Raw genomic sequence first — 53,160 nt, 5'->3', positions numbered from 1 at the left:
CTCTCTGTCGCGTTCATCTCACTCACCCACGCTTTGCCTGCCGATCTCGAAGCGCGCGCGGGCGCCGCCGCGGGCGTCTCGATCCTCAGGTCAGGATCCACGCCACGGTCCTGCCGGCATCGGCCGGCACACCTCCGATACCGGCGGACAGATGAGGCGAAATGGCACCGAGCGGCACTTCCAGGATGTGCGCGATCGCCTTGAGGGTCCGGGTGGAGGCCGTCTTTCCGGACCGCTCTATCTGCGACAGCATGCTCGGGGTTATTCCGGCTTGGGCGGCGAGTTGCCTTCCGCTCAGGCCGCGCAGGACCCTGACGGCGCGAACCGGGTTCTCGCCGGCGGCGATCCTGTCGAGGACGCGCTTGGGCAAAGGACTGTTGGGGGCAGACTCATCGAGCTCGCTCACACCCGCCATCGCGGTCCGCTTGAGTATGCGGAACTGGGATTCCGGCAGCACGACCATGCGCTCTTTCGAGCCTGGGTGCTTGATGAATTGGACGTTTAGCTTCATGGCGACCGGCGTTCGGGTTTGGCTTGCTGCGCGGCTCGAGACAGAGCCTCGATTACCTGAAAATAGAAAGCACGAAGATCAGAAATGAGATCGACAGGATCGCGGCTACGGACAGAAGCGCCAATATCTGAAAGCTGATCGGCAACTGCCGAAACCGTCTCCACGTCCACGGTTCCTTTTCCCAGTGCTGAAATCGCGGCAACCCCAGCTCCCTCGGTCTGAGCCCGTCGTGCCGGCGAACCGGACGAAGATCATCGTTTCAAACCACGTCGACAGGTTGCCGCTGTCGACGACCTTCGACCTAGCCCCTTTGGCGGGGGCGTGACATCTGTCGAAAGTCAGGGGCAATGATGACGAAAGTCATATTCGTTTGCGGCCGGTTCGGGCTTACGTCAAAGTGGACTGCCGCGTCCTGCCGCTGTTTTTGCGAGAACGAATGATCGATATCGGCACAGAATTACTGCCGGCCGCGCAAGCGGAAGTCATCGGGCTTGCTGTTTTGCGGGCCGACAGGACAGTTCAGCAAAAAGTGGGGCGCCTGGTCGAGTGGCTCCCCGCCCTTGGAGCGGACTGCTGCCTGTGCACGCTGCTGGTCGGGATGGAGGCCGAGATGGCGGCCTTGTCCGAGGGACGCCGCGATCTGATCGCCTTGTCGGGCGTGCGGGCCGAATTGCCGGGGCTGGACCGTCCCGTCACCGCGGTCATCCTGTGGAATGGCGATCGATCGCACTACGTCGTCATCGCGATGCCCGACTTCACGGCGCGCCAGGCCGAGATCATGTTCGAAAGCGAGCGGCGCGCCCGACGCTTGATGGAACAGCAGCTCGAAGCCGCCAATTCCGAGGTGCGCTTCGCCTCGCTCGCCCGCACCCGCCTTCGCCTGGCGCGCGACCTCCACGACACGCTCGTGCATTCGATCGTCGCATTGCTGACGCAAATCCGGCTGACCAGGCACTTCCTGGCGACCGATCCAGCCCGTGTTTCAGACGGGCTCGCAATTGCCGAGGAAGCCGCGATAACCGGCTTGGCGCGGGCGCGCGACGCCATCGCCCGGCTCAGAATGCCCGACGACCTCGAACCGGGTTCGGATGTCGAGAAGATGCTGTCGGACTTCGCGCAGCAGACCGGCATCGAGGTCTCCACGCAAATCGATGATGGAGCCCGCCCCGGGCTGCATGATCACGAGACGACGATCCGGCGCATCGTCGGCGAAGCGTTGCGCAACGTCGAGGCGCATGCGAAGGCGCGACGGATCCGGTTCGACGCGGCCGTGGAAAGAACCGAAGCTGGCGCAAGACTCATTGTCGATGTCCGCGACGACGGACGCGGCTTTGACGGCACCGTCCCCAAACAGGGACATTTCGGGCTGATTGGAATGGCCGAATTCGCCGAGCTCGCGGGGGGACAATGCGCGGTGGAAAGCGCGCCGGGGGCGGGCACGCTGGTTCGGACATCCCTTCCCTTGACCGTGTCGGCAACGAACGACCGGTCCGGCGCCGTGGGTGCGTAGAAAGTTGGGGGTGTAGCAAGATGACCGATCCGCGCCTGAAATCCGAAAGGATACGCGTGCTGATCGCCGAGGATCAGACATTGATCCGGGAGGGCCTTGCCACGCTGCTTGCCCAGCAAAACGACGATTTCGAAATTGTCGGCGCCGCGGCCGACGGCGAGCAGGCGATCGAGTTCGCGCGCCGGTACCGCCCGGACGTCGTCCTGATGGATCTGCAAATGCCGCGCGCCGACGGCGTCACGGCAACCCAGCGTATCCTGCGCGAATTTCCGGGAACCGGTATCGTGGTCCTGACCACGTTCGAGACCAACGACCTAATTTTCGAGGCTGTCAGCGCCGGAGCCAAGGCATATCTGCTGAAGGACTCGAGGATCGACGAGATCGCGGCGACGATCCGCACCGTGGCGAACGGCCAATCCGCGCTTTCACCCGGTGTCGCCGCGAAAATTCTCGAGGAATTCAAGCGATTGCGTCCGCGCCACGCCCCGGCGAGCGCGCCGTTGCGTGGCGACCTCACCGCGCGCGAGAACGAAATCCTCAAACTGATCGTCGAAGGCAAGAGCAATGGCGAAATCGGCGCCCAACTGCATTTGGCCGAAGGTACGATAAAGAACTACGTCAGCACGATCCTCGAGAAGTGCGGAGCCAAGAACCGGACCGAACTGGCCATAAAAACGATAGGCTGAACGACCGTTCGGTGCGCCGCGACCTTTGGGTTTCTCCCACCGGACCTGCCGGGCGATCGAACGCGCAAAAAGGCCCGCGGCTCCGAGGTTTTTGGGGGAAGCCACGGGCAGTCTTGTTGCCCGAGTTCCTGCTCTTGGCGGCAGGTCGAAGGAGGCCGCGGTCGGCGCCTCACAGCAGTGCTTGGCGGTCACGTCCTTGCCTGATCGCGGACTTCGATTTCGCGAAGCGCCAGCGTGGTCAGAACCATCTCGGGGCTGCCGATCGACGGTCTCGGCGCAAGCAGGGATACGAGCGCGTCGGCATGCCCGGCTTCCATCTCGGCCAACTGGGCTTTGACGGTCCGCATGGTGTCGTCGAGCCTCGTGAGCAATTCCGCGCCGATTTTCATTGTTTGAAGCCTTGCCCATGGTTCGCGCGGGCAGGCGGAATGCTGTGCCGGGGATTTCCGCTGGTCGGCCGCGAAGGCTCGCGGATCGAGAATCGACGCAAGGCTACGCAGGGTCCGAGGCGGCCGGGCCTGACCGGCCGCCTCGGACGATCCCGCTATTTTCTCGCGAGCAGGTCGCGGATTTCGGTCAGCAACTGTACGTCGGCCGGCGGCGGCGCAGCGGCAGGCGCGGGCTTTTCGCGCTCCAGACGCTTGCGCATATTGTTCACGGCCTTGACCATCAGGAAAATAATAAAGGCCAGGATCAGGAAGTTCAGCACGGCAGTGATGAAGCTGCCATAGGCAAAGACGGCGCCCTCTTTCTTGGCATCGGCCAGCGCGGTCGAGTGGACGTTCGAAGACAGCCCGAAGAAGTAATTGTTGAAGTCCAGCCCGCCGAAAATCGCGCCGACGATCGGCATGATGATGTCGTCGACCAGCGAAGTGACGATCTTGCCGAAGGCGGCGCCGATGATGACGCCCACGGCCAAGTCCATCACATTGCCCTTGGAAATGAATTCCTGGAATTCTTTGAGCATCCCCATCTCCTCTTAGCCCATTTGCCTGTTTGCGCCGTCAGGCGAAGGCGTTCTCGCGCCTGAAATGCTTGACGAGCAGGTAGTAGAAGACCGGGCGGTGTTTGTTGCGGTTGGTGCGGCCGTACTGGTCGATGACCCTGGCGAGCCCCGCGTCCAGGCCGGCATCGGCTGTCAGCCCCAGTCTTTTGATGAGAAAGTTTTTCTTGACCCGTTCAAGCTCCTCCTTGTCCGAGGCCGAAACGGTGGATGCATCCTTGTCGTAGATCGCCGGACCGCAGCCCTTCGTCACCTTCGTCAAGAGATCCAAATCCGCCGTAAGGCCGCATTTGACCCTCAGGTCCGCCGCATATTTGCTGATCAGTTCGTCCTGCTTGCTCACACGCTTGCCCTCTCGTTTCCGGCTGGACAGCGACACCGCTGTCGAGTCGCGCGGCGTGGTTGCCGCAAAAGCCGTCTGGATTTGTCTTGCTGTCCGTCAGTGTCAGCCGCGGTGCGTCGCGAGCACCCCGTCGGGGCTGGCCTGGTCGACCGCGGCCGGAAGATGTTGCGCCAGGGCAGCGGCCACCTGATCCAGCGGAATCCCGAACTGGCTCGCCAGTTGCTGAAGACGCTGGTCGCCAAGGGCCGTCTTGATCTCGCCTGGCGCGATCGGAAGATTTGCGGCATTGGTGCTCAGCCAGGATTCGACACGGTCGCCGAGACCCGACTTCTGCAGCATGGCAAGCACACCCTGATAACCGCCGACGCTGGTCAGCGCATCGGCCAGGAGTGACGAGCCTCCGCCCTGCTGTTCGCCTTGCAAGGCACTTTGTAGACTGTCCAAAAATCCCATCTGGAAACCTCCCGTCGAAAAATCACGTCCGCCGTCGCGCAGCGTTCCGGCGTGCTGATCTAGGCCGTTTCAAGGGGTTGCGACACCTGACGAAGGTCAGGACCGGAGATGACGAAGGTCATATTCGGTAGCAGCCGGATCGTCCTCGAACCGGGCATCGCTCCTGGCAAGGCGGCTCCGCGTCTTTCCCGGTGCGGGGAGCTGCTCGGCCTGCATTCGATTCAGCTCGGATTCGATTCAGCCCCGAAGGGCGACTGGCGTGCGAGCAGTCATTGCGATAGGTGGCGATTGACAGGGCGGCACAATTGCCACGCTCGACGCGAGATAGCTCCCACGAAGGCAATAAGTCGATTGCCTGTCACACGAATTAGGATTTGATATAACGGTCGTCACCGTATCAGTGAGCGTGAGAACCGAGGAAAGAACATGAAAGCCGCCGAGCAAGCCGCAAAAGCCGCGGATGGAGCCGCATCCGCGAACGGATCCGAAGCCAAAATCCATGCCGAGGCGACGATCGACCAGGTTCGCAATCTCCTGTTCGGAGGCGCGCAGCGGTCGCTCGAGAGCAGCCTTGCCGACCTGCGCGAGGAGATGCAGGCCACCATCAAGCAGCTCCAGGCCGACTTTGCCAAGGAGCTCGCGACGCTCCAGGCGCACGTCCTGGAACTGGAGCGGGAAACCGAACAGAAGCGGCTCGCCTCGCAAAGGGATATCGGCGCCGCGATTTCGGACCTTGGAGCAACCATCAGCGGGCTAGGGTCCGGGCGCGCGGGAAAGTAGCATGACGTCCGCCGCCGGCCAGAACCGCGAGATCGAGCAGCTTAGAAAACTGCTCTTTCAAACGGAGGCGGCGCGTCTCGAGGCGCTGGGCGCGGATGTCGCCCTGCTTCAGCAATACATCGGCAGCCCCGACCGTCTGGAAACGGCGACGGCAGACATATTGGTCGCCGCGCTGGAGCGCGCCGAAGTCGTTCGGCCGCGCGAGCTGGCGAACGTCATCGCGCCATCGGTGGTTTCAGCGATCCGCAGCGAGATCAGGAACTCGCGCGACCTCATGGTCGACGCGCTCTACCCGATCACGGGCAGGCTGGTCAGCGCGGCCGTGGCAAATGCCTTCAAGGAACTCGTCGCGCGGCTGGAGCAGCGCCTCAACGCCCTGACATCGACGGAGCTGTGGATCGGGCGCGTCAAGTCGCTGGCGACCGGCCGGCCGATCAGCGAGTTCGTTCTGGCAAATGCCAGTCCGCCGCGCGTCAACCGGCTGCTGATGATCGAACGCGGCAACGGTCGCCTCGTCGCGGACTGGAGGAGGCAAGAAACCTCCGACGAGCGGGCCGACCTGCTGAGCGCGATGGTCGCGGCGATCCTGGAATTTTCCGTCCAGGCTCTGGCAGGAGAGGGCAATCTGCAGCAGCTCGATTTCGGCGGACGCGAAATCGTGCTTCGCGCCTCGCCCCGGTTCATCCTGGCCGCGGAATGCATCGGCCCGCTTCGCCCCGCCGACAATGACAGGATCAATTCGCTTTTCTTCGACACGATAGAGAACATGGATCGCGGCCTCGACTGCGACGCCGCCATGCTGGCGTCGCTGGCCGCCTCCATCGAAGCCGCTCCCGCCGCGGAGCGTAAACCGCGTCGGGCCGGAAAGGTCGTCCTGTTCGTCCTCGCGGCTCTCGTCGCCGCCGGGCTGGCATGGCTGGCGAGCGTCTATTTGACCCGCACGATGCTGGAGCGGCGCACCAATGATGCGCTCCAGGAACTGGCCGGCAAGCAACCGCTGCTGGAATCTTTCCCGTTGCGCCTGGATTTTGATCACCGCAATCGCAGCGTCTCGGTCTCCGGCATCGAGCCAAGCCAGGTGCAGACGGCTCCGCTGATCGACGCCCTGGCCAAGGCCGCAGCGCCCTATCGGGTCGTCGGCCGGATCGGCGTCGTGCCGGGCACGGAGCAGGTGGCGGCGCTCAGCGCCGACATCGAAGCCCTGCGGCAATCGGTGACCGGCCTCCAGGCGGGTATCGACGAAAACCACCAGGCGATCGCCGAGCTGCGGCAATCTCTTGCCGGCTTGCAGAAGTCCGCCGGCGAGACCGGCGAAGCGGTTGCCGGCCAGAAGCAGTCCCTCGCCAGCTTGCAGTCCCGCATCGACCAGACGCGCGGGCCGAGCGAAGAGGAGCTGCAATCCCTTGCCGGCCTGCGGGCGGGCATTGATGAAACACGCGCGGCGCTCGCCGAGGAGACAAAATCCAGGAACCGGCAGTACGACGCCCTGCAATCGATAGCCGACAGCCCGGCCGAGCGGCTCGACCGCTTCATGGCCTCGACGGCAATCTTCTTTGGCACGGGCGACGCCTTCGCCGATGACAACGCGGCGGACCAGCAGATCCGTGAACTGGCAGGGCTGCTTGCGGGCAACGATCTGAGAATCCGTGTCGTAGGGCACGCGGACGATACCGGGACAGATGTGGCCAACCGGACGGTTGCCCGCAAGAGGGCCGACCAGGTGGTGCGAAGATTGACCGCGCTCGGGATCGAGCCCTCGCGCTTATTTGTGGTTTCGCGCTCGTCATCGCTGCCGATTTCCGACGTGCCGAGCGAAGGCAACCGCCGCGTCACCTTCGAAAACGTGTTCCGCGCCGAGCGCCCTCAATGATGCTCAGCGCAAAGGTCATGCTGCTTGGCGACATGGGTGTGGGCAAGACATCCATCATGTACCGTCTCGTGCACGATCGTTTCGACGGCGAATACAAATCGACGCTCGGCGTCGAGGTGCTGAGCTACGATGTTCCGGCCGATCCGGTTCGCGGCGGCGACGCGGCGCGGCTTGTGCTGTGGGACACCGACGGCGATTTCGGGACGCGTATTTTCGACACCGTCTACGTCACCGGCGCGTCGGCCGCGATCGTCGTGTCGGACGTGACGCGCCCGCAAACCGTGACGCGCATGGTCGAGCTGGTCCGCAGCTTCGAGGCGCGATTTCCGGGCAGGCCATACCGGGCCCTCGTGAACAAGATCGATCTCGCCGAGGCCCCCGGCAGCGCCGAAGAGATCGGCCAGCTGCCGCGATCGAGCGTCAAGTTCGTGAGCGCCAAGAACGGCGAGGGAATCGTGGAAGCCTTTGCCGAACTCGCCGAAACGATACGGCGCCGGCAGTTGTAGTTCGGCAAAGAGTTCGGCTTGTTTGATTGTCTTGGTACGCCCAAGGGGAATCGAACCCCTGTTCCCGCCGTGAGAGGGCGGTGTCCTGACCGCTAGACGATGGGCGCGCTCAAGAACCGGCTACATAGGCTGGCGGCCGGGAAAAAGCAACCGAGCAGATTCGCGAAAAGTGTCGTACGGTTTTCCGACAAGAATCTGCGACAAAACAAAAGTCCTAAGCGGAGCATTCATTGGCTTGCCGATGAGTGCTCCGCTTAGGGTTTCGACCGCTTCGCGCGCTTTGCCGGCCGCCACCGGTCAGCCCTGTCGTTTCGGCTCGATCAGGTCCCAGAGGTTGCCGTAGAGATCGGAAAAGACGGCCACCGTGCCGTAGGCCTCGAAGCGCGGCGCCTCGCGGAATTCGACACCCTTTGCGAGCATCGCCCGATGGTCGCGGGAAAAATCGTCGGTCTCGAGAAACAGGAAGACGCGGCCGCCGGTCTGGTTGCCGATGCGGCTTTCCTGCTCTTCGCCGGATGCTTCCGCCAAGAGCAGCCGCGCCCCATGGCCCTTCGCCGGCGCGACGGTGACCCAGCGCTTGCCGCCGCCGAGGTCGACATCCTCGATCAGCATGAAGCCGAGCCGCTCGACATACCAGGCGACCGCCTCGTCGTAATTGCCGACGACGAGCGCGACGGTCGCGACGCTGCGGCGTTCGGCAAAGCCGCTCATTTGTTACGAATCGAGAACTGGTGGACGATGCGGCGTTCGGTGATGTCGTAGACGAAGATCGAACGGCTGCCGTCGGCAAGCTCGGCATCGATCGACAGGCGGTTGCCGGAGAGCGACTGGCTGATCACCTTGGCGCCGACGGGCAGCACGATGTCGCCCGACAGCGGCGCGCCGGCCGGAGCCTGGACATCGGCGGCGGGAGCCGGTCCGGCCACCGGCGCGTTGCGGGCTTTGTAGACAAGCGCACCGATCACCACCATAAGGGCGAGGAACAGTAGGCCGAGATTGACGATCATGAAGCGGACGAGCTTGCGGCGCACGTTCTCGGCCGCGGGGTCGAGCGGCTTTTCCTCATCTTCTTCGGCGATTGGCCGGGCCATGGCTAGACAATCCGCAACGGTTTTCGATGAGCGCTCATAACGAAGAGACCCCGATATTGATAGAGGACGAATTGGCGGACGAGGAATCGGCTGCCGGCGAAGCCGTCGTGCTGGAAACCGGCGCCGACGCCGCCGGCCAGCGTCTCGACCAGTGGCTTGCCGCCCGGCTCGGGCCGGAGCTCTCGCGCAGCCGCGTGCAGGCGCTGATCAAACAGGGCGCGGTCTCCATCGCCGGCAGGCAGGTGCTGGAAGCCAAGCGCAAGCTGAGCGCCGGTGAGCGGATCGAAATTCTGGTGCCCGCGCCGGAGCCGGCCGAGCCGCAAGGCGAGGACATTCCCCTCGACATCCTCTACGAGGACGACGAGCTGATCGTCATCAACAAGCAAGCCGGACTGGTCGTCCATCCCGGCGCCGGCAACTGGACCGGCACGCTGGTCAACGCGCTGATCCATCATTGCGGCGACAGCCTGTCCGGCATAGGCGGCGTCAGGCGGCCGGGCATCGTCCATCGCCTCGACAAGGAAACCAGCGGCGTCATGGTCGTGGCCAAGACCGACCGCGCGCATAAGGCGCTGTCGGAGGCCTTTGCCGACCACGGCCGCACTGGCGATCTCGAACGCGCCTATCTGGCGCTGGTCTGGGGCATTCCGCAACGGCCGACGGGCACCGTCGACGCCGCGCTCGGCCGCGCCGCCGATCGCATCCGCCGCGCGGTGGTGCCGGAAAGCCGTGACGATGCCCGCCATGCCGTCACCCATTTCAGCGTCGTCGAGCGCTTCGGCGAAGGACAGCAGGCTTTCGCCACCGCAAGCCTGGTCGAATGCCGGCTGGAGACCGGCCGCACCCACCAGATCCGCGTCCACATGGCCCATATCGGCCATCCGGTGATCGGCGACCCGGATTACGGGCAGGCCTTCCGCACCAAGGCCAACCGGCTGCCCGAACCCTTGAAAGCCAAGGTCAGCGCCTTTCCCCGGCAGGCCCTGCATGCCTGGCTCCTTGAATTCCGGCACCCGACTACCCATCTATCGATGAGGTTCGAGGCGCCAATACCAAGGGACATGGAGGAATTGGTCGGCGGCTTCCGCAAGCTCTGAAACCTGCCATTAAGACGCTTCAAACCGACCATCAAAAAACCTGACTGGCGTTGTTCACTTCAGTGTGACACACTGTTTCGTGTTGAACAAATGCTGTCTTTTCTGGTTTTGTTCCTATATACACAGGTTGTCGCGGATGAGCCTTTGGCATCCGTGACGAATGCCCGCCGCTTTTCGGGGGCATCCACTCCAAAGAGAGAGGGGCGCTATCATGGCCCAATCATTACCCAGTATCGTTTCCGGTGAAGGCGGTCTCGCCCGTTACCTGGAAGAAATCCGCCGCTTTCCGATGCTTCAGCCGCAGGAAGAGTACATGCTCGCGAAACGCTACGCCGAGCATCAGGACACCACGGCTGCCCACAAGCTCGTCACCAGCCATTTGCGGCTCGTCGCCAAGATCGCCATGGGCTATCGCGGCTACGGCCTGCCGATCGGCGAGGTGATCTCGGAAGGCAATGTCGGCCTCATGCAGGCCGTTAAGAAATTCGAACCGGAGCGTGGTTTCCGGCTCGCCACCTATGCCATGTGGTGGATCAAGGCCTCGATCCAGGAATACATCCTGCGCTCGTGGAGCCTGGTCAAGATGGGCACCACCGCCAACCAGAAGCGTCTATTCTTCAACCTGCGCAAGGTGAAGGGCAAGATCCAGGCGCTCGATGATGGCGACTTGAAGCCCGACCAGATCGCCGAGATCGCCACCCGCCTCAACGTTTCCGAGGCGGAAGTGGTATCTATGAACCGCCGCCTGTCGGGCGACGCTTCGCTCAACGCCCCGATCCGGGCGAGCGAGGGCGAGTCCGGCGAATGGCAGGACTGGCTGGTCGACGACCACGAAAGCCAGGAAGAGATGCTGATCGAGCAGGACGAGTTGGAAAACCGGCGCTCCATGCTGTCGGGCGCTCTGTCCGTGCTCAACGACCGCGAGCGGCGCATCTTCGAGGCGCGTCGCCTCGCCGAAGAGCCGCTGACCCTGGAAGAGCTGTCGGCCGAGTTCGACATCAGCCGCGAGCGCGTGCGCCAGATCGAGGTGCGCGCCTTCGAGAAGGTGCAGGACGCGGTCAAGGCCGCCGCCAAGCGCCAGATCCAGGCGCTGCGCACCATCGAGGCGCAGCCGGCGGCATAAAGCCACCGCGCATTGAGCAGCAAAACGGCGGCGCCAAAATCTGGCGCCGCCGTTTTTATTTGGCGAAAGCGGTGGCGCGCCCCTTTCTCCCAGTCGCTATGCGAGGAGAACTGCCGGTTCACCCTCCGCAGCCGCAGCGGAGGATGGCAGCAATCAGGGGCAGCGCCGAGGCTGCGAGGTTGTTAACTCAGAACAAACAATAGGACCGGGGAGCAGGCGCGCGCTCATCTTCGACCGCCGCGCCGCCCCTCATCCGCCCTTCGGGCACCTTCTCCCCGTTTAACAGGGAGAAGGAAAAAGGCTCATCACGCCGAAGGCTGCTTCGTCTTGCGCAAATACGGCAGCACCGTCTCGTACGCCCCGAAGCGCTTGATCGCGTCCTCATTGGAGACGGCGGCGGTGATGATGACGTCGTCGCCCTGTTTCCAGTTGGCTGGCGTCGCCACCTGGTGCTTGGCCGTCAGCTGGATGGAATCGATGACGCGCAGGATCTCGTCGAAGTTGCGGCCCGTGGTCATCGGATAGGTCAGCGCCAGCTTGATCTTCTTGTCCGGGCCGATGACGTAGACCGAGCGCACGGTGGCGTTGTCGGCCGGCGTGCGGCCCTCAGAGCTGTCGCCGGCGCCCGCCGGAAGCATTTCATAGAGCTTGGCGACGTGCAGGTCTTTGTCGCCGATCAGCGGATAGTTCACCGTCTGGCCGGTAGCGGTCTTGATGTCGGCCTGCCATTTCTCGTGGCTCGACACCGGATCGACGGAAATGCCGATGATCTTGACGTTGCGCTTTTTGAAATCGCCTTCCAGGCCGGCCATGGTGCCGAGCTCGGTGGTGCAGACCGGGGTGAAGTTCTTCGGATGGCTGAACAGCACCGCCCAGCCGTCGCCGATCCAGTCGTGGAACTTGATGGTGCCCTGCGTAGTCTCGGCCGTGAAATCCGGCGCGATATCGTTGATACGAAGACTCATGACCTATCCCTACCCTTTTTTGTGAAACCGCCGGCGCACCCCCTTTCGGCGGTGGCCGGACGTTAGTTCTAGCACCATGAAGGTAGGGTTCAAACGCCGGGAGTAGGAAGCTTGCCCATGGCAGGCGAAAATTTTTCGCCGTCGCCCGCAATTGGAGGCAGGATTTTCGATTTACCGCTGGCGCCGGGCGCTCAGGCTTTCTTTAGCGCGAGCGTCGCCGCGAGATCTTCCATGCGCTGCGCAAGCGCGCCGAGCGCGGTTGTGAGCACGCTGTCGCTCTTGTCGGCCTTGGTCAGCGCCTCGTCACGCGTCTTGCGCAAGGTCAGCACTTCGCTCTCCATGCCCTTGACGCGCTTGGTGAGCTCCGAAAGTTCGTCCATCACCATGATGCCGGCCATGACGGTAAGCCGCTGGTCGCCGATCTCGCCGAAGGAATCCTTCAGATGCGAGACATAGCGGTCGAAGCGCTCGGCAAGGTCGATCAGGTGCTCTTCCTGGCCCTCGTCGCAGGCCATGCGATACTGTTTGCCGTCGATGGAAACGGTGACCTGTGCCATTGCCTTACCTGTCCAGAACCGCGCGGATGGTTTCCATGGCGGTCACCAGCCGCCGCGACACTTCCTTGTTGGCATCTTCAAGACGCTCGGCGCGCGCTTCGGAATTGTCGAGCTCCTGCGCCAGGCGCGAACGGTCGGCGTTCATGCGCTGCACCTCGGCCTCGGCTTCCGAATAATCGCGCTCATGCTCGAGCTTCGCCGCGACGGCGTTTTCCAGCCCTTCCATGGCCTTGCCCAGCCTGGCGATGACTTCCTTGAGGGTCGTTTCCCCGGTCATGGCCTCGTCCTATGCCCTGCCCATCACCGAATCGCGCGCGTTCAGAATGCGTTACCTCGGAAAGATTAGGCACCGGGTGAAGGGCGCGTCAACAAAGCTCTCGCGACTGTCCCCCGCTATCGCTAATGTAAGGCGCTCGATGCCATCACAAGCCCGGCAAAATCCGCCCCGATTTGTTGACTAAAAGGCCGTGCCTGCTATGTGTCCCGGCATCCTTTTCCAAGGGTTCTCCCAAGCTCCAACCCACTTCCGGAGGAAGCATGACGTCGCGTGAACAACATGATCGGATGGCCAACGCGATCCGTTTCCTTTCCATGGATGCCGTCGAGAAGGCGAACTCCGGTCACCCCGGCCTGCCGATGGGCTGCGCCGACATCGCCACGGTGCTGTTCAGCCGTTTCCTGAAATTCGACGCCAAGGCGCCGCACTGGGCCGACCGCGACCGCTTCATCCTCTCCGCCGGCCACGGCTCGATGCTGCTCTATTCGCTCCTCTACCTCACCGGCTATGAGGACATGACGATCGACCAGATCAAGAATTTCCGCCAGCTCGGCTCCAAGACCGCCGGCCACCCGGAATACGGCCATGCCGCCGGCATCGAGACCACCACCGGCCCACTCGGCCAGGGCCTGGCCAATTCGGTCGGCTTCGCGCTCGGCGAGCGCATCATGAACGCCGCCTTCGGCAACGACCTCGTCAACCATTATACCTATGTGCTGGCCGGGGACGGTTGCCTGATGGAAGGCGTCTCCCACGAAGCCATCGCGCTGGCCGGGCATCTGAAGCTCAACAAGCTGATCGTCTTCTGGGACAACAACAACATCTCGATCGACGGCCCGGTCTCGCTCGCCGACAACACCGACCAGGTCGTCCGCTTCCAGGCGTCCGGCTGGAACGCCAGCCACATCGACGGCACAGATCCCGAAGCGATCGCCTACGCCATCGAGGCGGCGCGCCATTCCGACAAGCCGACGATGATCGCCTGCAAGACCACCATCGGCTTCGGCGCGCCGACCAAGGCAGGCACCAACAAGGCGCATGGCTCGCCGCTGGGCGCGGATGAAATCGCCGGCGCGCGCAAATTCTTCAACTGGGACTCGCCGCCCTTCGAGATTCCGGCCGACATCCTCGACGCCTGGCGCGCCGTGGGTAAAAACAGCACCAAGGCACGCACCGACTGGGAAGGCCGTCTGGCCAAGGCCGAGCCGAAGCTGAAGGCCGAGTTCGAGCGCCGCCTTGCCGGCAACCTGCCGTCGAACTTCGATGCCGTCATCGCCGACTACAAGAAGAAGCTGTCGGCCGACAAGCCGAAGGTCGCCACCCGCAAGTCGTCGGAAATGGCGCTGGAAGTCATCAACGGCGCCGTGCCGGAGACCATCGGCGGCTCGGCCGACTTGACCGGCTCCAACAACACCAAGACCAGCCAGACCAAGAACATCACGCCCGACGATTACGGCCAGCGCTATGTCCACTACGGCATCCGCGAGCACGGCATGGCGGCGGCGATCAACGGCCTGACGCTGCATGGCGGCCTGATCGCCTATGGCGGCACCTTCCTGTGCTTCTCCGACTATGCCCGCCCCTCGATGCGCCTTGCCTCGCTGATGGGCATCCGCTCGATCTTCGTCATGACGCATGACTCGATCGGCCTCGGCGAGGACGGCCCGACCCACCAGCCGGTCGAGCATCTGGCGGCGCTGCGCGCCATCCCGAACCACAATGTCTTCCGCCCGGCCGACGCGGTCGAAACCGCCGAATGCTGGCAGATCGCGCTGGAATCCGAAAAGACGCCGTCGACCCTGGCGCTGACCCGCCAGAACCTGCCGACCGTGCGCACCGAACATTCGCCGAAGAACCTCTCCAGCCAGGGCGCCTACGAGCTAGCCGCCGCCGGCGGCGAGGCCGTGGTGACGATCTTCGCCACCGGCTCCGAGGTCGAGATCGCCCTCGGTGCACGTGACCTGCTCGAAAAGCATGGCCATCCGACCCGCGTCGTCTCGGTGCCCTGCTTTGAGCTGTTCGACCAGCAGAGCGAGGACTACCGCAGGAAGACGATCGGCGACGCCAAGGTGAAGGTCGCGATCGAAGCCGGCATCCGCCAGGGCTGGGACCACCTGATCGGCACCGACGGCATCTTCGTCGGCATGCACGGCTTCGGCGCCTCCGGCACGATCGAACAGCTCTATCCGCATTTCGGCATCACCGCCGATGCCGCGGCCAAGGCGGTCGAAGCCCGTCTGCACGGCAAGTAGGAATTGCCTCGGGCCCGGCAACGCCGATTGACGGTTTTGCCGGGCTGGACCAACCTAATCGATTTAAATGCGACGTTCTGCGGCTGGATTCTTGCGCCTTCCGCCGTTATGAAACTGCGGACCCATCCGCTTTCCAGCCCCCAAGGGAGAGAACAATGACCGTCAGAGTTGCCATCAACGGATTTGGCCGCATCGGCCGCAACATCCTGCGCGCCATCCACGAATCCGGCCGCAAGGACATCGACGTGGTCGCCGTCAACGATCTCGGCCCGGTCGAGACCAACGCGCACCTGCTCCGCTATGACAGCGTGCATGGCCGCTTCCCGCATGAGGTTTCGGTCGACGGCGACCAGATCTCGGTCGGCAAGGAGACGTTCAAGGTCACCGCTATCAAGGACCCGACCCAGCTGCCGTGGAAGGAGCTCGGCGTCGACATCGCGCTCGAATGCACGGGCATCTTCACCGCCCGCGACAAGGCCGCGGCTCACCTGACCGCCGGCGCCAAGCGCGTCATCGTCTCGGCCCCGGCCGAAGGCGCCGACCTCACCGTCGTCTACGGCATCAACCACGACAAGCTGACCAAGGACCACATCGTGATCTCGAACGCGTCCTGCACCACCAACTGCCTGGCGCCGCTGGCGGCCGTTCTGCACGAGACCGTCGGCATCGAGAAGGGCATGATGACGACGATCCACTCCTATACCGGCGACCAGCCGACGCTGGACACCATGCACAAGGACCTCTACCGCGCCCGCGCCGCGGCGCTCTCGCAGATCCCGACCTCGACCGGCGCCGCCAAGGCGATTGGCCTCGTTCTGCCCGACCTCAAGGGCAAGCTCGACGGCATCTCGATCCGCGTGCCGACCCCGAACGTCTCGGTCGTCGACCTCAAGTTCATCGCCAAGCGCTCGACCACGCCGCAGGAGATCAACGAGGCGCTGATCGCCGCCTCGAAGGGCAAGCTGAAGGGTGTTCTGTCCGTCACCCATCACCCGAACGTGTCGATCGACTTCAACCACGACCCGCATTCCTCGATCGTCGCGCTCGACCAGACCAAGGTGATGGACGGCAACTTCGTTTCGGTCCTGTCCTGGTACGACAACGAATGGGGCTTCTCGAACCGCATGGGCGACACCGCCGTCGCCTTCGGTAAGACCATCGCCTGATCGTAGCCTTGCTCCGCAGTTTGAAACTCCCGGCCTCGGCCGGGCGTTTTTTATTGGCCGGCTGAGCCAAAAACCACGCCGTTGCCTTGCACCGGTCATGTCTTCGCCCCACTCTCTGTTAAAGCGACAGATAGAGGGATTTGGAGGGGCAATAGCGGATGGAGCATGCGATCTATCTCGTGACGCTGGTCGGCACGGCGCTCATTGTCGCCGCAGCGTTTTCGAGCCTGATCGCCTTCCGCTTCGGCGCTCCCTTGCTGCTGCTCTTCCTCTGCATCGGCCTCGCCACCGGCGTCGACGGCCTCGGCATCGAATTCGACAATGCGCGGCTGGCTTATTTTGCCGGCTCACTGGCTTTGGCGATCATCCTGTTCGATTCCGGTTTCGGCACGCCGCTCAACGCGCTCAGGCAAGCAGCCGGGCCCGCGCTGTCGCTGGCCACGATCGGCGTTATCCTGACCACAGCCATCTTCAGCGCCGCCGCTTCCTATGTTCTCAAACTCAGTTGGCTGGAATCCTCTTTGCTCGGCGCCGCCGTCGCCTCCACCGACGCGGCCGCCGTCTTCTTCCTGCTGCGCGCCGGCGAAATCCATCTGCGCGAGCGCGTGCGCGCCACGCTCGAGGTGGAATCCGGCACCAACGACCCGATCGCCATCTTCCTCACCATCACCTTGGTCGAGATCATCGCCGCGCATGCCAACCCGGAAGCCAATGTGCTGGCCACCAATCTTTTGCTCGGCTTCCTCGCCAATATGGGGCTCGGCGCCGTCATCGGCGTGCTCGGCGGCTTCGGCATCGTGCGTCTTGTCGAGCGGCTGAACCTCGATCACGGCCTGCTGCCGATCTTCGTGCTGACGCTGTCGCTGATGGTGTTCGCGGCGGCCGGCGCCATCGGCGGCTCGGGCTTCCTCGCCGTCTACCTTGCCGGGCTGATCGCCGGCAATTCCGATATCCGCGCGGTCACCATCCTGAAGCGTTTCCAGGACGGCATGTCGTGGCTGGCGCAGATCATCATGTTCCTGATCCTCGGCCTGTTCGCCACGCCCTCGCAGTTCCCGGCGATCCTGGTGCCGGCGATCCTGCTCGGCCTGTTCCTGATCTTCGTGGCGCGGCCCTTGGCCGTCTGGCTCTGCCTGATCCCGTTCCGGCTGCCGCGCCCCGAGGTCGCCTTCGTCTCCTGGGTCGGCCTGCGCGGCGCGGTCTCGATCCTGCTCGCCATCACGCCGCTGCTCGGCGGCCTCGAGCATGGCCGCCTGATCTTCAACGCCGCCTTCATCATCGTGCTCGTGTCGCTGGTGGTGCAGGGCTGGACGGTCGGTCCGCTGGCGCGGCGTCTCGGCCTGATCGTGCCGGCCCGTCTCGGGCCGCTGGACAAGGTGGAGCTCGAATTGCCGGGCTCGGCCCATCATGAGCTGCTCGCCTACCGCGTCGTGCCCGGCAGCCCGGTGGCGCGGGGCGAGCGCATCCCGCGCTGGGCAAGGCCCTCGCTGGTGCTGCGCGACGGGCGCTCGATGCGCTTCCAGGACATGGGCCGGCTCGCCGCCGGCGATCAGGTCTACATCTTCGTGCCGGACCGCTACCCGCGCCTGCTCGACAAGCTTTTTGCCAGCCGCGCCGTGGTCGACCCCGAGGATGCCGACTTCTTCGGCGCCTTTGCCGTCGATCCTGCCCGCCCCGCCGCGGAGCTGGAAGCCGCCTACGGACCAGGCCTGACCGAAGCGGAACAGAAGCTCACCGTCGCCGCGCTGGTATCGGAGCGGCTCGGCGGTCATCCCGAATATGCCGACCGCGTGGTGATCGGCCCAATCGAGCTGATCGTGCGCGATGTCGATGAGAAAGGCCGGATCGCCGGCCTTGGCCTGTCTTTCGAGCCGACCGCGCCGGTCGCGCGCGTGCCAGTGTTCATGAGCGCCGGCGAGATCGGCGACCGCATCGCCGCGCTCGTCCGCAACTGGCGCAGGCCGGCCGAAAAGCAGGCGGTCGACGACGTGCCGATCGGCACCGGGGCGCCCGGACCGGACAGCCAGAAGGCAACCGGCGAAGGCTGATGTCTCAAGCCGACATCATTTTTGCGCGCGCGCCATCGACGCGACCCTTGCATCGTCCTTCGCGCCGGGTAAGGTCGCCGCGTTTTCGCTAAAAAGGAACGACCATGGCCGGCTTCAAGACACTCGACGATATCGGCGCCGTCAGCGGCAAGCGCGTGCTTGTGCGCGTCGACCTCAACGTTCCCGTGGCCGACGGCAAGGTGACCGACGTCACCCGCATCGAGCGCATAGCGCCGACCATCGCCGAGCTCTCGAAAAAGGGCGCCAAGGTCATCCTGCTTGCGCATTTCGGCCGCCCCAAGGACGGCCCATCGGCCGAATTCTCGCTCGAGCCGATCGCCAGGGCCACGGCTGAGGTTCTCGGCCGTCCGGTCGGCTTTGCCGCCGACTGCGTCGGCGACAAGGCGGCGGATGCAGTCGCGGCGATGAAGAACGGCGACGTCCTGCTGTTCGAAAACACCCGCTTCTACAAGGCCGAGGAGAAGAACGAACCGGCCTTCACCGAAAAGCTCGCCGCCAATGGCGACATCTATGTCAACGACGCCTTTTCCGCCGCGCACCGCGCGCATGCCTCGACCGAAGGCCTGGCGCGCCATTTGCCGGCCTATGCCGGCCGCACCATGCAAGCCGAGCTCGACGCACTGGAAAAGGGCCTCGGCGATCCGGCACGGCCGGTCGTGGCCATCGTCGGCGGCGCCAAGGTTTCGACCAAGATCGACCTGTTGATGAACCTCGTGAAGAAGGTCGACGCGCTGGTGATCGGCGGAGGCATGGCCAACACGTTCCTGGCCGCGCGCGGCACCGACGTCGGCAAGTCGCTCTGCGAGCATGACCTTGCCGGCACCGCCAAGCAGATCATGATCGAGGCGGCGGAAGCCGGCTGCGCCATCATCCTGCCCGCCGACGGCGTCGTGGCCAAGGAATTCAAGGCGGGCGCGTCCAGCGAGACCGTCGCCATCTCGGACGTGCCGGCCGACGGCATGATCCTCGATGTCGGCGCAAAGACCGTGCAGAGCGTCAACGACTGGATCGACCGCGCCGCCACGCTGGTCTGGAACGGCCCGCTCGGCGCTTTCGAGATCGAGCCCTTCGACCGCGCCACGGTGGCGGCGGCAAAGCATGCGGCAGCCCGCACCAAGGCGGGCAAGCTTGTGTCGGTCGCCGGCGGCGGCGACACGGTGGCGGCACTCAACCATGCCGGCGTCGCCGACGACTTCACCTATGTCTCGACCGCCGGCGGCGCCTTCCTCGAGTGGATGGAAGGCAAGCCGCTGCCCGGCGTCGAGGTGTTGAAGCGGTAAACAGTCAGAGACCAGGCAAAGCCCGCGCGGCTTTCAATCGATTCTAGCTTTCCGGCGTCATTCCTTTGGCGGTAGTCTTCTGCTAGCGCGGAACAAACGCAGCGTAGGAGAGCACCCATGAGCGAACGTCTCGAAGATATCGCCGCCGAGATCGTGGCCGATGGCAAAGGCCTTTTGGCCGCCGATGAAAGCTCCGGCACCATCAAGAAGCGCTTCGACGTCATCGGCGTCGAATCGACCGCCGACAACCGGCGCGACTACCGCGAGATGATGTTCCGCGCCAAGGAGGCGATGACGAAGTACATCTCCGGCGTCATCCTCTATGACGAGACCATCCGCCAGAAGGCTGCCGACGGCACCCCGCTGGTCGATATCATCAAGGCGGCAGGCGCCATCCCGGGCATCAAGGTCGACCTCGGCGCCAAGCCGCTGGCCGGCTTTGCCGGCGACACCATAACCGAGGGCCTCGATGGGCTGCGCGAGCGGCTCGCCGACTATTACAAGCTCGGCGCCCGCTTCGCCAAATGGCGCGCGGTGATCGATATCGACACCGGCAAAGGCGTGCCCTCGGCCAATTCGATCGCCTCGAACACCCATGCGCTGGCCCGCTATGCCGCGCTCTGCCAGGAGGCCGGCATCGTGCCGATCGTCGAGCCGGAAGTGCTGATGGACGGCGCCCACTCGATCGACACCTGCTACGACGTCTCCAAGGCGACGCTGGTCAAGCTCTATGACGAGCTCTATGCGGCGCGCGTCGTGCTGGAAGGCTCGATCCTGAAGCCCAATATGGTCATCTCGGGCAAGAAATCGGGCAAGGCCGACAGCCCGGAGGAAATCGCCGAGAAGACGATCAAGCTGTTCCGCGAAGTGGTGCCGGCGGCGGTGCCGGGCATCGCCTTCCTCTCCGGCGGCCAGGAGGACGAGGAGGCGACCGCCAACCTCAACGCCATCAACGCCATCGGGCCACATCCGTGGAAGCTGACCTTCTCCTATGGCCGCGCGCTCCAGGCCGCGCCGCAGAAGGCGTGGAGCGGCAAGGCCTCGAACGTTGCCGCCGGCCAGGCCGCCTTCATCCACCGCGCGTACATGAACCATCTGGCGGCGCTTGGGAAATGGCAGCCGGCGCTGGAAAAGGCCGCGTGACGCCATCCCTTCCAATAAACAGCGAGAGCCCGGGTATAGCCCGGGCTTTTGCTTTTTACGGGCATCGTTCCTACCTGATGCAGCGAAACGGCGGCGGCGATGTCGGATCGCGCCCATGTCGAACGTCCTTGGCAGGAGAGGACAGGAGATGGTCATGCATCGCAATGCCGTGGTTTCGCGCGAGGACTGGTTCGAGGCGCATCGCAAGCATCTGGAACGCGAGAAGGAACTGACGCGGTTCCGCGCCGCTGTCGCCGCGGAGCGGCGGCAACTGCCCTGGTTCAAGCTGCGCAAGGATTATGTCTTTGAAAGCGAAGCGGGACCGACGCGCCTAGGCGACCTGTTCGCCGGCAACAGCCAGCTGATCGTCTACCATTTCATGATGACGCCGGGTTGCGATCACCGTTGCCAGGGCTGCTCGTTCCTCGCCGACCATATCGACGGCGCCAACCAGCATCTGAAGCATCATGACGTCTCGCTGGTCGTTGTCTCGCGCGCGCCGCTCGCGGAAATCCTGCCTTACAAGCGACGCATGGGCTGGAGGTTCGACTGGGTGTCGTCCTACGCGTCCGATTTCAACTTCGACCTGCAGGTCTCCTTCACCGACAGGCAGATCGCGGCGGGCGAAACCACCTACAATTTCGAGAAGCGTCCGTTGCGGTCGAAAGACCTGCCGGGCACCAGCGTCTTTTATCGCGACGGCAATGGCGACATCTTCCTCACCTTCCTGTCGCGGGCCCGCGGCGGCGACGCGCTGATCGGGGCCTATCATTATCTCGACATGACGCCCAAGGGCCGCGACGAGGCCGGTCCGTATCACAACCTGATGGACTGGGTACGCCTGCACGACGAATACCAGGACAAGGACCGGCCGGACTGCTGCGCGTGAACGGCATCGTTCACGTCAGCCCAAACATGCGCTAATGGCTTGCGGGTCACGCCAACGGAACCGCCATGCAGCGCCTGCTTGCCCTTCTCACCTGGCTCGCTTTCCCGGTCTATGTCTGGCAGGGCCTCGGCGTGCGCCGGCGCACCACGCGCATGCTGCCCGCGCGAGGCCCGGTCCTGCACGAGATACCAGGCAAGGCGCCGCCCGTCGCCTTGCTGGTCCTGGGCGACTCCTCGGCAGCGTCAGTCGGGATCGAGCAATCCGAATACGGGCTTGCCGCACAGCTTGCCGGCCTGATCGCCGAACGCACCGGCAGCGCCGTGCGCTGGCGCGCCGCCGGCTTCAATTCGGCGACATCCGGCCAGATCCGCGATTATGTCCTGCCCAACCTGTCGGCCGATCATTGGACCCATATCGTGCTTGCCATCGGCACCAACGACACCAAGAACTTCCACTCCGTGCCGCGCTTCAAGAAGGAGTTCGGCGGCCTGCTCTACGCGCTGCGCGCCAAATGGCCGGAAGCGCGTGTCGTGTGGTCGCCGGTGCTGGAATTCACCCGCTCGCCGGCAATGCCGCCATTGCTCGGCAGGATTCTCGAGATCCGCGCCACGGAAATGAACCGGATGGGCGCGCGGCTCTGCAACGAGCGCGGCGCCATTGCCGCTGCGCGCCTGCCGATCACCGATCCCGAGGCCGGTTTCGCCTCCGACGGATTCCACGCTTCCGAAGCAGGCTATCGCGCCTGGGCGGAGCATCTGCTGGATTTCGTGCTGGGTGGTGAAGCGAGCAAGGTAAGTTGAGCTTCAGGTCAGGAGACGCCACTCGCAGGCCGTCCTCACCTGAATATGGACAGACCTACGCCCAGTGCCCAAGCACCGCCGCAAGCGAGATCGCGGCCATGGCCAGCAGCGCCAGCTTCCAGAAATCGCCGCGCCGCTTCAGCCCCGGCCATCCCAGCGGCTTGATGACCTGGATCAGCATGATGCCGCAGATGACAAGGGCGAGCAGTTTCGTCATGCCGCCTTTGACCAGCAATGCCGATGCCTGTCAAAGCCGTTCTTAAGGCACCCTTCGTGCGGACCATTCCTGACAGAACCGGCTTCATTTGAACCCTGCGAGGGCCGCGGCACCGCGTTCTTCGGCACCCTGTCAACCTCCTGACAGACTGCTGTCAGGAGGGGTGTGAGATACTCTCCTCATCGAAAAGAGAGGAGTGAGGTCATGAACGGTTTTACCATTCTGCGCAGCGTGCAGCACTATGTCGGCAGGATCCGCACCGTGCGCAACGAGATCCGTACCCAGCGTTCCCTGAACACCTTGCCGGCGGACATCCGCAAGGACATTGGCTGGCCGGACCTTTACACGGGCCGCGTGCGCGAAAACTGAAATTTTGCCGCCGCGACTTGGATTGTCGCCGCACCGCGCCCAGATGTAATGGCAGCCAGTGATGTTGCGTTCAGGGAAGAAGCCTTTGTTTGCCGGTAGCTTCGCCGCAGCCTCCTGACAGGATGTTGTCAGGAGGCATGCGGTAGTTGGTGCGGCTTCGATCCTGACAGCAACGAACACGAACCGACGATCCGTATGGTGAAAAGCTGGAACGACAGGCTGAACACGCCAGGCATCAACGGCATCAAGCCGTCGCCGCGCACGGTCGGCGATGTCGTCGAGGGCCAGTCGATGCTGGTGCCAACCGCGCGCCAGGTCGACGACTTCATCCGCTCGATTCCTGAAGGGGTCGAAATGGATGTTCGTGCGTTGCGTACCGCTCTGGCGATCGAGCACGGCGCCGAAGTGACATGCCCGGTGACGATCGGCTATCATCTGCGCACCGTTGCCGAAGCCGCTCATGAGGATCTCGAGCACGGGATGGCGCCGGGCGACGTCGCGCCCTTCTGGCGTGTGCTGGATGCTGGGACGCCGACCACGGGCAGATTGTCCTTCGGAGCGAAATTCGTTGCCGCGCAGCGCAAGCGCGAAGGGCTGAAGCCATAAACCCCGGGGGAGAAATCGATGCGCCGCGCCGACAGGCTTTTCCAGATCGTGCAGCATTTGCGGGGTGGCCGGCTGGTCACCGCGCAGAAGCTCGGCACGTGGCTCGAGGTTTCCGAGCGTACCATTTACCGCGACATAGCCGACCTGCAGTCGACCGGCGTGCCGATCGACGGCGAAGCGGGCGTCGGCTACATGATGAGGGAGGGTTTCGACCTTCCGCCGCTGATGTTCACGCGTGACGAGATCGTGGCGCTGGTGGCCGGCGCCCGCATGGTGCGCGCTTTTGGCGGCGCGGCAATGGCGAGGGCCGCCGACGAGGCGCTGGTCAAGATCGGCGCGGTGCTGCCCGATGCCGAGAAGGACCGCATCGCCCGTACCGAGATCCACACGCCGATGTGGGTGGTGAGCGACGCCGCGCGCGAGGCCATCGACTTGATCGAGCGCGCCGTCGAGAAACGCCAGGTGCTGACCATCGACTATTCCGACGAGGCCGGCCGCGGCACCGCGCGCGACATCAGACCGCTCGGCCTGTGGTTCTGGGGCAAGGTCTGGACCCTGGTCGCATGGTGCGAGATGCGCGACGATTTCCGCGCTTTCCGCATCGACCGCATCGCCTCGGTCGTCATCGCCGGCCGTATCTTCAAGCCGGAGCGCGGCAAGCAGCTCGCCGATTTCTACCGCGCCGTCGAGCGCTCAGAGGATTACGGCATGGCGCCCGACCGCGCCGCGCGGACGTGACTTCCTCCCAAGCCATTGTCCAACAGAAAAGCCCGCTCGAAGCGGGCTTTTTTGTTGGGTTCGTGCATGCCGCCGCTCAAAAAGCGTGCAGCAACCGCGGCGCGACGACTACTCGTCGTCCGCATCCTCGTTCTTCGACTTGAGCGCCGAGAGCTTGGCGAAGACGGCGTTGGCGTCCAGCTCCTGGTCTTCGTCCTTCGGCTTCTCGGGCGCGGGCACCAGCCGTTCGGTGAGCGCCGCGGGCAGCAGCGTGTCGCCGACGGGCTGCGCCGGCTCGCGGCCGCGCGAGGCGCGGTTGACTTCGAGGTCGAGGTCGATCTGCGAGGTAAGGCCGAGCGTCACCGGATCCATCGGCTGCAGGTTGGCCGAATTCCAGTGCTTGCGCTCGCGGATCTGCTCGATCGTCGACTTGGTGGTGCCGACAAGACGCGAGATCTGCGCGTCCTTGAGTTCCGGGTGGTTGCGCACCAGCCACAGGATGGCGTTCGGCCGGTCCTGGCGCTTCGACAGCGGCGTGTAGCGCGGGCCCTTGCGTTTCGATTCAGGCACCCGCACCTTAGGCTCCGACAGCTTCAGCCGGTAGTTGACGTCCTTCTCGCCGCGCGCGATCTCGTCGCGCGTCAGCTGGCCGGTGATGATCGGGTCCATGCCCTTGATGCCTTGCGCCGACTCGCCGTCGGCGATCGCCTTGACCTCGAGCGGATGCAATCCGCAGAACTGCGCGATCTGCTCGAAGGAGAGCGCGGTGTTGTCGACCAGCCAGACGGCGGTCGCCTTGGGCATCAGCAGCGAATTGGCCATATCAAAAATCCTTCTCGTTCGCCCGCGTTCCCGCGCGGGCGGTGGTTTTAGAGCCACCAAAATGGGAAATTCGCGGCCTGTATAAACGCTCCCTCCAATTTTCGCAATGTTTTTGGGAAGGGCCCGATTCACAGCCCTGGAAAGACAAAACCCGCTGGACGAGGTCCAGCGGGCTTGGAACCGGAAACAAAGCAAGCGTCTCGACGGCTCTGGCTTGCATGTCGCAGCCCGGCCTTGCGGTCGGGCTGCGTCTGATTACACCGCCTGACGGGCGATACGCTCGATGTCGGCACGGTTGATGCCGAGGTCGCTCAGCTGACGGGCATTGAGCTTGTTCAATTCACGCACGGTCTCGTTGTACATGCGCCACTTACGGAAAGCACTGATCGGGTTCATTTTGGTTTCTCCAGTCGTTTGGTCAAATCGTTTGATGACGCGTAAATAGGCACTCCTGCCCACAAATTGAACGGACGCTTTTGCATGGCCGCAATGCGTTTTGTGCATTGCAGCATTAAGGCTTCGTTCAGCTTGTCGCTAAGGGAGGGCGCGGAACCAGGATGGGCCGATATTCAGGTCAGGCCGAGCCGAGAACAATGGCTTCCGAGAACCGGAGCGGAGCGTACTTTAGTACGTGAGCACCGGAAGCACAGGAAGCTTGTTCGCAGGCCGGCCTCGCCTGAATATCGGCCCATCCTAGCCGACGTCGAGGACGATCTTGCCTATATGCTCGCCCTCTTCCATCCGTTCATGCGCCCGCCAGGCTTCGGTCAGCGGAAAGATCATGTCCATCACGGGGGCAACCTTGCGCGTGCCGAGCAGCGGCCACACCTGGGCCTCCAGCGCGGCGGCAAGCGCCGCCTTGAATTCGACGGTGCGCGGGCGAAGTGTCGAGCCGGTGTGGGTCAGGCGCTTGACCATAAGCGTTGCGAAATTGGTGCTTGCGACGGCGCCGGCCTGCACCGCGATCTGGACGATGCGCCCCTCGACGGCCGCCGCCTCGTAGTTACGCGCGACATAGTCGCCGCCGACCATGTCGAGGATGACGTCGGCGCCCTTCCTGTCGGTCGCGTCCTTCACCGCGGCGACGAAATCCTCCTCGCGGTAGTTGATGGCCCGGGCGGCGCCGAGCTTGAGGCAGGCGTCGCATTTCTCCTTGCTGCCGGCGGTGGTGATCACAGTGGCGCCGAATGCCGAGGCGAGCTGGATGGCGGTGGTGCCGATGCCGGACGAGCCGCCATGGACGAGCAGCGTCTCGCCCTTCTTCAGGCCGCCGCGCTCGAACACATTGTGCCAGACGGTGAAATAGTTCTCCGGCACGGCGGCGGCTTCCGAATAGGTGAAGCCGGCCGGGATCGGCAGCACGCTGCCGGCATGGACCTTGACATATTCGGCATAGCCGCCGCCCGGCGTCAGCGCGCAGACCCGGTCGCCGATGCGCCAGCGCGATATCTCGTCGCCGAGTGCCGCGATTTCGCCGGCCACCTCGAGGCCGGGCAGGTCCGAGGCGCCGGGCGGCGGTGGATAGGCGCCCTTGCGCTGTTGCACGTCCGGCCGGTTGACCCCGGCCGCGTGCACACGGATCAGCACTTCGCCGGGGCCGGGCACCGGCACGTCGCGCGTTTCCGGCTTGAGCACCTTTGGCCCGCCCGGTTGCGAGATCGCGATGGCCGTCATATTTGCCGGAATCTTCTGCCCGTTTGCCATGGCTTGCCGTCTCCTTATGTCGATCTGTCGTCGGCCGTTTGCATCGGACCCCTGCTTGGAACGTTTTGACGTCCGAAAGAGACGCCGAACCGCTCCAACTCTTTGTTCTTACGCAATTCCGGACGGAAAACCGCTACGCACTTTTCCTGGAATTGCTCTATGTATGCTGATTGTCAAATCAGGCAAATGGCCAAGTAAGGGAGGAGCGACGGATGGCGATCTTCGACGACGAACCCAGGAAGAAGCCGCGCCCGCACGAGATTGGCCAGGACCTGTCGCTGCTGTCCGTGGACGAATTGTCCGAGCGCATCGCATTGCTGCGCGACGAGATCGCCAGGCTGGAAGCCGAGCGCACCGCCAAGGGCGCCACCAAATCCGCCGCCGAGTCGCTGTTCCGCCGCGGATAAATTGTTCGGCGTGCTCGCTCGCCGCCGAAAAGCCCGAATACATCTGTCTTCAGACCCTGCGTCTCGAACCCGGATCAAGCGATGTTTGCAACCTACAGACCGATCCTCTCGCTGCTGCGCGGCACGGCGTTCCTGCTCGCCGCGTCCGGCCTGCACGGCCTGCTCTTGCCGCTGCGCGGCCAGGTGGAGGGTTTTTCGACCGCATCGCTCGGCCTGATGGGCACGGCCTGGGCGGGCGGCTTCGTCGCCGGCTGCTTCTTCGCGCCGCGTCTCGTGCGCCGCGCCGGCCATGTCAGGGCTTTCGGCGCCTTCGCCGCGTCGGGCGCGATCATCGCGCTGCTCACCGGCCTCATCATCGACGAATATGTCTGGATCCTTTTGCGTGCCTTCACCGGCTTCACCATGGCCGGCGCCTTCATGGTGATCGAGAGCTGGCTGAACGAGAAGGCCACCAACGAGAACCGCGGCACCGTCTTCGGCCTCTATATGATGGTCACCTATGCTTCGATCATGGGCGGCCAGATGATCGTCGCCGGCGGCGATGTGCGGTCGGCCTCGCTGTTCATGATCACCGGCATCCTGTTTTGCCTGTCGCTCATTCCGACGGCCGTGTCGACGCAGTCGCATCCCAAGCCCCTGCAGGACGTCAAGCTCGACGTCAAAGGCCTCTACGCCAACTCGCCGGTGTCGGCGGTGGCCTGCCTCCTGATCGGCATCGCCAACGGCGCCTGGGGCACGCTGGGCGCCGTCTATGGCGCGCGTGTCGGCATATCGACCGCCGAGATCGCGCTGATGATGAGCCTGGTGGTCATTTCCGGCGCCGCCATGCAGCTACCGGCCGGGCGCCTGTCGGATACGACCGATCGCCGCTTCGTGCTGGCCGGCGCGGCCTTCGGCGCGGCCTTGGTCGCGGTGCTGATTTTCCTGATCGCGCCGCGTTCGGGCGTCTTCATCATCGTGATGACCGCAGCCTATGGCGCTTTCGCCTATACGCTCTATTCGATCGCTGTCGCGCATGCCAACGACCACGCCCGCTCCGAGGACTTCGTCAAGGTTTCCGGCGGCCTGCTCCTGCTCTACGGCTTCGGCACGATGATCGGCCCGCTTTTGGCCGCGGCCTTGATGGGCTCGGTGCGTCCGGAGGGACTTTTCCTGGCAACCGCGCTCGCGCATCTCAGCCTTGCCGGCTACACGCTGCTGCGCATCCGCGCCCGCGCGCCGGTGCCGATCGAAAACCGCGATGCCTTCAAGACGCAGCCCGCGGACCGCGCGGTCACGCCCGAGGCCACGCGGCTCGATCCGCGCAGAAAGGTTGAAACCAATAGTTGAGATTCGCAAGACTTTGCCTCACAAATAAAGGCATGATGTTTTCTGACGCCTTCGTGGCGATAGCCGATCCCAACCGGCGCTATCTTTTGGAAGAACTCCGGCGCGGCCCGAAGACGGTGAACGAATTGGCGGCCGGGTTGCCCGTCTCACGCCCTGCGGTCTCCCAACATCTGAAGGTCCTGCTCGACGCCGGCCTGGTCAACGCCAAGGCCGAAGGCACGAGGCGCGTCTATGCCGTCAGCAGCGCCGGCTTCCTCAGGCTCAACATCTGGCTCGACCAATTCTGGGAAACGGCGCCGGGGGAATAGTCCTGACCATCAATGCATGTCGCTCGGAAGTGTGCAGCGGTTCTGAGGCAACGGCATGCATCAGACAAAGATCCAAAGCGCAATGCGCTTTGGCTGGAGGCCTCAAGCCGCCACCTGCAGGGCAGCGCCGAGCGTATCGAGCAGTTCGCCGGTGCCATGCTCGCGGGTGGCCGGCGTATCGATGCCGTCGAAGAAGGCGCCCTGCTCCGTCAGGATAAGCCGCGTACCCTTGCCTTCGGGGATAAGCTCGATCGTCGCGAGCGAAACCGAGACCCGGGTTTCGCCGAACAAGAGCTCATAGCTGTAGACGATGCGCCGGTTGGGCACGATATCCTGATAGACCGCGTTGTAGAAATGCATCTGCCCATCGCTTGGACAGCCGGCATTCACCTCCTTGCCGCCGACGCGAAAATCCATCTCATGCCGGCTGGGCATGGGGTTGTCGGGATCGACGAACCAGCGTTTCTTGGCGGCCGGATCGCTCAGCGCGAAATAGACCTTCTCGGGCGCCGCCGGGTAGACGCGTTCGATGACGAAGGTGGAATGGACGACGGATCGTTCGCTCATGACGGGACCCTTCAGGTTTCATCCTTGGTTTCAGCGAGGAAATCGCCGAGGCGGTCGAGCCGGCGCTCCCAGGTGAGCCGCCGCTCGTTGATCCAGCGCTCGGCGGCCCGAAGCGCCTGCGGTTCGATCCGGCAGGTGCGGACCCGGCCAAGCTTTTCGGTTCTCACCAGGCCGCTCGCCTCGAGCACGTTGAGATGCTGGACGACGGCCGACAATGACATCGCCAGCGGTTCCGCCAGCTGGCTGACCGACGCCGGCCCGCGCGACAGCCGATCCACCATCTGCCGCCGCGCCGGATCGGCGAGCGCCTGGAACATCAGATCGAGCTGGACGGTATCGTGCAGCATCGCGCTCTAGAGCATGATGCCGAAAAGTGTGAAGCGGTTTTCGGACGACATCATGCTCTATCTCTTTGATTTAGAGACGGATTCAGATTTCAGGTCGATTCGACCTGAAATCATCCGGCTCTAGCCGTTGTTGTAGGGGAAGAACTTGAAATAGGGCTGCGCTTCCTCGATGACGCGGGCGAAGGACGGACGCGCGAGCAGCCGGTCGTGGTAGCGCTTCACCGCCGGAAACTTGTCGCCGAACGGCTCGACCTTGTTGGCATAGAACAGCGCCGGCGACGCGGCGCAGTCGGCCATCGTGAAGGTCACGCCCACCGCCCAGGTCTTGCCCTGCATGTCCTCTTCGACGATGGCGTAGGAATTGCGCAGCTGCGCCCGGCACTCCTCGACGCCGAACGGATCGGTCTTGTCCTTTGGCCGCAGCCTGTCGCCGACGATCTTCTGCATCGGATGCTGCACGTAGAAATCGTAGAAGCGGTCGGCCTGGCGGACCTGCAGGGCGAGATCGATTGTGGCGGGAACGAGCTCGACCGGCCCCGGATAATGCGCGGCGAGATATTCGATGACGATGGTCGATTCCAGCACCGTGCGGCCCCGCGCATCGTCACGCAGCGCCGGCATCTTGCCGGTCGGCGACACCTTGAGGAAGGCGGCGCGGGAGGCCTCGTCGCCGATGTCGACAATCACCGGTTCGAAAGGCGTGCCGTTCTCGTAGAACGCGATCAGCGGCTTCCAGCAGAACGAGGCCAGCGGGTGGAAATGCAGCGTCAGGGACATTCCGGCTCTCTTTTCGCGTTCGGCCATTGGACAATACTGAAGTGATTACTTCACTATTGTCCCGGGCGGCTTGAGTCAAGGCGGCTTCTTGTCAGCGCTGCCCGTGAGCGGCGATGGCTTCGACGATTTGAGGCCAGTCGTTGCGGTGCAATTCATGGCCGCCGCCTTCGACCTTGACCAGTCTTGCGCCGGGAACGGCCTTGGCCAGCGCTTCGCCATGCTCGATCGGGAAGAGCGGGTCGGCGCTGCCGTGGATGACGAGCAGCGGCGCGCGAAGATCCCGCACCGTCCGCTGCGGGCCGCCGCCCTTGAGCAGGAAATGGTTGGTCGCGCTGGCGAGACCGCCGGAGCGGTCGTAGTCCGCCTCGATCATTGCGCGCGTCCGTTCCTCGTCGAACGGATGGCGCGTGCTGGCAATCGCGCGGGCGTCCTTGACCATGAAGTCGAGCACCTGGTCCCTGTTCGACCAGTCGATATCGGCGCCTTGGGCCGAATGTTCCTTATAGGCTTCGGTCGTCCCGGGCAGGCCGGATGTGTCGACGCCGAGCGGCGAAGAAGAGATCACAGTGAGCGCGCCGACGCGTTCGGGATATTTCAGCGCGACGCTCTGCGCGAGCATGCCGCCCATCGACATGCCGGCGACATGCGCCCTGGCGATGCCATGGTCGTCGAGCACGCGCATGGCATCGTCCACCATGTCCTCGAACGTATAAGGCGGCGCGCCCGGCGGATATTTGGTCGACAGGCCGGTATCGCGGTTGTCGTAGCGGATGACGAAGCGGCCGCGCCCGGCAAGTTGCCGGCAGAAGGCTTCGGGCCACCACGACATCGAGGCCATGGCGCCCATGATCAAAAGGATCGTCGGATCCTTCGAACTGCCGAAGGTCTCCGAAACGATGTCGGGGCGCTGCGCTGCGGTGGTCATCTGCTCCTCCAATCCGATTGCATTTTGCAATCAGTTGCACGATAATGAAACCGATATCATAATGCAACTGGTTTTTCTGGAGACTGCCATGAGCATCGACCGTCGGTCCGGCTGCCCGATCAATCTGTCGCTCGAAGTGTTCGGCGACCGGTGGAGCCTGATCATCCTGCGCGACATGATCTTCGGCGGAAAACGCCATTTCCGCGAGTTGCTCAACGGCTCGATCGAAGGCATCGCCTCCAACATCCTGGCCGACCGGCTGAAGCGGCTTATGCAGCTCGGGCTTCTGACCAAGGCCGACGACCCCAGTCACAAGCAGAAGGCGATCTACAGCCTGACCGAGATGGCGATCACGCTGGTGCCGATCATGGCGCAGCTCGGCGCCTGGGGACGCGTCTGGCTGCCGGTTACGGAAGAATTGTCGATCCGCGCCGAGCTGCTCGAAAAAGGCGGCCCGCCGCTATGGGAGCGATTCATGGACGAACTGCGCCACGAGCATCTGGGCATGCCTTCGAAGGCGCCGCCGGGCACGCCCACCGTGCGCCAGCAGCTGCGCGCTGCCTACGAGGCAGTCGTCGCGCGGAAGGCTGAGGCTGCGGCAGGTTGAGACGCGGCGAAGAGGTTCGTCATTCCAGGGTGAAGCAGGAGCGAAGCGACGCGGCGCAGACCATAGAATGACGATCCGATCAACGTGTTCCGCCAATCACGAAGTCATGCTTCCGCGCTGTATCCCTAGTTCAAATTGATATCCCGGCTCGCCGACCGCATCGACACCGAGAAGCCGGCCAGCACGTCGAACAGGGCGATGATCATCAGCGTGAAGAAGACGGAGTGCGCCGCGCCCTTCACCAGCAGGAATTCGACCAGGAAGGCGATGAAGACCAGCGTCGATAAAAGATGGTCCAGGATCGAGGCATTGGTCGTGCGCACCGATTTCGAGATCTCGATGAACAGGAAGATCAGCCCGATCAGCACCATCAGGTCGCCGAGCGTGATCGAGAACACGCCGCCCGACATCATGCGGAAGGAGAACATCTCGGTCATCCACGGATCGTCGCCACCGCCGAACAATCCGAGCAGGCCGAGATTGTAGAGGACGAAGGGCACGATCAGCAGCGGGATGGCACCGAACATCTGGGCGACTCCAATGGGGGCACCCCTTTTGTAAAATCCGCGGCAAGCGCGCCGTCAAGGGTTTTCGCTGGCGGCGGCGAACACGCTCTAAGACCTAATGAAATAACGATGTCAGCCGGTTGTTCGGCTGACATCGCGCCATCATCTCACGCGCGAACGACCCTTAGCGCTTGAAATAGACAGGGGATGGCTCAGAGCCGCGCAGGCGCGAAGTCAGGTCGTGCCGATTTCGGGTCGGCCGCCGCGCCCATGAGGTCGCCAAAACAAAAAGACCGGCCAAAGGCCGGTCTTTTGAAACGTCATGAACCTTGGAAGCTTCTCAGCTTTCCTTCGGCTCCAGAACCTGGCGGCCGCGATACATGCCGGTCTTCAGGTCGATATGGTGCGGGCGGCGCATTTCGCCGGAATTCTTGTCCTCGACATAGGTCGGGGCCTTGAGCGCGTCGGCCGAGCGGCGCATGCCGCGCTTCGACGGAGAGGTTTTTCTTTTTGGAACGGCCATGGATATGCTCCACTACATGGTCAAAATGCCCCGGCAACCCTCGCGAAAGGGCCGCATCGAGGCCATAATCTGAGAAAGTCGGGTGCCTATACACGCCTTGCGCCGTTTTGGCCAGCGCTGGCCGCGAATTTTTTTGAGCCGGCGGCGCTTCGCTTGGATCGGGACGCCGTTTCGTTGAAACGCCGTCATGATCCAAGTCTTCGTTGGGAGCGTGATCTTTTCCGAAAACCGATTCCCACTTTTCGGGATCACGCTCTAATCCAGGCAGCCCACATACGCACCCGACCTGCTCGCGCGCCGCTCGATCAGCGAGGCCAGCCGCCGCAGGCCCGGCCCCGGCTTGGCGGGATTGCGCGCGATCGGGTTGGGCAGGCTGACGGCAAGCAGCGCCGCCTGCCTTCGCGACAACTGCTTGGCCGAGACGCCGAAATGGTGTTGGGCGGCTGCCTCGATGCCGTAGATGCCCGGCCCCCATTCGGCGATGTTGAGATAGATTTCCATGATCCGCCGCTTCGACATCACCGCATCGAAATAGACGGCCAGCGGCAGCTCGACGACCTTGCGCACGCTGCCCAATGGCCGCGACCACAGGAAAAGGTTCTTCACCGTCTGCATGGTGATGGTGGAGGCTCCGCGCGTCGCCTCGCCAGCCAGCGCGTCGTCGACCACGCCGCGCAATTCGCCGAGATCGACGCCGCGGTGGAAGCAGAACTGCCCGTCCTCCGACATGATCACCGAATGCGCCAGCACCGGCGCCACGTCGTCGATCGACACCCAGCGCCGGTCGTAGCCGGAAAAAGTCACGAGATCCTTCAGCATCAGCGTCGAGACCGGATGCACGAAGGGCGGCAGGTAAAGGAAGGTGAGCACGACCGGGATGGCCGCCAAAACGATGGCGACGACCAGGCAACGCCGGCCAAGCCGCTTGAGACCGGCGCGGTTCAGGCGCCGACGTCGCGCCATGTCCAGCCCTTCGCTTTCATATTCGACGATCGGTTCCGTCAAGCCGCCCCACCCGTGCCTCGCCTCCTCCGGCATAAAGGCGCGAGCCTGCTTGCGCAATGTCTGAGTGTCGGCTACCGCTCCCGGCCATGAGCAAAGACGCCCAGATCGCCTTCGAATCCGCGCTTTTCATGCGTGCCGCCGCAGTCGAGACCGAACTGCGGCGGATCCTCGACGCGCGTCCGCTCACCAGTGAGATCGCGCGGCCTGAGCGCCTGATGGCGGCGATGCGCCACGGCGTGCTCAACGGCGGCAAGCGGCTGCGGCCTTTTCTGGTCCTGGAAAGCGCCGCGCTGTTTTCGACCGAGAACGAGGCCGCACTCCGTGTCGCGGCGGCGCTGGAATGCGTGCATTGCTATTCGCTGATCCATGATGACCTGCCGGCCATGGACGACGACGACCTGCGGCGCGGCCAGCCGACGGTGCACAAGGCCTTCGACGAGGCGACCGCGATCCTCGCCGGCGACGCGCTGCTGACTTTGGCCTTCGATATCATCGCCGACGAAGCGACCGCGCTGTCGGCCGAGCGTCGCGGCACCCTCGTTCTCGCACTTGCCCGCGCGGCCGGCGCCGGCGGCATGGTCGGCGGCCAAATGCTGGACCTCGAAGCCGAGCGCGAACGGCCGGACGAGGCGGGCATCATCACGCTGCAGGCGATGAAGACCGGCGCGCTGATCCGCTTCGCCTGCGAGGCCGGCGCGATCGTCGCCGGCGCGCCTCCAGCCGACCGCGAGAGGCTGGCCGAGTTCGGCTCGGCGATCGGCCTTGCCTTCCAGCTCGCCGACGACCTGCTCGACCTGACCGCCGACGCAAAGCAGATGGGCAAGGCGACGAATAAGGACGCCGCCGCCGGCAAGGCGACGCTTGCCGCGCTGCACGGAGCCGACTGGGCGCGCGGCCAGCTCCACGGCCTTATCGACCAAGCGCATGCGTTGCTCGAGCCCTATGGCGAGCAGGCGGAATTGCTGAAAGCCGCCGCGACATTCGTCGCGACGCGGAGCAGCTGAGCGGCCGGTTTGCTGGCTCAGGATCGCGCATCGAACGGCTCCGGCAGGTTTCAACGTCAGCCGTGCGGCCGTCGAAGCCGCCGCCTCTAACTTCCCGATAGACACTCTTTTGCCCGGACCAGCTGGGCCGGCGATGCCTTAAATGTGATCCGGCGGATCCCTACCTGCCGGGCTCCGGTCCCCTACCCTTTTGGCAAAGACGTTCCGCCGTTGCGTGGACTTCATTCCGATCAGGGAGGGTGCGGTGCTCACTCTTACAATCAACGGACAATCGCGCGACGTCGATGTGCCGGAAGACATGCCGCTTCTATGGGTGCTGCGCGACCATCTCAATCTGGTCGGCACCAAATATGGCTGCGGTGTCGCGCAGTGCGGCGTCTGCACGGTGCATGTCGGCGGCAAGCCGGTGCGGTCGTGCCAGCTCTCCGTCGGTGACGTCGGCACCCGCGCCGTCGTCACCATCGAGGGGATCGGCAGTACGCCCAACGGCGCCAAGGTTCAGCAGGCCTGGATGGAAGCCGCGGTGCCGCAATGCGGCTATTGCCAGGCCGGCCAGATCATGTCGGCGACGGCGCTGCTCGATGCAAACCCGCAACCCGACGACGCCGACATCGATGCGGCGATGGCCGGCAATCTGTGCCGCTGCGGGACCTATATCCGCATCCGCAGCGCCATCAAGAACGCCGCCGCCAAATCGGCCTGACCCATGAAGCGAGCCGTCGGCATCCTCATCGCGATCATTGTCGTCGCCGGGCTTGGCTTCGCCGGCTGGCTTGTCCTTGGCCGCAACCCGCTTGCGTTTGCCGGCGGCTCGACCGTGGCCCTGGCGGATTATCATGACGCCACCGTCACCGGCGTTCCGGCCGAGCTTGCCAGCGCCGATCTGGTAAAGCGCGGCGCGTATCTCACCCATGCCGCCGACTGCCAGGCCTGTCACACCGCGCCGGGCGGCGCGCCCTTCGCCGGCGGCTTCGCTTTCAACATGCCGTTCGGCACCATCTATTCCACCAACATCACGCCGGACAAGCAAACCGGCATCGGCAATTACAGCGACTCCCAGTTTTTGGCGGCGGTGCATCGGGGCGTTCGCGCCGACGGCGAAAAACTTTACCCTGCCATGCCCTATGCCTCCTACGCCTTGATGACGGATGCCGACGCTCTCGCCATCAAGGCGTATCTGTTCACGCTGGCGCCGGTGAACGCGCCGGCGAAGCCGAACCAGCTGTCGTGGCCCTTCAACCAGCGTGGCCTGATCGCGCTCTGGAACGTGGCGTTCAATCCCGACCGGCGCTTCCGCCCCAACACCGGCCAGAGCCCGCAATGGAACCGGGGCGCCTATCTCGCCGAGGCGATGGGCCATTGCGGCGAATGCCACACGCCGCGCAACCTCGCCTACGGGCTCGACAATCACGGCAAGTTCTCGGGCGCGCTGACCGCCGGCTGGCGCGCTTACAACATCACCGGCGACAAGAATTCCGGCATCGGCGACTGGAGCGACGACGACCTCTATGCCTATCTCTCCACCGGCCATGCCAATGGCCATGGCGGCGCCGCAGGCCCGATGGGCGAGGCCGCCGACGACAGCCTGAGCTATCTGGTGCCGGACGATACGCATGCGTTAGTCGCCTATCTGCGCAGCATTCCGGCCCATGCCAGCGACCTGCCCCGCACCGTCACCACGGCAGCACCGGCCTCCTATAAGGAAGGCGTGGTGGCCGACGCCAATGCGCGCGGCGAAAAGATCTTCGCCGGCGCCTGCGCCTCATGCCACGACTGGACCGGCGTCAGCCCGGTGACCGGCTTTGCCACGCTGACCGGCGTGCGCGCGGTGAACGATCCCAGCGCCACCAATGTCGCGCAGACCGTGATCAACGGCGTCAGCCGCAAGACCGCCGACGGCAGGATCTTCATGCCGGCCTTCGGCGAGGGCTATTCCGACGACGACATCGCTGCCGTCGCCAATTACGTCACCGCCCGCTTCGGCGCCAAGGGCGCGCATCTGACGGCCAAGGACGTGGCCGTGCTCAAAGAGCAGGCGGCGCAGCAATCGAAAGAGGCTCCCAATGGCTGAAACGCATTTCGCCCAGTCCGACGCCTATCTCTCTGCCCTGCTCGACGAGATCCATTCGGTCAGCGCCGCCAAGGCGGCAATGACGATGGGGCGGCGCACCTTCTTCAAGCTGACCGGGGCAAGTGTCGCGGGACTGGTGCTGGGCTTCCATATCGGCGACGTGGCATTCGCGGCCGGAGCGGTCGACGGCGACGCAGCGGCCGCCAAGGACCAGGCGATGAATGCTTTCATCCGCATCGCGCCGGACAACACGGTCACCATCTATTCGAAATGCCCGGAAATCGGCCAGGGCATCAAGACGTCGTTCGGCGTGATCATCGCCGACGAACTCGACGCCGATTGGAACCATGTCGTCATGGAGCAGGCGGACATCAATCCCAAGGTTTATGGCAGCCAGGGCGCGGGCGGTTCGACCTCGATCCCGCGCGCCTGGAACCAGTTGCGCCAGGCCGGTGCGGGTGCCAAGGCGATGCTGGTTGCCGCCGCGGCTCAGGCATGGAGCGTGGACGCCTCGCAGATCACGGCGCAGGCCTCGATGCTGACGCACGCCGCCAGCGGCCGGTCCGCAACCTATGGCTCGTTGGCGGCAGCGGCGGCGAAAATGCCGGTGCCCGATCCGAAGGGCCTGAAGCTGAAGACCCGCGCCGAGTACCGGCTGATAGGCAAGCGCTTTCGCGGCGTCGATGACCCCAAGGTGGTCACCGGCAAGCCGCTGTTCGGCATCGATGTCCAGCGTCCCGGCATGGTCTATGCCACCTATGCCAAATGCCCGGCGGCAGGCGGCAAGGTGAGATCCTTCAACGTCGACGAGGTCAAGCGTCAACCCGGCGTGCTCGACGCCTTCGCGGTCGAGGGCACGGGCCTGGCGGTCGAGGTGATGCCGGGCGTCGCCATCGTCGCCAGGGACACCTGGAGCGCCTTCCAGGCCAAGGACAAGCTCGAGGTCGACTGGGACCTCAGCGGAGCGTCGAACGACTCCTCCTCGCGCTTCTCGGCCGATGCGCAAAGGCTCGCGAACAATTTCCCGCAGAAGACCGACGACAATGTCGGCGACGTGGACAAGTCCTTCGCCAATGCCGCCAAGACCGTCGAGGCCTATTACGAATATCCCTTCGCCGCCCATGTGCCGCTGGAGCCGATGAACACCACGGCGCACTGGCATGACGGCATCATGGAACTGTGGATGCCGACCCAGCAGCCGGATCGTGGCCTGCCGCTGATCGGCAAGGTTGCCGGCATTCCGCCTGAAAAGGTCGTCATGCACCAGACCCGCGTCGGCGGCGGTTTCGGGCGGCGGCTGGTCAACGACTATGCCTGCGAGGCGGCGGCGATCGCGCTGAAGGTCAACGCGCCGGTCAAGCTGCAATGGACCCGCGAGGACGATTTCGCCCACGACTTCTACCGGCCCGCCGGCTACCACCAGTTCAAGGGCGCGATCGACAACGGCGGCAGGCTCGACGCCTGGCGCGAGCACTTCATCACCTTCACCGCCGACGGCAAGAAAGAGGCCTCGGGCGCCAGCCTGACCGACAATCTCAGATATTCCATCAAGGCGCCCAACCTGCGCCGCGCAAAGACGATGTTTCCCCTAAAAATCCCGACCGGCGCCTGGCGCGCGCCGGGCGACAATGCGCAGGTCTTCGCCGCGCAGAGCTTCATGCACGAATTGTCGCTTGCCTCGGGGCGCGACCATGTCGAGTTCCTGCTCGACGCGGTCAACCGCGACGTGCCCGAACTGGCGCCCAAGGACCAGAGCGTCAATTTCAGCCCCAGGCGGGCGACCGACGTCATCAGGATGTGCGCGCAGAAAGCTGGCTGGGGAAAGACGTTCGCCAAGCGCAGCGGGCTCGGACTTGCCTGGTGCTATTCGCATGCCGGCCATGTCGCGCAGGCCGTCGAGCTTAGCGTCGATACCGACAAGCGTATCAGGATAAACCGTATCGTGGTTGTGCTCGATGTCGGCCCGATCATCGACATGGCGGGCTCCGAAGCCCAGGCGCAAGGCGCGTCCACCGACGCTCTCTCGACCGCGATGGGGCTCAAGATCAACATCGAGAATGGCCGTATCCGGGAGCAGAACTACAACGCCTATCCGATCCTGCGCATGCCGTTCGCACCGATGACGATCGATGCCTATTTTATCCAGTCGGACAATCCGCCAACCGGCATGGGCGAGCCCGCTTTCCCGGCGCTGGCGCCGGCGCTCGGCAACGCGATCTTCGCCGCCACCGGCGAGCGTGTGCGCCGGCTGCCGCTGCGCGACCTGGGCTATTCGCTGGCGGCCTGAAGGATTGCCTTGTCTTCCCATCCCATCCGCATGAGGAGTTGCATCGACAGGACAGTCGCGCCGTCGGCTGCCGGCCCCGGCCGATGATCCTCACAGCCTTGCCTCGGCGAAAATGCGCGATGCCCATTCCAGGAAGACGCGCAGCCGCGGCGCGAGCTGCCGGTTCTGCGGGTAGAGCGCCGACAGCGGCGTCGGCGTCGGCGGAAAATCCCCCAGAACCTCGACCAGCGTGCCGTCCGCGATATCTTTTTCCAGCCGATAGCGTGGCGCCTGCAGAAGCCCGAAACCCAGCCGCGCCAGATCGGCCGCGGTGTCGGAATTGTTGACCCGAACCCGGCCCGGCAGCGTGACCTGACGCACGTTTGCGCCGATCGTGAATTCCAGCGGCAGCACCTCGCCTGTGCGTGAGGAGACGAAACCGACGGCCTGATGGCCCTCCAGCGCTTCCGGTGCTGCCGGCACGCCGTGCCGCTTCAGATAGCTCGGGCTGGCGCAGGTGATTTCGCCGATCATCGCCAGCCGCCGCATGATCATGCCGCTGTCCTGCAGCTCGCCGGCGCGAATGACGCAATCGACGCCTTCGCGCACCAGGTCGACCAGCCGGTCGCCCTGGCCGATTTGCAGATCGATTTCGGGATAGCGGTCGAGGAACGCGGGCAATTGTGGCAGCAGGAACCTCTGCGTGAGCAGCGGATGCGCATCGATGCGCAGCAGGCCGCGCGGTTCGGCGCTGCGGAAGCCGGCCTCGGCGTCCTCCACCTCGCCCAGGATCGACAGGCAGCGCTCGTAATAGGCCTGGCCATCGAGTGTCGTGGCGACGTGGCGGGTGGTCCGGTCGAGCAGCCTCACGCCCAGGTGATCTTCCAACTGCTTCACCGCTTCGGTTGCGGTCGAGCGCGGCAGGCCGAGATCGGCCGCCGCGGCTGTGAAACTGCGCCGCTCCACCACGCGAACGAAGAGCCGCATCCCGTCGAGTCGATCCATGCCTCGATTGTTCGCCCAATCCGAATACTGCTGTCAATGGAGGGCTGATTATCCGGTTGGCGCGGCAGTCTATATGCGCCCCACAACAACGAACGGAGATCGATCATGCAGAAAACAAGAACAGCGATCGTGACCGGCGCCTCGAGAGGCATCGGCGCGGCAATCGCCAAACGACTCGCCCGGGACGGCATCGCCGTCATCGTCAATTATGCGCGCGGCAAGGATGCCGCCGATGAGGTGGTTTCCGCCATCGAGGCCGCCGGCGGCACTGCCCTGGCCGTCCAGGCCGATATCGGCGACCCGGCCGGCATGGTCGCTTTGTTCGATGCGGCGGAAAAGGCCTTCGGTGGGATCGACATCCTCGTCAACAACGCCGGCATGATGAGGCTCTCGCCGGTCGCGGACACCGACGACGCGGCGTTCGAACGCCAGGTCGCCATCAATCTCGGCGGCCCGTTCCGCGGCATGCGCGAAGCTGCAAGGCGCCTGAAGGATGGCGGACGCATCATCAACTTTTCGTCCAGCGTCGTCGGCTTCTACCAGCCCGCTTACGGCGTCTATGCCGCGACCAAGGCCGGCGTCGAAGCCATGTCGCATATACTGGCCAAGGAACTCGGCCCGCGCCACATCACGGTCAACGCAGTCGCGCCCGGTCCGGTCGACACGGAACTCTTCACCGACGGCAAGAGCGCCGCGCAGATCGAAGCGATAACGAAACTCATCCCGCTCGGCCGCCTCGGCCAGCCCGACGACATCGCCGGCCTCGTCGCCTTCCTCGCCGGTCCCGACAGCCAATGGGTCAACGGTCAGGTTGTCCGCGCCAATGGCGGCGCGATCTGAAGCAATTCCGGCATAAGCGCGCAGCCGTTTGCGTCCGCAATTGCGCCAGGGAGATACACGATCATGCAGCAGACGATACTCATCACCGGCGCATCGAGCGGCTTCGGCGCCATGACGGCCGAGGCGCTCGCCAGGGCGGGTCACCGGGTTTATGCCTCGATGCGCGATCCGCAGGCGCGCGGCGGCACAGCCGTGGCCGAAGTCGAAAGGCTGGCGCGCGAGGAGAAACTGGCGATCCGCGCCATCGCGCTCGACGTGCTGTCGGAGGCCTCGATCGAGGCGGCGGTCGAAACCATCCTGGCGGAAGCCGGCCGCATCGACGTCGTCATCCACAATGCCGGCCATATGGTGTTCGGACCGACTGAAGCCTTCACGCCGGAGCAGTTGGCGGCGCTCTATGACGTCAATGTGCTGGGCACCCACCGCGTCAACCGGGCTGTGCTTCCACACATGCGCGGGCTCGGCCGGGCTCTGATGATCTGGGTCGGGTCGAGCAGCACGCGCGGCGGCACGCCGCCATTCCTGGCGCCCTACTTCGCCGCCAAGGCGGGCATGGACGCGCTGGCGCAGAGCTACGCGCTGGAGCTTGCCCGTTTCGGCATCGAGACGACCATCGTCGTGCCGGGCGCGTTCACCAAAGGCACGGAGCATTTCGCCCATTCCGGCAAGCCGGCCGACACCGGGCGCGCGGACGCCTATTGGTCGGGACCTTATGCTGGCGTCGACGACCAGGCGTTGAAGGGCCTTGCCCGGCTGGAGCCGGTCGATGCCGATCCCTCGAAAGTCGCTGAGGCCATCGTCGATCTCGTCGCGATGCCGCATGGCCGCCGGCCGTTCCGCGTCCATGTCGATCCTTCGGATGACGGGGCGACCATCGTCAACGGGGTCGCCGACCGCGTCCGGGCGCAGCTTCTTGAGCGCATCGGTCTTGCCGATCTTCTCCACCCATCGCTTTAGACCAACCAACCCGAAAGGACCCTAAAAATGCCCTTTGCCAACTTCAAGACGCCCGAAGCCGCCCTGACAAAGGCGCAGAAGGAAGAGCTCATTCACAAGACCACGCAGATGTTCGTCGACTATTTCGGCGAAGGCGTGCGCCCTTATACCGTGGTGCTGATCGAGGAAGTCCGCGACGGCGGCTACGGCCGCGCCGACGAAGTCTTCGTTCTTCCCGACACCTACCGCGCCAAGGATAGGGTCTGATTTGAGCAAGGCGGGCCGCTTGCAGAGCGACCCGCCCGACTTGATCCGTCAACGCAGGCGATCTTGCCCCACCAACGAAATCTTAATGTAAATCAAGCGTAATCCCGACCATTAAAATTGTGCGTATGTGTTGGGGTTGCGCATGCCGGAATATTCTTCCTTCCTCCGGTCGATCCGGATCCGCTACATTTCGGGACTGCTGATCTTCGCGCTGGCCTCGGCCGCCGTCATGTTCGCGCTCAACCGTGTGAATTCGTACCGTCACGAGGTCGATGCCCTCAGCGGCAATTTCGTCATCTTCGCCCGCGACCTGCGCAACGCCACCAATTTCGCCGAGACGACCGGCACCGCCTGGCGCAGCGAGACACGCGACGCGTTGACCGCCGCCGCGCGCGGCCATTCCGAACGCCTGATGGGCGAGATCGAGACGCTGAACGGCCAGTTGGCGACGATCCGGCCACGCTTGTCGAAGGGCACCGCCGACGCGCTCGAATCCGCAGCGGTGAACGGAGACCTGTTCTGGTCGGCGCGCGACATGGTGCGCAACTTCAACCTGATGTCGGTGGCCCAGAAGGTCGACGAATGGAGCTACCGCGAGATCCGCAACCAGAACGATCTCTTCGCCCAGCCGATGCTGGTGCGCGTGCGCACCGCGCTCGACGACGAGCGGCATCTGGCCGACGCTTCCAGCGACCGGCTGCTGTTATGGGCGAGCGGCCTTTTGTTCGCCGTCCTTGCCGTCGCCGCGGCTCTGATCTTCCGGCCGATGGAGAATGCGATCCGCCGCGCTTTCGCCGAGACCGCCGCATCTTTGTTCAAGGCCGAGGCCGCCGATCGCGCCAAGTCCGAATTCCTCGCCAATATGAGCCATGAGATCCGCACGCCGATGAACGGCGTGCTCGGCATGGCCGAGTTGCTTGCCAAGACGGAGCTGACGCCGCGCCAGAAGACCTTCACCGACGTCATCGTCAAATCCGGCAACGCGCTGCTGACCATCATCAACGACATCCTCGATTTCTCGAAGATCAATGCCGGCCAGCTGACGCTCGACCCCGCCCCCTTCCGCCTGGCGGAAGCGGTCGAGGATGTGGCGACGCTGGTGTCGGCGCGCGTCGCCGAAAAGAACCTCGAGCTCATCGTGCGCGTCGACCCGCGCCTGCCGGCCTTCGTCGTCGGCGATGCCGGGCGCTTCCGCCAGATCGTCACCAACCTGCTTGGCAACGCCGTGAAGTTCACCGAGAAGGGCCATGTCCTGGTCGATGTCGGCGGCGATGTCGTCGACGGCGTGGTCCAGCTCAAGGTCCGCGTCGAGGACACCGGCATCGGCATTCCGGCCGAAAAACTGCAAAGCGTGTTCGAGAAATTCGCCCAGGTCGACGGCTCCTCGACCCGCCGCCATGAAGGCACCGGCCTTGGCCTGGCGATCGGCGCGCGGCTTGTCGACCTGATGGGCGGCAAGATCGGCGTCGAAAGCGAGATCGGCCGCGGTTCCGTGTTCTGGTTCGCCGTGCCGCTGCCGGCGCACGACCAGCAGTCGCGCGACGATTTGGTACCCGTCGACGTCACCGGCGCAAGGGTGCTGGTCATCGACGACAATCCGGTCAACCGCGAGATCCTGCTGGAACAGCTCAGAAGCTGGAGCTTCGACTGCGCGGCCGCCGAAAGCGGCGCCGTCGGCCTCGCTTTCCTCGACCGTGCCTGCCAGCTCGGCGCCTCGGTCGACTGCATTATCCTCGATTACCAGATGCCCGGCATGAACGGCGCCGATGTCGCCAGAGCCATCGCCGCCGACACCCGCCTCTCCTCCATCCCGGTCGTGCTGCTGACCTCGGTCGACCAGGTCGATTTCGGCAGGATGGTGATCGATTTCGGCATCGTCGCGCATCTCACCAAGCCGGCTCGTTCGGCGGTGCTGCTGGGCACCGTGATCTCCGCTATCCAGAAGGCGCGCACGCAAGGCGCCAAGGCGCATTTCGTGCGCGAGCCGGCCGCGGCGCAGGCGGCTCCGCCGGCCTTCACCGTCATCCGCGGCCCGGCCGTTCCGGTCCCGGCCGCGCCGGAATCGACGGCAGCGCCGAGCGGCCCGATCGACATCCTGATCGCCGAGGACAATGACGTGAACCAGCTGGTCTTCGGCCAGATCCTCAACGGTTTCGGTCTCAGCTACCGCATCGCCGGCAATGGCCGCACCGCGGTCGAGATGTACCGCTCGCTGCGCCCGCGCTTGGTGCTGATGGACGTCTCCATGCCGGAGATGAACGGCTATGAGGCGACCCGCGCCATCCGTGCGATCGAACAGCAGAACAGCGATCGCACGCCGATCATCGGCGTCACCGCGCATGCGCTCAAGGGCGACCGCGAAAAATGCATCGAGGCCGGCATGGACGACTATCTGCCCAAGCCTGTCTCGCCCGACCGCCTCGGCGCCAAGATCGGCACCTGGCTCAGCGAGACCGTGGCGGCGAAGACGGCTTGAGCGGCACGTGGGTACAGGCAGCCATCGGCTACCGCCGAGTTCCTTCGCGCCCCTCTCTGCCCTGCCGGGCATCTCCCCGCGAGGGGGAGATCGGCAGCTTGATCGCCCCGCTCAGTCCTGAACCGTCGGCGATTGGCAAAGCAGCGATGACGGCTAATCTCCCCCCTTTTGGGCCTGTTGCGTAATTGGCTGGTTGTGATTCTCTGAGACGGGAAGCTCGGAGGGAATCGCAATGGCGGTGAAGCAGACGGGTCAATTGAGCCTTGCGGAGGCATTTCTGGGCGGCAAGCTTGCTGGCGGTTCTTCACCGCTGGACCGGCTATCCGATCTGGTGAAGTGGTATCGCTTCGAGAAGCTGCTCAACCCGTTGCGTGATGGTGGGCCTGGACGCGCAGCCTGGCCGCCGTTGTTGCTCTTCAAGGCGCAGTTGCTGCAATCGCTCTATGGGCTGTCGGATCGCGAGCTGGAAGAGGCGCTGGGAGATCGGCTGTCATTCCGACGTTTTGTCGGGCTCGGCCTTGAGGAGAGCATTCCCGATCACACGGTGCTGTCGCGCTTTCGCAACTTGCTTGTTGGCGAAGGACCGATGGAGAAGCTGTTTGGCGAGCTAGACCGGCAGTTGGAGAAGGCCGGCGTGATCTTGAAGCGTGGCACGATGCTGGATGCGACGCTGATCGATGCGGTCTCGACGCCACCGACGCGCGAGCGGCCGTCGCAGGATGCGGACGCCCGTATCACCGCGCGCAAGGGCAAAGGCGGCATCACCTTTGGCTACAAGGCCCATGTTGGGGTCGACGCGGGCTCTGGTTTGATCCGCACGGTGATCACCACACCGGCCAACGTCAACGACACGGTCGTGGCCGATCGCCTGGTGCGCGGCGATGAGAAGACGGTGTGGGCGGATGCCGCTTATGACACCCACGCCCGCCGGGCCCGGCTCAAGGCCGAGGGCAGGAAGCCGCGCATTGCCCATCGTCCCAACAAGCACCATTCGCTGCCCGAACGGCTCAAGCGCTACAATCGCCTGATCGCACGACGGCGGGCGGCAGTGGAGACGACCTTCGCCACGCTCAAGAACCGCATGAAGCTGACCACAATCCGCTATGTCGGACTGGCCAAGGCTGCAGCTCAGGTGACGCTTGCCGCGATCGCCTTCAACATGCGCCGATGGGCGGCCATCACGGGATAGGTGCGCCTGCAATCCGGCACAAAGGCCGGATCACCGCCCTCAAACGCCAAACCAAACGCCAAATCCCAGGCAACGCCAACCCTAACGCTAAAATCCGACCCGCCGACCGGTTCTCGCTAACTGCGCAACAGTCCCCTTTTGGGGGAGATGTCCGGCAGGACAGAGGGGGGCGCTGTCCCGCCAGCACGTCCAACTTCGTGGTACCAGTCACCGGTTACGCAACACCACGCAGGCGCCGCCGACGCTTTGCAGCTTGTTGCAGATACCGTTGGCCTCGCCGCGCGAGTCGGCGCCGATCCTGACCGCATAGATGCCGCGCCGGCCGATCGGCGTGCGCACCCGGCTCACCACCGGGTCATGGCTGGCGAGCAAAGCGGGGAACCGGCCCCTGACCCTCAGCCACTGGCCAATCGCCGCCGAGCGGCGGAAATTGCCCGCCACCTGCACGCCCCACGGCTTCACGTTGATCGAGGCCATGGCGACGGTCCGCGACATGATCACCGGCAGCCTGCGGCAGGCAACCGCGAAGCTCATCTTCGGGTCGAGCGGCTGGACGGTGCCGGTATAGGATTTGTCCGAGAACTTGTCGACGGGCTCGCCCATGACGTCGAAGACATAGCTTTCCGTCTCCATCGGCAGGAAGCCGCCCGAACTCAGCCAGCGTGACACACGGTTCTCGCCGGCATTGTAAGCCGCCGCCGCGAGCCCGAGATTGCCGTAGCTGACCTTCATCTCGGCGAGATATTTCGCCGAGGCCGGGATGGCCTGCCCGATGTCGAAGGGATCGGCGAGACCGCGCATCTTGGCGGTGCCCGGCATGAATTGCGCTATGCCTTCGGCGCCGACCGGGCTCACCGCATTCGGATCGAAGCGGCTTTCCTTCCAGATCAGCCGGGCGAAGAAATCCTTGGGCAGGCCGTTCTGCTGGGCCTGGGCTTCGATCAGATCGCAGACACGGTTGATCAGCCGTTTGGCGGCGGACCGCGACTGCGGTGGGTCGGCGAATGCCTGACCGGAAAGGATCAGCGCGCAGATCAGGATCAGCGTCGCGCGCGGCAAAAGCGGCATCGGCCTACTCGGCCGCTGCTTTGCCGTGTCCGTAGCGCTGCTCGATATAGTCGCCGACCATCTTCTCGAAATCCTGCGCGATGGACGGACCGCGCAGCGTCGCCGCCTTCTTGCCGTCGATGAAGACGGGCGCCGTCGGCGTCTCGCCGGTGCCGGGCAGCGAGATGCCGATATCGGCATGCTTGGATTCGCCCGGACCGTTGACGATGCAGCCCATCACCGCGACTTTGAGATTCTCGACGCCGGGATATTTTTCGCGCCACACCGGCATGTTCTTGCGGATATCGGCCTGGATGCTCTGGGCAAGTTCCTGGAACACGGTTGACGTCGTGCGCCCGCAACCGGGGCAGGCCGCGACGATCGGCACGAACTGCCGGAAGCCCATGGTCTGCAGCAATTCCTGCGAGACCTGCACCTCGCGGGTGCGGTCGCCATTCGGCTCCGGCGTCAGCGAGATGCGGATCGTGTCGCCGATGCCCTGCTGCAGGAGGATGCCCATGGCGGCAGAAGAGGCGACGATGCCCTTGGTGCCCATGCCGGCTTCGGTGAGGCCCAGATGCAGCGCATGGTCGGAGCGGGTGGCGAGTTCGGTGTAGACGGCGATCAAATCCTGCACGCCGCTGACCTTGGCCGACAGGATGATCTTGTCACGGCCAAGTCCGATCTCTTCCGCCATCTCGGCCGACAGGATCGCCGACTGCACGATCGCCTCGCGCGTGACTTCCTGCGCGGTGAGCGGCGAGCCCTTCGCCTGGTTGTCGTCCATCAGCCGGGTCAAAAGCTCCTGGTCGAGCGAGCCCCAGTTGACGCCGATGCGCACCGGCTTGTCGTGTTTGATCGCCATCTCGACGATCGCGGCGAACTGGCGGTCCCTCTTGTCCTTGAAGCCGACATTGCCGGGATTGATGCGGTATTTGGCCAGCGCCTCGGCGCAGGCCGGATGATCGGCGAGCAGCTTGTGGCCGATATAATGGAAGTCGCCGACCAGCGGCACGTCGATGCCGAGCCTCAGCAGCCGCTCATGGATGCGCGGAACCGCCGCCGCGCTCTCGTCGCGGTCGACCGTGATGCGCACGATTTCCGAGCCGGCACGGTGCAGCGCCGCGACCTGGGCGACGGTCTGGTCGATATCGGCGGTGTCGGTATTGGTCATCGACTGCACGACGACCGGCGCGCCGCCGCCGACCATCACGCCGCCGACCGATACGCCGACCGACTGGCGCCGCGGGAAGGGAGAAGAAAAATATCCGGTCATGCCGGCCGCCTTCATCTGGGAGTTCCGGGCATGAGGTGGCGGAGCAAAGATGGCTTGTCAATGGCAAGCGGCAGGCAAGGCCTGCAAATCGGTGACCGCGATCAACGGCCGCAGGGCTCATGTAAAAATCCTCGGGCTGCAAGATCTACACTAAAATGGTCTGGTGATTGAGTAAAAACCAACAAGCCGGCGGCATATCTTGCCACCGGTAGGTTGGCACCGCAACGAGTGCGGTGATGTTGCCTAGGGCATGTTCAGTGTGTCGTCGGGCCCCCCTTCAGCTTTTCAATCTCGTCCTTGATTGCCAGCTTGCGTCGCTTGAGATTCACGATTTCGAGGTCGTCCACCGAAGGATGGTTCATCGCATCGGTGAGCTCGCGCTCGATGTCACCGTGTTTCCGCTGCAACTCATCAAGATGGGATGCAAGAGACATGATTGGTTCTCCCTTTCATGGTTTCCTCGATTGCAGCCGTCGCGGGCGCCTCCACCGCAGGTTGCGACTGTGACGGCACCATGACAGTTTGCCACCAACCGATCTCGATGTCGAATGCCACGTGGTAGCATTCCACGACAAAGTGAAATGTGATAAGGGCTGCGCGCCGGTCACAAACCCGCAAGTCACGGCCCCGCCCAAACAGCCCGATTGGGCGATGCACACGCAGACGGTAGATAATGTCCGAACAGGAACAGGCTGAAATACGCCTCGAATATTCCCGGCTCAAACAAGAACACGCCGATTTCGACGCCGCCATCAACGCGATGATCGCCACGGGCTGCGACCCGCTTCAGATCCAGCGCATGAAGAAGAAGAAGCTGATGTTGAAAGACCGGCTGTCGGCGCTGGAAGACCGCATCATTCCCGACATCATCGCTTAGGGACGAATGCTGGGCGCGCGCCCAGGAGGCCGCGGAACGTGCGGGCAGCGAGAGAGCGTATTCACCACATCCTTGCGGCTGTCGGCGAATTCCGCTAAGGCGCGCCTTTGCCGCCGCGGAGCCACACCTTGACCGATCAGCGTGCCGACGTCGCCATCATCATGGGCAGCCAGTCCGACTGGGCGACGATGCGCCAGGCCGCGGAGACGCTGGAGGCGCTGGGCATCCCGCACAAGCGGCTGATCGTCTCGGCGCACCGCACCCCGGACCGTCTCTATGAGTTCGCCAAGGGTGCCAAGGCCGCCGGCTACAAGGTGATCATCGCCGGCGCCGGCGGAGCGGCGCATCTGCCGGGCATGACGGCGGCGATGACGCCGCTGCCGGTCTTCGGCGTTCCGGTCGAGTCCAAGGCGCTTTCGGGCCAGGACTCGCTGCTTTCCATCGTGCAGATGCCGGCCGGCATCCCGGTCGGCACACTGGCGATTGGCAAGGCGGGCGCCGCCAATGCGGCACTTCTCGCGGCCGCCGTGCTGGCGCTCAGCGACGACAAGCTCGCCGCCCGGCTCGACGCCTGGCGCTCGGCGCAGACCGCCAAGGTCGCCGCCGAGCCGACGGACGCGCCGTGAGCCTGGCTCCTGGATCGGCCATCGGCATCATCGGCGGCGGCCAGCTCGGCCGCATGCTGGCGATGGCCGCGGCGCGCCTCGGCTACCATATCGTCGTGTTGGAACCCCAGCCTGACTGCCCGGCCGCGCAGGTCGCCAACCGGCAGATCGTCGCCGCCTATGACGATCCGGCAGCGCTCGCCGAACTGGCCGCCACCAGCGCCGTCGTCACCTATGAATTCGAGAACGTCCCGGTCGCCGCCGCCGAAACGCTGGCGGCAAAGGTCCCGGTCCATCCGCCGGCACGCGCGCTCGAAGTCGCGCAGGATCGCGTCACCGAGAAGAGCTTCCTCAACGGCATCGGCATTCCGACGGCGGCATTCCGCCCGGTCGACAATGACGACCAACTGACCGAGGCCCTCAAGACATTCAACGGCAGCGGCGTGCTCAAGACCCGCCGCATGGGCTATGACGGCAAGGGCCAGCGCGTCTTCCGCAACATGGAAACGGCCGGCTTTGCCGGGGTCTGCGAGGCGATGGGCAATGTGCCGCTGATCCTGGAATCGCTCGTGGCTTTCGAGCGCGAGATTTCGGTGATCGCCGCGCGAGGCCTCGACGGAACCATCGCCGCCTTCGATCCGGCCGAAAACGTCCACCGCGAAGGCATATTGCGCAGCTCGACCTTGCCGGCCGCCATCCGCCCGCAAACGGCCGCCGCCGCCAAGGACGCAGTCGCGAAAATCCTGTCCGCGCTCGACTATGTCGGCGTCATCGGCGTCGAGTTCTTCGTGCTTGCCGACGGCTCGCTTCTGGCCAACGAGCTGGCGCCGCGCGTGCACAATTCCGGTCACTGGACGGAGGCCGCCTGCATCATCTCGCAGTTCGAGCAGCATATTCGCGCCGTCGCCGGCCTGCCGCTTGGCTCGCCCGCCCGGCATTTCGACTGCGTGATGGAAAACCTGATCGGCGACGATATGCTGAAGGTGCCGGCGCTGCTCGCCGAGCCCGACCTCATGCTGCATCTTTATGGCAAGGCCGAGTCACGCCCCGGCCGCAAGATGGGCCATTTCACGCGGATTCGACGCCCGGGCTAAGCTCGCGCCCTATTGCATGTCCTGGTTGCCGTCGCTCCCATCCGAGCCGGCGCAGCTCGGATCGCTCAGCTTGCAGTTGGCGTCGGACGTGAGCTGCTTTATGCGCCGGTTGGTCAGCTCCGTCAGGCACTCCGAAACCTCCATCGGCTGGATCGAGCCGCCCTCGCTGTCGGCGGTCGAATAGGCGCATTCGGCGTCGCGAAAGGCGATCCAGGCGCGTTGTGCGGTCTGCAGCAATTTGTTGGCCTTCTGGTCATTGTCGCCGACAAGACCCTTATACGTGGCGTTGAGCTTGGCATCGGCGGCCTGATAGTCGGCATCGGCGCAAATGTTCAGCATCGACTGGCTGTCGTCGTTGCGGTCGCAATCCTCGGCAAAGGCGGCCGGGGCGGTCGCAAGCAGGACCAGACAGGCAGGCAAAAGCAGGCGGCGCATGTGGAATCTCCGGTCGCTTGGGCCTGGATCACCATTCCAGTCGCCCCACCATTCCAGTCGGCCTTGAGTCGCGCAATGGCGCTTCGCCGGATGGCGAATATTTGATATGCCGCGCCACTTGTGGCATTCGGACATCGTCACGTGGTTGACACGGACAACACTCCTCGTTTATGAGCCACCGCAAGTTCAAAGGCGCGCTTTTTGTGGGCGCGCCTTTAAAATTCGGCCCGGGACGGGCCCTGACCGAACAGGCAAGACCATGAAGATCAAGAATTCGCTCAAGGCGCTCAAGGCGCGTCACCGCGACAACCAGCTGGTTCGCCGCAAGGGACGCATCTACATCATCAACAAGACCGCTCCGCGCTACAAGGCGCGCCAGGGCTGAGACTTGCTACGCGCGGCGCGACCACGCCGCGCCGCTGATGTCGAGTGCCGGTTCGCCGGCCCTCTCACGCTAAAATCACTTTGACGATCCGCCGCCCGGGATTAGATTCCGGCGATGCGGATTCGTTTTGCATTTCTCGCCGCCCTTTTGCTGTCCGGCACAGTTTTGTCTGCAGGGGCAGAAACGGTGCCAGGCGCGCTGCCTCCAGATGCCGCGCCACCCGCGGCCACGCCACCGCCGGCCGCTCCGACCAAGCAGGGTCGCCTCGACCAGCTCTTCACCGAGCTGAAGCGAGAGCGCAACGAAAAGGCGGCCGAGCGCATCGCCGGCCGTATCTGGAACGAGTGGAACCAGTCCGGCAGCGCCTCGATAGACCTGATGATGCGGTGGGCGCAAAAGGCGACGGAAGACCAGAAGTTCGACGTCGCGCTCGACTTCCTCGACCAGGTGGTGACCCTGCAGCCTGATTATGCCGAAGGCTGGAACCGGCGCGCCACCGTTCATTTCATGATGAAGAATTACGGGAAGTCGATGGCCGACATCGACCGCACCTTGCAGCTCGAGCCGCGCCATTTCGGCGCGCTCTCAGGGCTGGCGCAGATCATGGCCGAAACCGGCCACAAGCAATCGGCGCTGGAAGCCTGGCAGAGGGTGCTCACCATCTACCCCATGATGCGCAGCGCCCAGAACCAGGTCTCGACGCTCTCGGAAGAGCTGGCCGGCGAGGGGATTTAGGCAATAGGAATTGGGCAGTAGGCAGTAGGGAAAGAGCAACCTACTGCCTACTGCCTACTGCCTACTGCCTACTGCCTACTGCCTACTGCCTACTGCCTACTGCCTACTGCCTACTGCCTACTGCCTACTGCCCTACTGCCCTCCTTCCGTATCTCCCCGCATGAACCTCATCTGCGCCGCCCTCCTCTTCCTCGTCGCGCTTTTCCTTGCCCTCGCCGGTATCACCCGCGCCGGCGTCTGGTCGATCGAGCGCCGCAATCCACCCGTTGGCGGGTTCGCCGAGATCAATGGCGCGCGCATCCACTACGTCCATTTCCCGGCGCCGGCCGGCGCCAATCTGCCGCCGGTCGTCTTCATCCATGGCGCCAGCGCCAATCTGAAAGACCAGATGCTGCCGCTGAAGCCCCTGCTCGAGGGCCGTGCTGAAATGCTGTTTCTCGACCGGCCGGGCTTCGGCTGGTCGGAGCGTGGCGATAATGAAACGCTTGTCGCGCAGGCGGACACCATCGCCGCGCTGCTGGACCGCCTCGGCATCGCAAAAGCGG

Annotated in this window: 63 protein-coding genes and 1 tRNA gene (1 of these 64 only partly in view); 36 read left to right on the top strand and 28 right to left on the bottom strand. The window is 64.3% G+C overall.

Annotated features, from left to right (window positions below; all coding sequences use genetic code 11):
• Positions 1-85 precede the first annotated feature (85 nt).
• Together FJ430_RS07065 and FJ430_RS07060 are read right to left on the bottom strand one after the other, a co-directional pair.
• Positions 86-463 (bottom strand): helix-turn-helix domain-containing protein, encoded by a 378-nt coding sequence (locus FJ430_RS07065; protein WP_181175311.1) that lies wholly within the window; start codon positions 461-463, stop codon positions 86-88.
• A gap of 44 nt (positions 464-507) precedes the next feature.
• A complete protein-coding gene (locus FJ430_RS07060) occupies positions 508-681 on the bottom strand; it encodes a hypothetical protein (RefSeq protein ID WP_181175309.1) in 174 nt (57 codons plus the stop codon).
• Positions 682-947: 266 nt separating this feature from the next.
• Here FJ430_RS07060 and FJ430_RS07055 point away from each other — a divergent pair, with 266 nt between their 5' ends.
• Both FJ430_RS07055 and FJ430_RS07050 read left to right on the top strand, forming a co-directional pair.
• Positions 948-2,021 (top strand): sensor histidine kinase, encoded by a 1,074-nt coding sequence (locus tag FJ430_RS07055; protein ID WP_140704719.1) that lies wholly within the window; start codon positions 948-950, stop codon positions 2,019-2,021.
• A 20-nt stretch (positions 2,022-2,041) separates the two neighbouring features.
• Complete coding sequence (locus FJ430_RS07050; protein WP_140659503.1) at positions 2,042-2,707, top strand: response regulator transcription factor; 666 nt, start codon at positions 2,042-2,044, stop codon at positions 2,705-2,707.
• A gap of 188 nt (positions 2,708-2,895) precedes the next feature.
• Here FJ430_RS07050 and FJ430_RS07045 read toward each other — a convergent pair whose 3' ends face one another.
• The 4 genes from FJ430_RS07045 to FJ430_RS07030 form a co-directional block, all read right to left on the bottom strand.
• Positions 2,896-3,096, bottom strand: a complete 201-nt coding sequence (locus tag FJ430_RS07045; RefSeq protein ID WP_140704703.1) for a hypothetical protein — start codon at positions 3,094-3,096, stop codon at positions 2,896-2,898.
• 155 nt (positions 3,097-3,251) lie between these two features.
• Positions 3,252-3,674 carry a large conductance mechanosensitive channel protein MscL gene (mscL, locus tag FJ430_RS07040; RefSeq protein ID WP_140704701.1) on the bottom strand — a complete coding sequence of 141 codons (423 nt, stop codon included), beginning with the start codon at positions 3,672-3,674 and terminating at the stop codon, positions 3,252-3,254.
• A gap of 37 nt (positions 3,675-3,711) precedes the next feature.
• Entirely contained in the window at positions 3,712-4,053 is a 342-nt protein-coding gene (locus FJ430_RS07035) for a DUF2853 family protein (protein ID WP_140647912.1), read from the bottom strand.
• A 102-nt stretch (positions 4,054-4,155) separates the two neighbouring features.
• The gene (locus tag FJ430_RS07030; RefSeq protein WP_140704699.1) at positions 4,156-4,506 is read right to left on the bottom strand and encodes a YidB family protein; all 351 of its coding nucleotides are present in this window, start codon (positions 4,504-4,506) and stop codon (positions 4,156-4,158) included.
• A gap of 426 nt (positions 4,507-4,932) precedes the next feature.
• On the opposite strand from FJ430_RS07030, the gene FJ430_RS07025 reads away from it, so the two are divergent.
• From FJ430_RS07025 to FJ430_RS07015, 3 genes are read left to right on the top strand one after another with little or no spacing between them, the layout of a single operon-like run.
• Positions 4,933-5,286 carry a hypothetical protein gene (locus FJ430_RS07025; RefSeq protein WP_140659492.1) on the top strand — a complete coding sequence of 118 codons (354 nt, stop codon included), beginning with the start codon at positions 4,933-4,935 and terminating at the stop codon, positions 5,284-5,286.
• A 1-nt stretch (position 5,287) separates the two neighbouring features.
• Positions 5,288-7,156 carry an OmpA family protein gene (locus FJ430_RS07020; protein ID WP_140704697.1) on the top strand — a complete coding sequence of 623 codons (1,869 nt, stop codon included), beginning with the start codon at positions 5,288-5,290 and terminating at the stop codon, positions 7,154-7,156.
• A 17-nt stretch (positions 7,157-7,173) separates the two neighbouring features.
• Complete coding sequence (locus tag FJ430_RS07015) at positions 7,174-7,662, top strand: hypothetical protein (protein ID WP_246672527.1); 489 nt, start codon at positions 7,174-7,176, stop codon at positions 7,660-7,662.
• A gap of 32 nt (positions 7,663-7,694) precedes the next feature.
• Here the strand turns inward: FJ430_RS07015 and FJ430_RS07010 are convergent.
• The 3 genes from FJ430_RS07010 to FJ430_RS07000 form a co-directional block, all read right to left on the bottom strand.
• A tRNA-Glu gene (locus FJ430_RS07010) sits at positions 7,695-7,769 on the bottom strand.
• Between the two features lie 190 nt (positions 7,770-7,959).
• Positions 7,960-8,373 carry a VOC family protein gene (locus tag FJ430_RS07005; RefSeq protein WP_140704695.1) on the bottom strand — a complete coding sequence of 138 codons (414 nt, stop codon included), beginning with the start codon at positions 8,371-8,373 and terminating at the stop codon, positions 7,960-7,962.
• Positions 8,370-8,753: a fimbrial protein gene (locus FJ430_RS07000; protein WP_140704693.1), complete on the bottom strand. Its 384-nt coding sequence runs from the start codon at positions 8,751-8,753 to the stop codon at positions 8,370-8,372. The genes FJ430_RS07005 and FJ430_RS07000 overlap by 4 nt, the downstream gene beginning before the upstream one ends.
• 26 nt (positions 8,754-8,779) lie before the next feature.
• Here FJ430_RS07000 and FJ430_RS06995 point away from each other — a divergent pair, with 26 nt between their 5' ends.
• A complete protein-coding gene (locus FJ430_RS06995; RefSeq protein ID WP_140704691.1) occupies positions 8,780-9,850 on the top strand; it encodes an RluA family pseudouridine synthase in 1,071 nt (356 codons plus the stop codon).
• A 211-nt stretch (positions 9,851-10,061) separates the two neighbouring features.
• Positions 10,062-10,973, top strand: coding sequence for an RNA polymerase sigma factor RpoH (gene rpoH, locus FJ430_RS06990; RefSeq protein WP_140647889.1), 912 nt, complete (start codon positions 10,062-10,064; stop codon positions 10,971-10,973).
• A gap of 305 nt (positions 10,974-11,278) precedes the next feature.
• Here the strand turns inward: rpoH and FJ430_RS06985 are convergent, their stop codons facing one another.
• The 3 genes from FJ430_RS06985 to FJ430_RS06975 all read right to left on the bottom strand — a co-directional run bounded on the left by FJ430_RS06985 (position 11,279) and on the right by FJ430_RS06975 (position 12,772).
• A complete protein-coding gene (locus tag FJ430_RS06985) occupies positions 11,279-11,938 on the bottom strand; it encodes a peroxiredoxin (protein WP_140647888.1) in 660 nt (219 codons plus the stop codon).
• Positions 11,939-12,129: 191 nt separating this feature from the next.
• Positions 12,130-12,495, bottom strand: a complete 366-nt coding sequence (locus FJ430_RS06980) for a cell division protein ZapA (RefSeq protein ID WP_140647887.1) — start codon at positions 12,493-12,495, stop codon at positions 12,130-12,132.
• Positions 12,496-12,499: 4 nt separating this feature from the next.
• Entirely contained in the window at positions 12,500-12,772 is a 273-nt protein-coding gene (locus FJ430_RS06975) for a DUF4164 domain-containing protein (RefSeq protein WP_023763725.1), read from the bottom strand.
• Between the two features lie 260 nt (positions 12,773-13,032).
• Here FJ430_RS06975 and tkt point away from each other — a divergent pair, with 260 nt between their 5' ends.
• The 7 genes from tkt to FJ430_RS06940 all read left to right on the top strand — a co-directional run bounded on the left by tkt (position 13,033) and on the right by FJ430_RS06940 (position 22,371).
• The gene (tkt, locus tag FJ430_RS06970; protein ID WP_140704689.1) at positions 13,033-15,024 is read left to right on the top strand and encodes a transketolase; all 1,992 of its coding nucleotides are present in this window, start codon (positions 13,033-13,035) and stop codon (positions 15,022-15,024) included.
• A gap of 155 nt (positions 15,025-15,179) precedes the next feature.
• Positions 15,180-16,190 (top strand): type I glyceraldehyde-3-phosphate dehydrogenase, encoded by a 1,011-nt coding sequence (gene gap / locus FJ430_RS06965; RefSeq protein WP_140704687.1) that lies wholly within the window; start codon positions 15,180-15,182, stop codon positions 16,188-16,190.
• Between the two features lie 158 nt (positions 16,191-16,348).
• Complete coding sequence (locus tag FJ430_RS06960; RefSeq protein ID WP_140704685.1) at positions 16,349-18,238, top strand: potassium/proton antiporter; 1,890 nt, start codon at positions 16,349-16,351, stop codon at positions 18,236-18,238.
• 104 nt (positions 18,239-18,342) lie between these two features.
• Positions 18,343-19,539: a phosphoglycerate kinase gene (locus tag FJ430_RS06955; protein WP_140704683.1), complete on the top strand. Its 1,197-nt coding sequence runs from the start codon at positions 18,343-18,345 to the stop codon at positions 19,537-19,539.
• 117 nt (positions 19,540-19,656) lie between these two features.
• Positions 19,657-20,682, top strand: coding sequence for a class I fructose-bisphosphate aldolase (locus FJ430_RS06950; RefSeq protein ID WP_140704681.1), 1,026 nt, complete (start codon positions 19,657-19,659; stop codon positions 20,680-20,682).
• Positions 20,683-20,836: 154 nt separating this feature from the next.
• The gene (locus tag FJ430_RS06945; protein WP_140704679.1) at positions 20,837-21,571 is read left to right on the top strand and encodes a DUF899 domain-containing protein; all 735 of its coding nucleotides are present in this window, start codon (positions 20,837-20,839) and stop codon (positions 21,569-21,571) included.
• Between the two features lie 65 nt (positions 21,572-21,636).
• Positions 21,637-22,371 carry an SGNH/GDSL hydrolase family protein gene (locus FJ430_RS06940; protein WP_140704677.1) on the top strand — a complete coding sequence of 245 codons (735 nt, stop codon included), beginning with the start codon at positions 21,637-21,639 and terminating at the stop codon, positions 22,369-22,371.
• A gap of 55 nt (positions 22,372-22,426) precedes the next feature.
• Here the strand turns inward: FJ430_RS06940 and FJ430_RS06935 are convergent, their stop codons facing one another.
• Positions 22,427-22,588 (bottom strand): hypothetical protein, encoded by a 162-nt coding sequence (locus FJ430_RS06935; RefSeq protein ID WP_108702902.1) that lies wholly within the window; start codon positions 22,586-22,588, stop codon positions 22,427-22,429.
• Between the two features lie 204 nt (positions 22,589-22,792).
• Between FJ430_RS06935 and FJ430_RS06930 the strand changes: the two genes are divergently transcribed.
• From FJ430_RS06930 to FJ430_RS06920, 3 genes are all read left to right on the top strand, one after another.
• The gene (locus FJ430_RS06930) at positions 22,793-22,957 is read left to right on the top strand and encodes a hypothetical protein (protein ID WP_140704675.1); all 165 of its coding nucleotides are present in this window, start codon (positions 22,793-22,795) and stop codon (positions 22,955-22,957) included.
• Between the two features lie 195 nt (positions 22,958-23,152).
• Positions 23,153-23,563, top strand: coding sequence for a hypothetical protein (locus FJ430_RS06925; RefSeq protein ID WP_181175308.1), 411 nt, complete (start codon positions 23,153-23,155; stop codon positions 23,561-23,563).
• Positions 23,564-23,581: 18 nt separating this feature from the next.
• Complete coding sequence (locus FJ430_RS06920; RefSeq protein ID WP_091578656.1) at positions 23,582-24,301, top strand: helix-turn-helix transcriptional regulator; 720 nt, start codon at positions 23,582-23,584, stop codon at positions 24,299-24,301.
• 108 nt (positions 24,302-24,409) lie between these two features.
• Here the strand turns inward: FJ430_RS06920 and FJ430_RS06915 are convergent, their stop codons facing one another.
• The 3 genes from FJ430_RS06915 to FJ430_RS06905 all read right to left on the bottom strand — a co-directional run bounded on the left by FJ430_RS06915 (position 24,410) and on the right by FJ430_RS06905 (position 26,806).
• Positions 24,410-25,102, bottom strand: coding sequence for a DUF1013 domain-containing protein (locus tag FJ430_RS06915; RefSeq protein WP_140645780.1), 693 nt, complete (start codon positions 25,100-25,102; stop codon positions 24,410-24,412).
• Positions 25,103-25,357: 255 nt separating this feature from the next.
• Positions 25,358-25,498, bottom strand: coding sequence for a DUF1127 domain-containing protein (locus FJ430_RS06910; RefSeq protein WP_095767350.1), 141 nt, complete (start codon positions 25,496-25,498; stop codon positions 25,358-25,360).
• A 297-nt stretch (positions 25,499-25,795) separates the two neighbouring features.
• Positions 25,796-26,806, bottom strand: coding sequence for an NAD(P)H-quinone oxidoreductase (locus FJ430_RS06905; RefSeq protein ID WP_140704671.1), 1,011 nt, complete (start codon positions 26,804-26,806; stop codon positions 25,796-25,798).
• Positions 26,807-27,018: 212 nt separating this feature from the next.
• Between FJ430_RS06905 and FJ430_RS06900 the strand changes: the two genes are divergently transcribed.
• The 3 genes from FJ430_RS06900 (at position 27,019) to FJ430_RS06890 (ending at position 28,850) form a co-directional block, all read left to right on the top strand.
• Positions 27,019-27,213, top strand: coding sequence for a DUF1192 domain-containing protein (locus tag FJ430_RS06900; protein ID WP_140645782.1), 195 nt, complete (start codon positions 27,019-27,021; stop codon positions 27,211-27,213).
• An 81-nt stretch (positions 27,214-27,294) separates the two neighbouring features.
• Entirely contained in the window at positions 27,295-28,542 is a 1,248-nt protein-coding gene (locus tag FJ430_RS06895) for an MFS transporter (protein ID WP_140645783.1), read from the top strand.
• A gap of 32 nt (positions 28,543-28,574) precedes the next feature.
• A complete protein-coding gene (locus FJ430_RS06890) occupies positions 28,575-28,850 on the top strand; it encodes an ArsR/SmtB family transcription factor (protein WP_040985209.1) in 276 nt (91 codons plus the stop codon).
• A gap of 102 nt (positions 28,851-28,952) precedes the next feature.
• On the opposite strand, the gene FJ430_RS06885 is transcribed toward FJ430_RS06890, so the two are convergent.
• From FJ430_RS06885 to FJ430_RS06870, 4 genes are all read right to left on the bottom strand, one after another.
• Entirely contained in the window at positions 28,953-29,417 is a 465-nt protein-coding gene (locus tag FJ430_RS06885; protein WP_140704669.1) for an SRPBCC family protein, read from the bottom strand.
• A gap of 11 nt (positions 29,418-29,428) precedes the next feature.
• Positions 29,429-29,764 carry an ArsR/SmtB family transcription factor gene (locus FJ430_RS06880; RefSeq protein WP_140704667.1) on the bottom strand — a complete coding sequence of 112 codons (336 nt, stop codon included), beginning with the start codon at positions 29,762-29,764 and terminating at the stop codon, positions 29,429-29,431.
• A 120-nt stretch (positions 29,765-29,884) separates the two neighbouring features.
• Positions 29,885-30,541, bottom strand: coding sequence for a glutathione S-transferase family protein (locus FJ430_RS06875; protein WP_140704665.1), 657 nt, complete (start codon positions 30,539-30,541; stop codon positions 29,885-29,887).
• A 91-nt stretch (positions 30,542-30,632) separates the two neighbouring features.
• Complete coding sequence (locus FJ430_RS06870; RefSeq protein ID WP_140704663.1) at positions 30,633-31,466, bottom strand: alpha/beta fold hydrolase; 834 nt, start codon at positions 31,464-31,466, stop codon at positions 30,633-30,635.
• Between the two features lie 88 nt (positions 31,467-31,554).
• On the opposite strand from FJ430_RS06870, the gene FJ430_RS06865 reads away from it, so the two are divergent.
• Positions 31,555-32,073, top strand: a complete 519-nt coding sequence (locus FJ430_RS06865; protein ID WP_140704661.1) for a winged helix-turn-helix transcriptional regulator — start codon at positions 31,555-31,557, stop codon at positions 32,071-32,073.
• Between the two features lie 125 nt (positions 32,074-32,198).
• Here the strand turns inward: FJ430_RS06865 and FJ430_RS06860 are convergent, their stop codons facing one another.
• From FJ430_RS06860 to FJ430_RS06850, 3 genes are all read right to left on the bottom strand, one after another.
• A complete protein-coding gene (locus FJ430_RS06860) occupies positions 32,199-32,600 on the bottom strand; it encodes a hypothetical protein (RefSeq protein ID WP_140704659.1) in 402 nt (133 codons plus the stop codon).
• 319 nt (positions 32,601-32,919) lie between these two features.
• On the bottom strand, positions 32,920-33,102 hold the full coding sequence (gene rpmF / locus FJ430_RS06855) for a 50S ribosomal protein L32 (RefSeq protein ID WP_006203806.1): 183 nt from the start codon (positions 33,100-33,102) through the stop codon (positions 32,920-32,922).
• Between the two features lie 255 nt (positions 33,103-33,357).
• Positions 33,358-34,065, bottom strand: a complete 708-nt coding sequence (locus FJ430_RS06850; protein ID WP_181175322.1) for a transglycosylase domain-containing protein — start codon at positions 34,063-34,065, stop codon at positions 33,358-33,360.
• A 128-nt stretch (positions 34,066-34,193) separates the two neighbouring features.
• Between FJ430_RS06850 and FJ430_RS06845 the strand changes: the two genes are divergently transcribed.
• From FJ430_RS06845 to FJ430_RS06830, 4 genes are all read left to right on the top strand, one after another.
• Positions 34,194-35,111, top strand: coding sequence for a polyprenyl synthetase family protein (locus FJ430_RS06845; RefSeq protein ID WP_140704656.1), 918 nt, complete (start codon positions 34,194-34,196; stop codon positions 35,109-35,111).
• A gap of 298 nt (positions 35,112-35,409) precedes the next feature.
• Complete coding sequence (locus tag FJ430_RS06840; protein WP_413467865.1) at positions 35,410-35,814, top strand: (2Fe-2S)-binding protein; 405 nt, start codon at positions 35,410-35,412, stop codon at positions 35,812-35,814.
• 3 nt (positions 35,815-35,817) lie between these two features.
• Positions 35,818-37,182, top strand: coding sequence for a c-type cytochrome (locus FJ430_RS06835; RefSeq protein ID WP_140704654.1), 1,365 nt, complete (start codon positions 35,818-35,820; stop codon positions 37,180-37,182).
• The gene (locus tag FJ430_RS06830) at positions 37,175-39,469 is read left to right on the top strand and encodes a xanthine dehydrogenase family protein molybdopterin-binding subunit (RefSeq protein ID WP_140704651.1); all 2,295 of its coding nucleotides are present in this window, start codon (positions 37,175-37,177) and stop codon (positions 39,467-39,469) included. Before FJ430_RS06835 ends, FJ430_RS06830 begins: the two co-directional genes overlap by 8 nt.
• Positions 39,470-39,559: 90 nt before the next feature.
• Here the strand turns inward: FJ430_RS06830 and FJ430_RS06825 are convergent, their stop codons facing one another.
• Positions 39,560-40,453: a LysR family transcriptional regulator gene (locus tag FJ430_RS06825; RefSeq protein WP_140704649.1), complete on the bottom strand. Its 894-nt coding sequence runs from the start codon at positions 40,451-40,453 to the stop codon at positions 39,560-39,562.
• Between the two features lie 105 nt (positions 40,454-40,558).
• Between FJ430_RS06825 and FJ430_RS06820 the strand changes: the two genes are divergently transcribed.
• The 5 genes from FJ430_RS06820 to FJ430_RS06800 all read left to right on the top strand — a co-directional run bounded on the left by FJ430_RS06820 (position 40,559) and on the right by FJ430_RS06800 (position 46,161).
• Positions 40,559-41,293, top strand: a complete 735-nt coding sequence (locus FJ430_RS06820; RefSeq protein WP_181175306.1) for an SDR family oxidoreductase — start codon at positions 40,559-40,561, stop codon at positions 41,291-41,293.
• A 60-nt stretch (positions 41,294-41,353) separates the two neighbouring features.
• Positions 41,354-42,250 carry an SDR family oxidoreductase gene (locus FJ430_RS06815; protein WP_140704645.1) on the top strand — a complete coding sequence of 299 codons (897 nt, stop codon included), beginning with the start codon at positions 41,354-41,356 and terminating at the stop codon, positions 42,248-42,250.
• 27 nt (positions 42,251-42,277) lie between these two features.
• Complete coding sequence (locus FJ430_RS06810) at positions 42,278-42,496, top strand: tautomerase family protein (RefSeq protein ID WP_140704643.1); 219 nt, start codon at positions 42,278-42,280, stop codon at positions 42,494-42,496.
• A gap of 142 nt (positions 42,497-42,638) precedes the next feature.
• Positions 42,639-44,972, top strand: coding sequence for a response regulator (locus FJ430_RS06805; protein WP_140704641.1), 2,334 nt, complete (start codon positions 42,639-42,641; stop codon positions 44,970-44,972).
• 232 nt (positions 44,973-45,204) lie between these two features.
• Entirely contained in the window at positions 45,205-46,161 is a 957-nt protein-coding gene (locus FJ430_RS06800; RefSeq protein WP_140704639.1) for an IS5 family transposase, read from the top strand.
• A gap of 207 nt (positions 46,162-46,368) precedes the next feature.
• Here the strand turns inward: FJ430_RS06800 and FJ430_RS06795 are convergent, their stop codons facing one another.
• The 3 genes from FJ430_RS06795 to FJ430_RS06785 form a co-directional block, all read right to left on the bottom strand.
• Positions 46,369-47,229 carry a lytic transglycosylase domain-containing protein gene (locus FJ430_RS06795; protein ID WP_140704637.1) on the bottom strand — a complete coding sequence of 287 codons (861 nt, stop codon included), beginning with the start codon at positions 47,227-47,229 and terminating at the stop codon, positions 46,369-46,371.
• A 4-nt stretch (positions 47,230-47,233) separates the two neighbouring features.
• Positions 47,234-48,484: a flavodoxin-dependent (E)-4-hydroxy-3-methylbut-2-enyl-diphosphate synthase gene (gene ispG / locus FJ430_RS06790; RefSeq protein WP_140645798.1), complete on the bottom strand. Its 1,251-nt coding sequence runs from the start codon at positions 48,482-48,484 to the stop codon at positions 47,234-47,236.
• Positions 48,485-48,738: 254 nt separating this feature from the next.
• Positions 48,739-48,918: a YdcH family protein gene (locus FJ430_RS06785; RefSeq protein WP_140645799.1), complete on the bottom strand. Its 180-nt coding sequence runs from the start codon at positions 48,916-48,918 to the stop codon at positions 48,739-48,741.
• A 239-nt stretch (positions 48,919-49,157) separates the two neighbouring features.
• On the opposite strand from FJ430_RS06785, the gene FJ430_RS06780 reads away from it, so the two are divergent.
• The 3 genes from FJ430_RS06780 to FJ430_RS06770 all read left to right on the top strand — a co-directional run bounded on the left by FJ430_RS06780 (position 49,158) and on the right by FJ430_RS06770 (position 51,060).
• Positions 49,158-49,361, top strand: a complete 204-nt coding sequence (locus FJ430_RS06780; protein ID WP_040985243.1) for a YdcH family protein — start codon at positions 49,158-49,160, stop codon at positions 49,359-49,361.
• Between the two features lie 128 nt (positions 49,362-49,489).
• Positions 49,490-49,987 (top strand): 5-(carboxyamino)imidazole ribonucleotide mutase, encoded by a 498-nt coding sequence (purE, locus tag FJ430_RS06775; protein ID WP_140704635.1) that lies wholly within the window; start codon positions 49,490-49,492, stop codon positions 49,985-49,987.
• The gene (locus FJ430_RS06770) at positions 49,984-51,060 is read left to right on the top strand and encodes a 5-(carboxyamino)imidazole ribonucleotide synthase (RefSeq protein WP_140704633.1); all 1,077 of its coding nucleotides are present in this window, start codon (positions 49,984-49,986) and stop codon (positions 51,058-51,060) included. The genes purE and FJ430_RS06770 overlap by 4 nt, the downstream gene beginning before the upstream one ends.
• Positions 51,061-51,069: 9 nt before the next feature.
• On the opposite strand, the gene FJ430_RS06765 is transcribed toward FJ430_RS06770, so the two are convergent.
• Positions 51,070-51,495, bottom strand: a complete 426-nt coding sequence (locus tag FJ430_RS06765) for a lysozyme inhibitor LprI family protein (RefSeq protein ID WP_140704631.1) — start codon at positions 51,493-51,495, stop codon at positions 51,070-51,072.
• Between the two features lie 259 nt (positions 51,496-51,754).
• On the opposite strand from FJ430_RS06765, the gene ykgO reads away from it, so the two are divergent.
• From ykgO to FJ430_RS06750, 3 genes are all read left to right on the top strand, one after another.
• Positions 51,755-51,880 carry a type B 50S ribosomal protein L36 gene (gene ykgO, locus FJ430_RS06760; RefSeq protein ID WP_006203764.1) on the top strand — a complete coding sequence of 42 codons (126 nt, stop codon included), beginning with the start codon at positions 51,755-51,757 and terminating at the stop codon, positions 51,878-51,880.
• Positions 51,881-51,994: 114 nt separating this feature from the next.
• The gene (locus tag FJ430_RS06755; protein WP_140704629.1) at positions 51,995-52,615 is read left to right on the top strand and encodes a tetratricopeptide repeat protein; all 621 of its coding nucleotides are present in this window, start codon (positions 51,995-51,997) and stop codon (positions 52,613-52,615) included.
• A gap of 160 nt (positions 52,616-52,775) precedes the next feature.
• On the top strand, positions 52,776-53,160 hold the start of the coding sequence (locus FJ430_RS06750) for an alpha/beta fold hydrolase (RefSeq protein WP_140704627.1). It continues 677 nt past the right edge of the window; the window shows 385 of its 1,062 coding nt (coding positions 1-385); its start codon is at positions 52,776-52,778; the stop codon falls past the right edge of the window.

Origin of the sequence: Mesorhizobium sp. B2-8-5 (genome assembly GCF_006440675.2) — a bacterium.
GTDB lineage: Bacteria > Pseudomonadota > Alphaproteobacteria > Rhizobiales > Rhizobiaceae > Mesorhizobium.
The sequence above is the reverse complement of the archived record's forward strand: the minus strand, read 5'-3'. Positions and strand labels throughout refer to the sequence as shown.

Bases quoted from the DNA above. Each gene is read 5' to 3' on its own strand.
- FJ430_RS06980 (WP_140647887.1), bottom strand. From the start codon at position 12,495: ATGGCACAGGTCACCGTTTCCATCGACGGCAAACAGTATCGCATGGCC.
- FJ430_RS07005 (WP_140704695.1), bottom strand. From the start codon at position 8,373: ATGAGCGGCTTTGCCGAACGCCGCAGCGTCGCGACCGTCGCGCTCGTC.
- FJ430_RS07055 (WP_140704719.1), top strand. From the start codon at position 948: ATGATCGATATCGGCACAGAATTACTGCCGGCCGCGCAAGCGGAAGTC.
- FJ430_RS06840 (WP_413467865.1), top strand. From the start codon at position 35,410: ATGCCGCTTCTATGGGTGCTGCGCGACCATCTCAATCTGGTCGGCACC.
- FJ430_RS06785 (WP_140645799.1), bottom strand. From the start codon at position 48,918: ATGTCTCTTGCATCCCATCTTGATGAGTTGCAGCGGAAACACGGTGAC.
- FJ430_RS06910 (WP_095767350.1), bottom strand. From the start codon at position 25,498: ATGAACCCGATCAGTGCTTTCCGTAAGTGGCGCATGTACAACGAGACC.
- FJ430_RS06985 (WP_140647888.1), bottom strand. From the start codon at position 11,938: ATGAGTCTTCGTATCAACGATATCGCGCCGGATTTCACGGCCGAGACT.
- rpoH (WP_140647889.1), top strand. From the start codon at position 10,062: ATGGCCCAATCATTACCCAGTATCGTTTCCGGTGAAGGCGGTCTCGCC.
- FJ430_RS06915 (WP_140645780.1), bottom strand. From the start codon at position 25,102: ATGGCCAATTCGCTGCTGATGCCCAAGGCGACCGCCGTCTGGCTGGTC.
- tkt (WP_140704689.1), top strand. From the start codon at position 13,033: ATGACGTCGCGTGAACAACATGATCGGATGGCCAACGCGATCCGTTTC.
- FJ430_RS06810 (WP_140704643.1), top strand. From the start codon at position 42,278: ATGCCCTTTGCCAACTTCAAGACGCCCGAAGCCGCCCTGACAAAGGCG.
- FJ430_RS07020 (WP_140704697.1), top strand. From the start codon at position 5,288: ATGACGTCCGCCGCCGGCCAGAACCGCGAGATCGAGCAGCTTAGAAAA.
- FJ430_RS06975 (WP_023763725.1), bottom strand. From the start codon at position 12,772: ATGACCGGGGAAACGACCCTCAAGGAAGTCATCGCCAGGCTGGGCAAG.
- ykgO (WP_006203764.1), top strand. From the start codon at position 51,755: ATGAAGATCAAGAATTCGCTCAAGGCGCTCAAGGCGCGTCACCGCGAC.
- FJ430_RS06875 (WP_140704665.1), bottom strand. From the start codon at position 30,541: ATGTCCCTGACGCTGCATTTCCACCCGCTGGCCTCGTTCTGCTGGAAG.
- FJ430_RS06885 (WP_140704669.1), bottom strand. From the start codon at position 29,417: ATGAGCGAACGATCCGTCGTCCATTCCACCTTCGTCATCGAACGCGTC.
- FJ430_RS06945 (WP_140704679.1), top strand. From the start codon at position 20,837: ATGCATCGCAATGCCGTGGTTTCGCGCGAGGACTGGTTCGAGGCGCAT.
- FJ430_RS06765 (WP_140704631.1), bottom strand. From the start codon at position 51,495: ATGCGCCGCCTGCTTTTGCCTGCCTGTCTGGTCCTGCTTGCGACCGCC.
- FJ430_RS06865 (WP_140704661.1), top strand. From the start codon at position 31,555: ATGAGCATCGACCGTCGGTCCGGCTGCCCGATCAATCTGTCGCTCGAA.
- FJ430_RS06835 (WP_140704654.1), top strand. From the start codon at position 35,818: ATGAAGCGAGCCGTCGGCATCCTCATCGCGATCATTGTCGTCGCCGGG.
- FJ430_RS07050 (WP_140659503.1), top strand. From the start codon at position 2,042: ATGACCGATCCGCGCCTGAAATCCGAAAGGATACGCGTGCTGATCGCC.
- FJ430_RS06860 (WP_140704659.1), bottom strand. From the start codon at position 32,600: ATGTTCGGTGCCATCCCGCTGCTGATCGTGCCCTTCGTCCTCTACAAT.
- FJ430_RS06800 (WP_140704639.1), top strand. From the start codon at position 45,205: ATGGCGGTGAAGCAGACGGGTCAATTGAGCCTTGCGGAGGCATTTCTG.
- FJ430_RS07045 (WP_140704703.1), bottom strand. From the start codon at position 3,096: ATGAAAATCGGCGCGGAATTGCTCACGAGGCTCGACGACACCATGCGG.
- ispG (WP_140645798.1), bottom strand. From the start codon at position 48,484: ATGACCGGATATTTTTCTTCTCCCTTCCCGCGGCGCCAGTCGGTCGGC.
- FJ430_RS06900 (WP_140645782.1), top strand. From the start codon at position 27,019: ATGGCGATCTTCGACGACGAACCCAGGAAGAAGCCGCGCCCGCACGAG.
- FJ430_RS06880 (WP_140704667.1), bottom strand. From the start codon at position 29,764: ATGCTGCACGATACCGTCCAGCTCGATCTGATGTTCCAGGCGCTCGCC.
- FJ430_RS07015 (WP_246672527.1), top strand. From the start codon at position 7,174: ATGCTGCTTGGCGACATGGGTGTGGGCAAGACATCCATCATGTACCGT.
- FJ430_RS06820 (WP_181175306.1), top strand. From the start codon at position 40,559: ATGCAGAAAACAAGAACAGCGATCGTGACCGGCGCCTCGAGAGGCATC.
- FJ430_RS06925 (WP_181175308.1), top strand. From the start codon at position 23,153: ATGGTGAAAAGCTGGAACGACAGGCTGAACACGCCAGGCATCAACGGC.
- FJ430_RS06950 (WP_140704681.1), top strand. From the start codon at position 19,657: ATGAGCGAACGTCTCGAAGATATCGCCGCCGAGATCGTGGCCGATGGC.
- FJ430_RS07030 (WP_140704699.1), bottom strand. From the start codon at position 4,506: ATGGGATTTTTGGACAGTCTACAAAGTGCCTTGCAAGGCGAACAGCAG.
- FJ430_RS06955 (WP_140704683.1), top strand. From the start codon at position 18,343: ATGGCCGGCTTCAAGACACTCGACGATATCGGCGCCGTCAGCGGCAAG.
- gap (WP_140704687.1), top strand. From the start codon at position 15,180: ATGACCGTCAGAGTTGCCATCAACGGATTTGGCCGCATCGGCCGCAAC.
- FJ430_RS06890 (WP_040985209.1), top strand. From the start codon at position 28,575: ATGATGTTTTCTGACGCCTTCGTGGCGATAGCCGATCCCAACCGGCGC.
- FJ430_RS06995 (WP_140704691.1), top strand. From the start codon at position 8,780: ATGAGCGCTCATAACGAAGAGACCCCGATATTGATAGAGGACGAATTG.
- FJ430_RS06805 (WP_140704641.1), top strand. From the start codon at position 42,639: ATGCCGGAATATTCTTCCTTCCTCCGGTCGATCCGGATCCGCTACATT.
- FJ430_RS06960 (WP_140704685.1), top strand. From the start codon at position 16,349: ATGGAGCATGCGATCTATCTCGTGACGCTGGTCGGCACGGCGCTCATT.
- FJ430_RS07025 (WP_140659492.1), top strand. From the start codon at position 4,933: ATGAAAGCCGCCGAGCAAGCCGCAAAAGCCGCGGATGGAGCCGCATCC.
- FJ430_RS06780 (WP_040985243.1), top strand. From the start codon at position 49,158: ATGTCCGAACAGGAACAGGCTGAAATACGCCTCGAATATTCCCGGCTC.
- FJ430_RS07000 (WP_140704693.1), bottom strand. From the start codon at position 8,753: ATGGCCCGGCCAATCGCCGAAGAAGATGAGGAAAAGCCGCTCGACCCC.
- FJ430_RS06755 (WP_140704629.1), top strand. From the start codon at position 51,995: ATGCGGATTCGTTTTGCATTTCTCGCCGCCCTTTTGCTGTCCGGCACA.
- FJ430_RS06930 (WP_140704675.1), top strand. From the start codon at position 22,793: ATGAACGGTTTTACCATTCTGCGCAGCGTGCAGCACTATGTCGGCAGG.
- FJ430_RS06830 (WP_140704651.1), top strand. From the start codon at position 37,175: ATGGCTGAAACGCATTTCGCCCAGTCCGACGCCTATCTCTCTGCCCTG.
- FJ430_RS06825 (WP_140704649.1), bottom strand. From the start codon at position 40,453: ATGGATCGACTCGACGGGATGCGGCTCTTCGTTCGCGTGGTGGAGCGG.
- FJ430_RS06935 (WP_108702902.1), bottom strand. From the start codon at position 22,588: ATGACGAAACTGCTCGCCCTTGTCATCTGCGGCATCATGCTGATCCAG.
- FJ430_RS06845 (WP_140704656.1), top strand. From the start codon at position 34,194: ATGAGCAAAGACGCCCAGATCGCCTTCGAATCCGCGCTTTTCATGCGT.
- FJ430_RS06850 (WP_181175322.1), bottom strand. From the start codon at position 34,065: ATGGCGCGACGTCGGCGCCTGAACCGCGCCGGTCTCAAGCGGCTTGGC.
- FJ430_RS07065 (WP_181175311.1), bottom strand. From the start codon at position 463: ATGGTCGTGCTGCCGGAATCCCAGTTCCGCATACTCAAGCGGACCGCG.
- FJ430_RS06940 (WP_140704677.1), top strand. From the start codon at position 21,637: ATGCAGCGCCTGCTTGCCCTTCTCACCTGGCTCGCTTTCCCGGTCTAT.
- FJ430_RS06905 (WP_140704671.1), bottom strand. From the start codon at position 26,806: ATGGCAAACGGGCAGAAGATTCCGGCAAATATGACGGCCATCGCGATC.
- FJ430_RS06870 (WP_140704663.1), bottom strand. From the start codon at position 31,466: ATGACCACCGCAGCGCAGCGCCCCGACATCGTTTCGGAGACCTTCGGC.
- FJ430_RS06795 (WP_140704637.1), bottom strand. From the start codon at position 47,229: ATGCCGCTTTTGCCGCGCGCGACGCTGATCCTGATCTGCGCGCTGATC.
- rpmF (WP_006203806.1), bottom strand. From the start codon at position 33,102: ATGGCCGTTCCAAAAAGAAAAACCTCTCCGTCGAAGCGCGGCATGCGC.
- FJ430_RS06895 (WP_140645783.1), top strand. From the start codon at position 27,295: ATGTTTGCAACCTACAGACCGATCCTCTCGCTGCTGCGCGGCACGGCG.
- FJ430_RS06920 (WP_091578656.1), top strand. From the start codon at position 23,582: ATGCGCCGCGCCGACAGGCTTTTCCAGATCGTGCAGCATTTGCGGGGT.
- mscL (WP_140704701.1), bottom strand. From the start codon at position 3,674: ATGCTCAAAGAATTCCAGGAATTCATTTCCAAGGGCAATGTGATGGAC.